This window comes from Okeania sp. SIO2C9 (assembly GCF_010672455.1).
Lineage (GTDB): Bacteria > Cyanobacteriota > Cyanobacteriia > Cyanobacteriales > Microcoleaceae > Okeania.
Window position 1 is genome coordinate 1 of sequence record NZ_JAAHGO010000010.1, and the last position, 47,975, is coordinate 47,975.

Here is a 47,975-nt window from a genome sequence, read left to right on the forward strand (position 1 = left end):
GGTCTCGGACGCGCTAGTCCTTTAAGGATTAGCTTTGCGGCTCATCTGCCTTTACCGTTACGGTAATGCCATACTATTATTAGAGATGTTCAGTGATGAATAGATTTGATAAGGTTAAATGTTGCACAAGCCATGAAATATTTATTGGTTGATGTCTTTAACGAACTTGGATTGCGTCAAAATCCCCTGGGATGGACTGAACAGGAACGCCAGCAGAAAAAGCCCAAAAGCTACTAGAACGATGGCAGACCCCGAAGGAATATCCAGGTAGTAGCTCAAATACATCCCGGCAATACTGGCAAATGCCCCCAGACAGCCACCCACAATCATCATCTGGTGCAGCTCTTTGACCAGCAGATAAGCCGTGATTCCAGGTGCCACCAGCATGCCCATCACCAGTAAAACTCCTACGGTTTGCAGACTGGCAACCACCGTCAGGCTAATAGCGGTGACCATCCCGAGGTAATACCAGCGCACCCTCATGCCACCAGCCTGAGCACCAATAGGGTCAAAGGTGTAAAACAAAAGTTCTTTGTAAAACAGCCAGACGCAGATCAGAATGATTAATGTGATGGCGAAGGTCAGCTTCAGATCGCCCTGGTTGACCCCCAGGATGTCGCCAAACAAAATGTGAATCACATCGATACGGTTTGCTCCTGGCAGCACCGTTACCAGTGTTGTGCCAATGGCTAAAAACGATGAAAAGATCAATGCCATTACGCCATCCAGCTTGAGCCGGGATTGCGACTCAATACCCGACAGCACGACGGCACTCACCACCCCCGCCAGCAACGCCCCCACCGACAGGGGCCACCTCAGAAACACGGCTATCGGCAACCCGGCCATGATAGAGTGAGCAATCATATCCCCCATCATGCTCATCTGCTGCACGATCATGTAGCTGCCCACGACAGCGCACAAAATGCCCATCAAAATTCCCATAATCAGAGCATTGCGCATGAATTCAAAGTTGAGGGGTTCAAGTAGTACGTTCAAGAAATTCTCCTTTTGATTGATCAATTCCGATAGTGTAGATATTAGGCGGCGACGGATAGTACCGGCCCTTCGTAGGCGGTCAGCAAGTTATCTTCTGTCATGACTTCGTGGCGCTGGCCTTTGGCGACAATGTGCTTGTTCAGCAATAACAGCTGATCGTAATTATCCAGGGTTTCGCTGAGGTCATGGGTGATGATGAGCAAGGTTTTAGCCTGGGTCTTCAGCTCGTTAAAAATGTCGAACATAATGGATTCCGTTTTCTTATCCACTCCAATGAAGGGTTCATCCAGAATCAGGAGTTCGGCTTCTTTGGCCATGGCGCGGGCTAAAAAGACCCGCTGCTGCTGCCCCCCGGATAGGTCGCTGATGCTGCGATCGCGGTACTCGTACATTCCCACCCGCTGTAGCGCCGCCTTCACCAGCTCGCGAGATTGGCGACTGGGCCGACGAAACAGCCCGGTTTGCAGGGTACGACCCATCATGGCAACATTCCAGACAGTGACGGGATAGTCCCAATCAATTTGCGATCTTTGGGGCACGTAGGCAACCTGGGAAAGCTGCTGTGTCAGAGGTTTCTCTTTCAGCAGGGCGGTACCCGTAGCCGACTGAATCAGCCCCAGCATGGCTTTAACCATCGTGCTTTTACCCGCCCCGTTTGGGCCAAGAATGGCCACTGACTCGCCAGGGTCAAAGGTAAAACTCACATTGTTGAGCGCCGTGAAACTGCGATACCTCACGGACAAATCTTGAACAATCAGCATAGTCTGCCTCTAGAAAAAAGTGAATAGAAAATGAAAAAAATATGATAATCATTATCATAAAATATGATGATGGTATACTATTGCAAATACATATCAAAATTTAACAATTTCCCAGTTGAGGGGGAATTGAGAGTAGTCGTTTGGCTGCATAATGCTGCTAGATAAGACTTCCGGAGGGTTGCCAAGGGGAGCGACTGAATTTTTCAGTCTGCTCAGTTGCGACAACCTTCTGTTACAGATACAGACTGGGTTTGTTTGCCACGGTCATGTTCTGGACTTAATGAGATATTTTCTCGATTATATACTTATTCAGGAGACTTCAATGGGTTTTTTATTTCAGTTAAAGCCTCGTTTTGCAGGCACTTTTGCTGCTTTAGCAGTTGTGGTTGGCTTGGCGGCTGGTGGCGGCACTGCTGAGACGATAGCCACCCAGAGGGAAGGGAGAGATGCCGATGAAATCGCCCAGGCAGATGGCGGGACTCCGGAGGTCGTCGCCTCCTACAGCGTTCTCTGCAGCATGGTGGAGCAAATTGCGAAGGGGGTGTTGGAACCCAATTGTCTGATCGACTATGAACAAGACCCGCACACATATCAAGCTAGGCCGTCTGACCGACGGGCGATCGAGGTAGCGGATGCCGTGTTCTACGCGGGCATGAACTTTGAGCCGGCGATTATTGAGATGGCGGAAGCAAGCACTACCCCAGCTCCCAAAGTGGCGGTACACGAAAAAGCCGTCCAGGATATTATTGAAGTCGAGGAAGAACCCGATCCCCACATTTGGCATGACGTTGAAAACGGCATCCGCATGGTAGAGCAAATCGAGCAAACCCTGGTTAAAATCGACCCCGACAATGCCGACACCTACGCCAGTAATGCTGATACCCTCACCAGTAAGTTGGAGCGCTTAGACGCCTGGATTCCCAAACAAATTGCTACCATTCCAAAGAATCAGCGCCGTCTGATTACCACCCACGATGCCATGAGCTATTACGCCAGAGCCTATGGTATGGTGGTCGAAGGTACCCTGCTGGGGCTCTCAACCGAGGAAGAACCCACAGCAGCCGAGGTTAAATCCCTATCCGAGAGGATTAAGGCGATCGGTGTCCCCGTTTTGTTTGCGGAGCTGACCGCCAACGACAAGGTGCTGGGTACCGTCGCCAATGAGGCGGGCGTGAATATTTCAGAGGATGTGCTGATTGCCGACGGCATCGGGGAAAAGGGCACTCCCGCAGGCAGCTATCAGGGTATGCTGGTTTACAACACCTGCAGCATTGTGACCGGCTTGGGGGGCACCTGTTCGAAGTTTGAGTAAGCCCGATGCTTCTGGGCCAAGCGGCCCAATCAGAAAAGTGTTAATCAGCTTTACAACAAGCGTAAAGCCAAGTACCAAAGTCATCTCAAAGGGAACAGAAAAAGCAGTCGGATATATTGAAGCATTGAGTTATCATCGGAACCGTTTTGTCGATAATTATCTGTATAACACCAGTTTCTTAGTGCTTGAGTATTTAACCACAAATAATATTGGTACTGTAGTCATAGGAAAAAATGATAACTGGAAACAAGGTGCAAATATAGGCAAAAAAAACAACCAAAATTTTACCCAAATACCACATGAGAAGAAAGCCCAAGCAAATTACTTATAGAACCCCTGAGTGGTATCTCCCCAAAGGTTAGAGTTTTTGGCAAAGGAGTCAGGAGGACCGAGTCATATAAAATCCGGTTGAATACTTATCTTATGTTTAGGGGTGGGAAGTGTGAGGAGGGTGCGGAGTGTGGGGAGAAGGGGAGGTCGAGAGATTGGATTGAAGGCTCCGAAAGTGTGGATAGTATTATAAACATATACTGTATAACCGGATTCTATATCAGGAGTCAGGAGATTGAAAAATAAAATATGGGAAAAAAGTTGAAATTTGCCCCCATCTCCCCAAACTTCCCAAACTTCCCACACTTCCCACACTTCCAATTTATAGAACCCATTTGGGTTCTATAAATGTCAGCTAGCAGGAATCAAGGTCATTGAAACAGAGGAAAGCTATACAAGCAAAACATCTGCCGTTGACCTTGAGGAACCAATTAAACGTGAAACTTATGGGGGTAAACGAGTCCAACGTGGTTTATTCAGGAGTGCAACTGGTATAGTCATTAATGCCGATATCAATAGCAGTCTTCAAATATAAGATAAGAAATTCCCAGAGGCATTTACTGCCGTTTGCGCAGCATTCCGAAGGATGGGAATAGTGAGCTGCGCCGAGAGCGCCAGTATTGGTTAATCCAATATCAAGATAAAAGCTCAGATCGATTTTCTATAGTTTTATTCGTACGGTTGAAGTAAATTTACAATTTTGTTGGGTTGGGAGCATCACCATACACTGTTTTCGGGTCAAAGGTTTTCTCCGTTTCGGTAAATATTAACTGAATTGGTTCCTGGGAATCAATAGCACTTTTTCCCGTAGGAATACAGCGATAAAAACAAGAACGATAACCTACATGACAACTAGCTCCCGAACCAGCTACTTTAACCTGCATCCACAGACAATCTTGGTCGTCATCAATAGCTAACTGCTGTACTTTTTGCACCAGTCCACTAGATTGACCTTTATGCCATAGCTGCTGACGACTGCGACTGTAATAATGAGCCTCTCCCGTTTCAATGGTTTTAACTAACGCCTCTTCGTTCATATAGCCGTGCATCAGCACTTCACCAGTGTTGACATCTGTGGTAACTACTGGAATCAAACCATTGGCATCAAATTTGGGGGCAAGTAACAAACCTTCCTCAACCTGTTCTACGGAATTCCGGGCGGTAAATAGGGGATTCATGTTAGCTAAATTTTGTAATGAATGATAATCATTATCACATACAAAGCAGTGTTTAATTGGCGTTGCTGAAATGTAATGATAAATGTTGTAGAATTCAAAACATTATATGTCCGAAATGTAACTCCACACACACCAGGAAAAATGGCAGAAGACGTGGCCAACGGTTTTTCCAATGTCGAATATGTGGTCGTTAATTCGTTGAATACCCTAAGAGTCAACCCTATTCACCACGGATGAAAGAACTTCGTCTTCTGCTGCACTATCTAAAATTTCAAACTCTTCCTACATAAGCATAGATCATTACTAATCAGCAACGCCGTTTAATTTACCTAGAAACTTTGGCAGTCAGGCGATTGAGCAGTTGATTTAAATAGTCGGGCAGATGGGAATATTGATGGGGTTCATTCAAGTCTTGGCAATCTGTATTAAACTCGCAGTCTGGTAAAATTTTTCCCGTGTTGCCATCGACAAAAACATTCCAATATTTACCTATTAAACCGACAATACTAATGTTAATCATCCACTCATTATTATCAAAACAGGTTGCACCTACAACCTCAAACAAGTGACGATGTTCTGGAAATACTTCCAGATTGGACAACAGATAATCAAGGGCTGTTTGTTTGATAGTAGTTAATTCTAACATACAGGTGTAATCTTCAAGTATTTACCAGAAAATTTGGTTTAAAGCCTCGCCCATAAGCGGGCGACTTTTTAATTGATTTTATGTCAATAAATATGTTATCCTAAATGTTAGCTTAAGAGTCAAATTATGAAAGCTATATTTAAGTATCGTAACCATTGCAGCAATCTTTGAATGATTTAAACCGTAGGGGCGAACGGCCGTTTGCTTCGCATAACTATCGTTAACGCCCCTACAAACTTTTTCAGTTCGACAAAAGGCAAGAGAAAAGGTAGACCTGCTAAACCTCCTAAATTTAAAAGTAGAAAGTCAAAGCAAACTGCTAGGTTTACAAAGGGAGGATTTAAAGTTGGTCAACACAAAGTTTATTTGGCTAAGATTGGAGAGCTGAAAATACTATGGTCAAGAGAGTTACCGAAAAATTAAGGTATAAAGCCTCTCCATTCATGGAGAAAAAAGCGGTCGAGGGATGGCGAGGTCCCCTCGCCATATCCAATCGACCAAGAGAAGAAAAAAATTCCTTTTAATCCAATCCTCTTCTTTTCAAGGAGAGGTAATTCGCGCATTCGCGCATTCGCGCATTCTAAATTCTTGAACTACAGCTCCATCATCAGTAACAGTAATTAAAGATTGTAGGGGCGATTTCCTGCGGAATGCTGCGCAAACGCGAATCGCCCCTACTAGATATTCCTTAAGTTTTGTAGTAGAAATACAACCAGAAATCTTGCCTCAAACTGATAATTCAGTAGGTATAGATTTAGGTATCAAAACCTTTGCCACATTTAGCGATGGCACAAAGATTTAAGACCGCTCTTTAGGCTAATATTTAGATTTTTTAGTCTGATATTCTAGATTAGTAACGAAATAACTATATCCCCTAAGTAAAAATGTTAACTATTGGAACACAAAAAAGCGATCGAATTAGCACAATTACTAATACAACTTGGGCTGAATATATTAGTTTAGATTTGCCCAGTAAACGAGTTTCATTTCGCAATGGAGTTATTACTATCGTGTCCCCAGGACGTAACCATGAATTAATTGGTGATTATATTAGAGCAATTATTTGGGCTTACTGCCGTCAAAACAACCTTGCACTGTTTCCTTACAATCAAACTACTCTTAAGGAAGAAGGAAAAGAAGGGAAAGAACCTGATGTAGCTTACTGTTTTGAAATAGACAAAGACAAGCCAGATTTGGCAGTAGAAATAAATCTAACATCAGGGAGTATCGACGATTTAACTAAATATCAATACTTAAAAATTCCTGAAGTTTGGCTATGGGAAAACAATAAAATTAGATTTTTTGTTGATCGTGATTCAGGATATTTAGAATTAACAATAAGCAATTCTCTGCCTAACTTAAACAGCGATCGCGTGACAACAATTGTTAATAGTTGTTTTGGTAAAAGTGTTTTAGAAGTAGAAAATTATTTCCGTTAAAGCTTAATTAAAAAATAACAAAAATGAATCAAAACGAATCTTTACTACCCTTAAAAATCGCCGTCCTAACAGTTTCTGACACAAGAACCGAAGCCGACGATAAATCGGGTAAAATATTAGTAGATAATTTAACTACAACAGGTCATTTATTAGCAGAAAAAACTATTGTTCCCGATAACATTTACCAAATTCGTGCTGTAGTATCTAGATGGGTTGCAGATGAATCTGTCCAAGTAATTTTGACTACTGGTGGTACGGGAGTTACAGGACGAGATGGTACACCAGAAGCCATTAAACCACTCTTAGACAAAGAAATTCAAGGGTTTGGTGAGATATTTCGGATGATTTCCTATCAAGAAATTAAAACCTCTACCATTCAGTCTCGAACTTTGGCAGGCGTAGCTAACGGTACTTATATCTTTTGTTTACCTGGTTCTAGTGGTGCTTGTCAAACAGGATGGAGTATTATCAAAGAGCAACTTGATTCTCGTAATCGTCCTTGTAATTTGGCTCAATTGATACCGAGATTAACTGAAACTTAAGAGATGATCAGGCGATCGCTTTGTTACTTAAAAAACTGTGAGCTAGAGAAAGCCATCCCGTTTTAACCGATGGCCAGGACGTTTATCTTCTGAAACCCTCAATAATGATCTGTATCTTTCTGCTGTTGACTTTGAATTATCCCAATTAGATAATGATTGATTTATATCATGTTCGGATAATCACTTATAATAAAGTCATTGCGACTGGAACGGAGTGGAAGGAAGCAATCTCAGGGGTTTGAGATATCTCTTCTATCTATAATCCTAATTATAACTATTCAACCGAACATAATATTAATCATAATTTTTCTCTAATTCCAACAGACTAAGAACTTTCATTTTTATCCCTCCTATATTCTGATGAATTGAATCTAGTAGGGCTAGTTATTTTTAGTTAATAGACTTGTCGCTTTATAAATAAAATAGTTATTTAACGGCAAGTCCATTATTTTATTAATGTGGTTAGCAGTTTGTAAAGTAAACAAATTAACTTTAGGTTAAACACCTTCACACATTGAGCATAATGTTGAAATACCTTGCTCTACTATAATTACAGCTAAAACATAAGCTATCGCCAATAAGTATGCTTTTGGTACTGTTCTTAATATTGTAATTTGCGCAAGCTTATTTAGTATTCTGTATCTTAAGGTTTTCTCACTAACATTTTTTAATAGCTCTTGTACAAAAGTGTTTTCACACAAGGTTTCACAAATTGCAGAAGAGATTTCTTCTTGAGAAAGTCCTGTCAAATCTGAAAGAGTATCTTCTATAACTCCATTAAAAGTTTCAAGAAGGTCAAACGTGTCTTCAGATACATCATCATTAGGTTCAACTATCATCCGAGCTTGAGATATACTTTCAAGGTCAACTTGCATAGTTATTCTAAGTATTATTAACAACTAACAATATTTTAGCTCTGTATAATAAGATCATCAAATAGAAGGCCATCAGCAGGACCAAAAACTCGCCAAGTCTTTCCACTACATGGGAATTATTACCACTGATTTTGCATATTCTTGATGCCGGCTACAAATGCCGCACCGAGCAATTGACAACGCTCGTAAAAATCTTGTTCACTGGTGTGGATGTTAGAGGTTTCGTTGGATGTTACAAGTCCCCTATTATATTCAATTGTCACCGTATTTATGGTTTTTGATATTAGGTTGTCATCATTAATGTCAAGATAATAATTGGCTTTTTTTATCACTTCTTCTAACCTTTGCAGCATCGTATTGGTAGCACCATAAACATCAGGACGCGATTTTTCCCAATTATCAATATTAATGGGTAGTCTGTTAGAAGCCTCCCGTATCATGCTTATAAACGGATCGACAAAAGCTTCCATTTGATATCGATTAACAGTACTGTATTTATCTGGTTCGTCAGGACTTGAGACATCTAGGACAGACACCAATGGTCTAACTAACTCTTGATACGATTTCAAGTCATGGGTATTGCGCAGATAATCTAGTAGTGCTTTGGTATCTGTACCACCATTGTGCGGTGCAAATTTAGTTAAGTTCATTCCATCTAGTTTTGGTGAAAATAACGCATCGAGTATTTCATGGGAAAATGCTGAATAACTATGTGGTTCTAAACAGATAATAGGATAATTCGGATTTGTCATATACGCAGCAGCACGACATGCTCCAGCTACAGCAATACTCAAATCATGATTCTTTTTTAACCCTAGTTTTGTTTCGACCGTAGGCTGAGAAATATCTTTGTATAGAGGAGTCCCACGATAAGTGTGTGTATTGTAGACCTGATTAGTTCTACCTTCTTTTGCTGGAGCGCGATTGCCATTGCTGATAATTAAATTTGTCAATACTGCCGAACCACAGACAAAATTTTGATTATTTTGCCAAATACTTCCAGATACCTCCAAAACCCCAACATCTGCTTGATTCCAAATTGTGTAAGGATTGCTAGAGCATACCGATTCATCAGCAATTACGTCATCAGATAATAGTCCATCAACACAAGAAGGTGGTAAGGTTCCGGCATGTGGTACATCAAGTATCATTTGTTTTTGAGTGCCTAAAGTACTAGGTCGGATAAAGCTTATGCTAGAGTCACTACGCCCCGTAATAAAAAGTGTATCGACCAATGATACAACGTATACGGGCGTATCTTGATACTCAAAATATGGTCGTGCCACCAAATGCATGGCATTGTACATTTCTTGTGACGTATTAGGAAATTGTTTTTTTAACCAACTAGAGAATATGACTTGATCTGAAAACTCTTCGAGTATATTTCGATTGCTTAAATCCTTTCCTGTAAAACGCTGTATAAAATCAATTGCTGTTGTGTGCATGGCTTTGCATTTATTTTTCTAACATAAACTAAATAAACATTACCAGGATATCGCGGGAGTATGAAAGCCCCGTCTTTTTAAAGCGGGGATGAAAGACGACACGGAGTAATTTATTGCTCCGTAATATTTTATCTGTTATGTTTATACCAAGTATGATAGTATAAGAATAGGAGGTGATACTATGTTGGTTTTTGAGTTCAAAGCATACGGAAAATTAAACCAGTACTTGGCAGTTAATGAAGCAATCCGTACCGCTCAGTTTGTCCGTGTGCGACGTGAAAGTCGCGTGTAAGGCGCATCAGCGCTAGTAATTGAGGAACTACTCCTCTAGAGGACTCTTTCCCTCTATTCCTATGTAAAAGGGTCACGAACCCCGCCTACTTTGGGAGTAAGTAATGAAACCACAAGGAATGCAAGGCACAAAAGCGAGATATACGGACAACTCAGTTGATATATCCCGCAAAGGAAAATTCCGAAAGGGTTAACGAAAGTGAATCATCATAAGTTCCGTGAACTGTAGCAGGCGAAATGAGTTGATACGCCCGACCAAAAGGTAAGTAGGTAAGTCATTGACGTGCGTACTTCAATGACGAAGGAGTATAATCCCTACCGGAATATAGATGGAACCCAATCCGAATGAATATTACACACGTGAAACACGGTAAGCCCCACTGGCTCTTGGACTAGATGAAAATCCAAGTAGGTTGACCGCAAGGAAAACGGATATGCCGAGGGGGTAAAGGATGCCAGAGAAAGCAAAAGCCAAGGGTAATGCCTTGGATAGGGGTTCAAGATTTGCCCTACACCAAAAGGTGGCAGACTTCTGGTAGGTCTTCAACGATAAAATCAAAGTAAAGGAATTGAACCGACGTGGAAGATAGGGTCAGCAATGACATCGGAACGAAGGAACCGTTAAATACATGGGAATCCATCGATTGGAAGCTTGTGAATAAACGGATTAAAAACCTGAGACGGAGAATTTATCGAGCAACTCAGAATGGTCAGTGGAACAAGGTTCGCAGCCTTATGAAGCTGATAATAAGAAGCTACTCCAATTTACTGTTGTCAGTGCGAAGAGTAACTCAAGAAAATGAGGGGAAAAATACGGCTGGCATTGATGGTCAGACGGTAAGTACACCCGCACAAAGAGTAAAACTCGTCAAAGAAATGCAGGAATACGCCCTATGGAAAGCTCACCCTGCTAGAAGGGTATATATTCCAAAAGCTAATGGAAAACAAAGACCATTAGGGATTCCAACAATCACAAATCGCATAGCACAAGCAGTACTGAAGAATGCACTCGAACCTAACTGGGAAAGCCGAATGGAAGCCAGCAGTTATGGATTCAGACCCGGTAGAAGCTGTCACGATGCCATACAACACACCTGGACACGCCTTAATAAACAAGGAAATGACAGGTGGGTATTAGATGCAGATATCAAGGGCGCATTCGACAACATTAGCCACAACTTCATACTCAAAACTATTGGGGAATTACCAGGTGCAGAGTTAATTAAGCAATGGCTAAAAGCAGGTTATGTAGAATCCGAGATATTCCACGAAACGGAAAGCGGGACACCACAAGGGGGAATAATTTCACCCTTATTAGCTAATATCGCACTGGATGGAATCGAACAATTCCTCAGTCAATTCAAGAAAAGACAAGGGAAAAACAAATCTCCTAGAGCGCCCAAATATGGGTTCGTTAGGTATGCTGACGATTTCATTATTACCGCCGAAACAAAAGAGGATATTGAGGAAATAATCCCCTCGGTAAAAGAACTCCTCAAAACAAGAGGACTGGAATTAAATGAGGATAAAACCAATATTGTTCATATAGAACAAGGATTCAACTTTCTGGGGTTCAATGTCCGTCACTTCCAGGGAAGCTGTCTAGTAAAACCTCAAAAGGAAAAAGTAAAACTATTCCTTAGAGAAATACGGAAATGGCTCAAAACTAACAAACACGCCAAGCCTGAAGCAGTTATCCGATACCTAAACCCCCGAATCAGGGGGTGGGGAAACTACTATAAACACGGGGTAAGTAGCAAAACGTTCAGCTATGTTGACCACCAAATTTTTCAAGCAATCTGGAAATGGTCATTAAGCAGACACCCAAACAAGGGAAAGAAATGGGTAGCGGGGAAATACTTTATCACTGTTAACGGCAGAAAATGGAATTTCCACGCAATAGTCAACGATGGAAATGGGAAAAAGAAAAACTTAATCCTTACGAAACTCGGAGACTTACCAATAACCCGTCACGTCAAAGTCAAGGGAACAGCATCCCCCGACGACCCCAAACTAACCGAATATTGGGAAAAACGCAGAACCAACTACGGGAAAACATACTTTGCTAGAGGTTCAAAGCTATTTAAGGTAGCCCAAAACCAAAGCTGGAAATGCCCAATATGCGGTGAACACCTGTTTAATGGAGAAAAGCTACAAACCCACCATAAAGTGCAAGTAAAAGATGGAGGCACCAATAAGGAGGACAACCTAGTCCACCTACACCTCACCTGCCACAAGCACGTACACACGGGTAAAGGTTCTGAGATTTTGAAGGCTTGAGCCGGATGATGGGAAACTGTCAAGTCCGGTTCTTAGGGGGGAGAGATGCGGCGACGTATGCTCTCCTACCCGACAATAGCTGCATTCGCTTATGGATGGACAATAAGCGAACGGGTAAGAATGATTTGCAAAAATATTGCTCTGTACTTGCCAAGGAATTTCCCTTTGCGAATGAACTCAACTCAATGGCTAGACAAGCCAGCGCAGAAAGAGCATGGTCATCTATTAATCGTTTTTATGAAAACTGTAAAAAAGGAGTAGCTGGTAAAAAGGGGTTTCCAAAATTTCAAAAAAATTGTCGTACTGTTGAGTATAAAACTACGGGTTGGAAGTTAGCACCTGACCGTAAGTCAATAACTTTTTCTGATAAGAAAGGCATTGGACGCTTAAGGTTAAAAGGTACTCGTGATTTGCACTTTTTTCAAATCAAGCAAATTAAACGAGTTCGATTGGTAAAACGTGCAGATGGTGTTTATGTTCAATTTTGTATTGATTCAGAACGTCGAGAAGATATCACGCCAACGGGGAATACCGTAGGTTTAGATGTTGGATTAAAGGAATACTATACCGACTCAAACGGCGAGGTCGTCAAAAATCCAACTTTTTTGCGTAAGGCCGAAAAAGTCCTTAAACGGGATCAACGTCGAGTATCAAAGAAAGAAAAAGGTTCAAACAATAGAGGCAAAGCTAGACATATTTTAGGTAAGCGCCACCTTAAAATAAGTAGGCAACGTAAAGACCATGCTGTGAAGTTAGCACGGTGCGTAGTTCAGTCTAACGACTTGATAGCCTATGAAGATTTGAGAATCAAAAATATGGTGAAAAATCACTGTCTAGCTAAGTCTATTAATGATGCGTCCTGGTATCAGTTCCGTGTATGGCTTGAATATTTTGCAAAAGTATTTAAGCGTGTCACGGTTGCTGTTAATCCTCAATATACCAGTCAAAATTGCTCTAGCTGTGGAGAAGTTGTTAAGAAAACATTGTCTACCAGAACTCATGCTTGTAAGTGTGGGTGCGTGTTGGATAGAGATGAAAACGCAGCTATCAATATTTTGCATCGTGGACTTAGTACGGTAGGGCATACCGGAACTACTGCGCTAGACGCAGAAAACGCTTGGGGAGATGAAACCTCTACTCAGCTTGGCGCAAGCTTGGTTGAGCAAGTATTGTCGCGGAACCAAGAATCCCCGTCTCGTGATTAGCGGGGAGTGTCAACATATCTGATATTTTCAGAGTTCAAAGAAAAATTAAACATAGCTAAGACAGAAATTTGGCTCAATTGATGGCGAGATTGACTGAAACTTAGAAATAATAAAATGGTATTGTCTAATAGCCTGTAATTTGCTAGTGTACTTAAAGTCTGAATATATAACCCAATCAGCTAAATTAACAGCTATCTAAGTCAAGTCCAATGGAGGGATTAATGGTTACATTAGAAGATGCCAGAAGAGTAATTAGTGCCGCCGAAAAAAAAGCACTCGAAATTGGTCAACCAATGAATATAGCAGTAGTGGATGGGGGAGGAAATCTGGTAGCCCATGTACGAATGGATGGAGCTTGGATCGGAAGTATCGATATCTCCATTAAAAAAGCGTACACTTCGCGGGCGTTCAATCTGGCTACTAAAGATTTAGCCGAACAGAGTCAATCAGGAGGACAATTTTTTGGGATTCATGCCTCTAACAATGGCAAAATCATGATTTTTGCTGGGGGAATACCCCTTGACAGTGAAGGACAAGTAGTGGGGGCAATTGGAGTTAGTGGGGGGTCGGGAGAGCAAGACCATGCCGTAGCCCAAGCTGGAGCCGCCGTATTTTAGTTGTTGAAACGCCATTAGAAATGGATAAGGTAAAATCAGGCTTAGAGGAGTCTATTTCTTCTCACTTGATTCTACCTTCATAGTTACAAGTGATTGGGAGTGTAAATTATAATTGTGTTGGGTTAGGGGCATCACCATAAACGGCTTTTGGCTCAAATGTTTTCTCGGTTTCAGTAAAAGTTAACTGTAGTGGTTGCTGGGAAGAAACAACACTTTTGCCCGTAGGAATACGGCGATAAAAACAAGAACGATAACCCACGTGACAACTAGCCCCCGAACCAGCTACTATAACCTGCATCCAGAGACAATCTTGGTCATCATCAATTGTTAACTGCGCTACTTTTTGCACAAGTCCACTGGATTGACCTTTATGCCATAGTTGCTGACGACTGCGACTGTAATAGTGAGCTTCTCCCGTTTCAATGGTTTTAACTAAAGCCTCTTCGTTCATATAAGCATGCATCAGCACTTCACCCGTGTTGAAATCGGTGGTAACGACTGGAATCAAACCATTGCAGTCGAATTTGGGAGCAAGGAACAAACCTTCTTCTACTTGTTCTACTGAAGTTCTGGCAGTAAATAGGGGATTCATAGTGGCTCAACTTTTCAATTTTGATAATCATTATACTATAAAAGGAATTCCCTTTAGCTAATTAACAGTCCACCCCAAGCAAGTAATAGAGAAAAAAAGATTGCAGCGATCGCTTCATTGCCAAAATTCCCCACAAAAAGAACCAGATCGATCCCCATACGTTCAAGGGCAATTCGATCTTTAGTTTCCCATTGGTCGTGAACATCTCCCACGACTGCAATTTTTACTTTTGCTTTCATGACTACAGCGATATTGGCGTTCTACTTGAAGGTGCAAACGGTTTCTCAAAACTAATCCCAATACATCTACCACAATGTGACGTTTTCTCCCTTTCACTTTTTTCAAGCCATCCACACCTCGTTCAGGCCCTGTGCTTGGTGCGCGTTCCCTAGGCGAGGTTTCCTCGCCGGGGTCGCATCCGCTTTTTGATGTCCCTCCACAGATTGACTGTCAATCAGTCCCAAACTTGGGGACTGATTTCGCCCTTCTTTTGTCCTCACTTTTGCTATGAGTTTCTCATTGATTTCTTCCCACAGATGCGTTTTAACCAAGCGACGATAGTAGCCGTATACCGTTTGCCAGCAGGGGAAATCATGGGGTAATGCTCTGTTCCTGCTGATTTGCTTTAAATTTTTTTACTTTTTCACATTAATACAGTTTTGTGGCGTATCTTGGCCACTGACTATAAAATTTTGGCAAGTCATTATCAGGTAGTTGTTCTGTCCTAAAGTGTAACCAATGAGAGCTACAAAGAGAACAATTCCGACGAGACCAATAATCAATCTACGTTTAAGAAGAAGAATCTGCGGATTGGTAAAATGGAAAAAGACATAGACTACATAGGGTAAAGAAATAGTAAGCACCAGAATACCTACTATATGAATCCAGACATCCTGTATTTGTCCAATTTCTGATGGGTCATCAATAATTTTAAGGATCAGCCAGATAGTTGGTAAGGAGAGTATGAAATACCCCCACGACTTTTGGCCAGGCAGAATGTTCTTTTGTACGACTATAGTTATTAAAAGAATACTCAAGGAAAATAGCCATATTGATAGAATATGTCCCAGGAAAATAACTCCGAAAGCACCAAGATTAAAACTAAGATCCCAAGCATAGTACACAAGCCCAAGGATCGGACCAACTAAAGTAGTTATTTTGCTTTTTGATATTTCTTGCTCTGTGTTCATATCGCTTACTTTGAGTCTGTTTTTGTAGAGTCGAAATGGCGTTGGAGAATGCGTAATGTTTAAGCAGAAACTGGCACAGTTTTAAATCTCAAGTAATGTACGAGTAAACGAATCGAATACTTTAACATTGTCAAAGACTTAGAATAGCAGAGAGTTTTTCGATGAAGTCTGGCTAAATAATGTCTTAGACGAGTATTTTCTCCTTCAACGCGGGTCATATAAGTTTTGCTAACAAGATGGTCTTCTGGTTCAATTTTTCGGTTGAAGTCCCAGTATGAGCTCATCCTCACACCATACTTCTATATCTGCCTGTGGGTATTTACTTTGAAGTTTGGCTAACTCAAGAATGATTTGAAATTTTTGATGAACAAGATTTTGGATTTGAGAATTGCTAGAATGATTAATATTAGGTTTTTTTTAGTTAAAGCCTAAGGCTTTGTTGCAGTATCATTCCATAATGTGCAACTCCGAAAACATAGGATAACGGGTTAACACTTTTGCGATTTCTTTTGCCTTGCCGTTAAGTAGATAGTGTAAGTCATTACCTGGTAGTCGATCGGCTCTGAGAACGCCACCTTTCATTTCAATTTGGTCACTCGTTGCAACACAATACTGATTAAAGTCTTGCCCTGAGGCTGTTAGTGGCCGAAACTGCCAAAAGTCTTCTTTCTTAGTAGTTTCATCCGTGTAGTTTACACTCAAATCAGTTATATATCCACTCATATCGCTGTCGGCACCATTTATAAATGCCTGAGCTGAGCATGTTCCACCGCGAATCACTAAACCTGCATACGATGGTTGGGAAAAACCAATTACGCTAATGGTGACTACAAGCATAACTATAATCATGCTTCGCAAGTAACTCGAAACCCAGGTTGGAATATTTGTCATAACCTTAGTTATTCTATTCATTGAATTTTTACCTCTTTGATAATGATATTGAATTGTTCCTCTTTGATTAGAGGTTTAGACAGCATGTGCAGGATAACTCCCTCGAGCAACATATTATCTAGCACTTGTGGTCCTACACCGAATTTTGGCGTGTGATTGTGCAAATACTGGACAATCTGCTGATTGAGTAGCTTCCCTGTAAACTGCTTCTGTAAATAAGACGATTTCCAACAAGAATTTCTGAATTTTTTGACTTAAAATTTTTTTTCTAGGGGTAGTGGGTCAGCAAGGTTAAAACAGCTCAATCTAAACTCTAAGCGATCGCTTCATTACTCAATTGTTGCTTCGAGCAATCTTAACTTACACTGACTGAGCGATCGCCGCTGTAGCTTTCAGATCAGCCCCCTGCCCCAGATGCTGTAGCTTGGGATAACAACTCCGGTAATTCCCCTCGCTCACAAACAACCACATAATACGAGTACGCCGATTCTGGGGCGTTGCGGGACAAGGAGCATAAGCATCAGTGTAAACGATCAGAGCATCATAATCCCGGTGTTCCTCCAGATAGGCCAAAACTGGGCTAAAATTCGTCCCTCCCCTTCCCGTTAACTGAACCTCCCGCTGGGCGCGACTGAACGTCATCACGTCAGTTGTAATCTTCTTTAAACATCTTAAAGGTATCTGAAGCATATTGAACTTGTGCGATCGTACTGTCAATACTGGCAATCATTCCTAAAATTGCCAAGAACCCAGAATAGATGATTTGCTTCATGATTACTGTCTTCCTTGCCTTCACATAAAGCTCTAGTTTAGCCGTTCGCTTACTCGCAGCAGGAAAAGAAAATTACGCTATCTGGGTGCTCAATGCCCCTTTACTGGAAGGCTATGTTCGACTTAGACTTTAGCTAATTAACAGTCCACCCCAAGCAAGTAATAGAGAAAAAGCGATTGCGGCGATCGCCTGTCTACTTAACAGCAATAAGGCAAATCGAAGAGACTGTTCTCGCGTAATAGTTAACAGAGTAACTAAACAAGGTAGCAATACTCCTGCTATATACACCCCAGTCAAAATCTGCAATGGAGTTAACATAGCCAAGGTTTCTGGTTCGGCAAATAATAGCAGTCCATCTTTGCGAATAGAAGCTAAAATAATAGGCAATGAGGCTTCAGGGGGTAAATTAAACCATCCCATTAAAGGATTGATAATATTGGCTAAAGTTGCGATCGCTCCTAACCAATTCAACACAGAAGCAATAACGGTAATAACTAAAAAGATGGGAATTGCATTGAACAAAAATTGATTAATAGTTGACTTAGTTTCGCGCCAAATTACTAACCCATGAGGAAATTCTAAAAATGCTCTTCCTTCGATTACTAGGGGATTATGATTCGATTTAGCTGTAGGGGAAGAAATCATGTAGGTATATATCAAGGTAGTTGCGGTTAGATACAGCAGGTAAGGAATTATCAAGTAAGGTAACGAAGCCGCACTAAACACCCCTAAAGTTGCGCCAAACTGATAAGAACAAGCGGAACCAAAAGCGATCGCCGAAATACAAGTTCCTCTAGAACAACTAGAACAAGCACGGGTACTAACCACCGCAGGAACATTACACCCCATACCCATAATTACTCGCACTAAATCCCGTCCCGATAACCCAAACGGACGGAGTAAAGGATTGAGAGCAATAGTAATTCGTTCTATTAACCCACTAGCTTTATATGCCCCCAAAAATAGGGCATAGAGAATTACTGTGGGCATCGCCCAAATAAACAGCAACGGACTCATAGTTATCAGTCCATACTGACCTATGAGTATTTCTCTTAACAAGATTGGGAGTTGGGATAAAAGTTTAATAATGGGAGCGACCGCATTTTGGACTATAGAATCTGCTAAAGTCGCAAAGGAGTTAGCACCCCAGACAGCAATAATCGCAGGAATAAGTAATAGAGCGATCGCCAATAACCAGCCCAGTCGAGGATGTTCTAACAGGGTTGGTTGGGGTTGAATATACCAGCCAGCTCTTGTAGGAATCCATTGCGCGGGAAAAGGATGAGGTTCTTGCAGAGAAGCCAAAAGATAGTCTTTTTGTTCTATTGTGAGGTGGCGAGCATCTACAGTGACAATGTTCAGGTTAGAAGTTTCCCTCCATTCCCGAACCACTTGTTGAGTATGAACCGTCGATAATACCTTATCCCAGAAAGTAATCGCCACAACGCCCCGTTTATCTGCTACTAAAGGCAGTAGATCTGCCAAATCTCGATCTACGTCGGTTGCCTTGACTATCAGTAGCACGGTGTCATTTTCTTGTAGCTGTCTTAAAGCTTTCTTAGTAGTTACGCTGTCGGAACGATAGAGAATTCCAGGAGTATCAATAAAGGTATAGGCTTCAGATTGATAAGTGTCACAAGTCACTGTAGAACCGCGAAAATTGGCACTATAGGGAGTCTGCCCTGTAAGAGCCGCAATTAGTTGGGATTTGCCCGTACTCTCTTTCCCAATAACTACAATACAATCGCGTTCTAATTTTGACGGCGTAAAAATATTCATCTTATTTTTCAACAAACACAATCGTCATTACAGCAAGAAAGGTCATCTAAGAACAAACCTTGTCGGCGATAGGCTTCCAAGGTCGTTGTATCGATTCCCATACGTTGAGCGATCGCATTTCCTACCACAGCAAATCGCTGCCGAAATTTATAAATGAAACAAAAAATTATATTGCCGTGACGCACTGAAGGGCCGACGACAAATAATCCTGGAGTTAGGGTGGACTCATCTTCTTGAGTCAGAGCTGCATAGCCATTTGACCAGTCAAATAGAGGTGCGATTTGTTCTAAACTGCTATTAAACCCCGTACAGAGAATTGGCGGTGTAGAACTAAACCACTCTTCGTACTCGCTCTCCACCACATATCCTTTTTTTACTGCTTTGACTGCTTCAATGTACTTGTCTCCAATTAGTTCGATCCGACCCATAGAATAAGCTACTTCTAAACGTTTTATACTATAAGGAGACAAAGAAACACTAGGATCTGAGTCTAAGTTTAACCAGCTACTATTGCGATCGATTAACTTGACTTTTTTCCCTAATGCTGCCAAAACTGACGCTGCATCTACACCGCTTTCATAGCCTCCGACAACTACAAATTCCTCCCCCTCAAGCTCTGTCCAAGAACGTATTTGGGAATTATGAATACACAAATCTGCCCCTGGAAAAGGATTAAGATTGGGATATTGATACTCTCCTGCTGCCCAAATAACAAACTGTGTTCGCAACTCGCCTTTAGAAGTTTCCAAGACAAAGCCTTTGCCTTGAGGTAAAGCTGCAATAGTTTTCACATTTGTCTCGGTTTTTATAGGTAGTTGAAAATGCTCTGCTACAGTCTCCAAATACAGGGCATATTCTTTCCCTGAAAGATGTTCCTTTCTGAAACTGAGGGCAGGAGAAGTATTTAAAACTACTGCATTGAGATCCAGCAATCCAAAACCATGACTGGGAAACGACGGCGTAATGAATCCCATTTCTTCTGGCCAACGGCTAAAAGAAGCCCCGATTTGATGTCGTTCTAAAATGACAAAATTTTCAATTCCTAAATCTTTTAAGACTACTCCACAGCCAATTCCAGCAGCCCCAGCCCCCACAATTACAACTTCAAAACGATCGTTAGTTTTGTTCACCAGCAGACAATCTCGAATAGATACTTTATGATAATAATAATCATTCTATAAAAAAAAAGCTAGCTTTCTAACAAAAAATATTGGTGAGGCAGTGGTCAACTATAATTGATATCCTCCCATCACTACACTCCTGACGTTGCTATAGGGCGTTGCGAGAGCAAATGGACAAAAAAAACGCGCTCTCGTATAATTAGGGCTTGCTGAAAAAGTCTTTTTGCTAAGGCAGGGAGTAGGGAGTAGGGAGTAGGGAGTAGTGAAGAGTCAAGAGGAATCAGGAGTTGTAGAGGATGTAGAAGGAAAAATTATCCCTTGACTTGGGTGTCCCTATCTTGCCCAAAATCCTAGATTTTTGAACCTGAATTACCTAAAAGCTGGTACTCCCTTAGCACTTGCAAAGACTGAAATCTTTACCAGGGAATACTTTGATATTTATTCAGCCACGCCCTAATTAGAATAATCATAGTTAGTAAAAGTATAGTCAAATATAGACAGACTTGATTTCCGGCGCAGAAATTCCCTTCACTTTTGCTTTGAGAGATTAATTCTCCTGGGGTGAACTACGCACCTCTCTATCCCATAGCGGTTAAACGCATAAGGGAGATGCTTTTCGCAAAATGTTGTAAGAACCATTCACGTGACTACTGACAAAGAATTCCTCCATCAGTAAAATAGTTAAAAGTTTGCATTGTTTGATTACCTCTGTTTTCGGCGATTTTAAGGTTTGAATTTAATTTGATGGAAATGCTAAGACTCATTTCTTAAGAAAAGTTTTGAGTTACTTTGATCCAGAAACAAATCAAGTTCATTCTTTAATTTATCTGAAGTATGACGAAGGTTCTTTAACTTTTCTTGTGCTTCTGAGCTGAACTTTAGATTTTTAGCTATCAAAGAATTATCTGAGTCAATCCTTGTTTCAAGACTGGTAATAAATGTATTTGCTGAAAAAATATCTTGTGTGCAGAGATTTAAGAGTGTTAAACAATACTCCTTAGTAGATGCTTCATGTATAAAACGAATTGTTTCCTTTGTTCTTGCAACGTGCTTATCTATTTCTTTTACCATTACTTCTCTAGCATCTTCAATTCGAGCTATACCTTTTAAGTGGCTTCTATAACCTAAAATACCTAAACTAACAACTGCAACTGCTCCTGCTGCTGGGATAGTAAGAGGATTTGCTAAAAAAATAGCGGGTAGTCCTGTATCGTAATGGTGAATGGTGGCTGAAATGCTTGCTATACCGTTACCGAAAAAATTACAATGCACCACTACCAAATAGCGAAAGGGGTTGCTCCTGCTGCTACACCAGTTGTACCTCCTGCTGTTGTAAATCAATACTTTCAAGCTTTAATTGCCCCTCCTTCCACGAACCTTTGATCTACGCCAACTGACACAGCTAAAGTAGAACTTGAGAAAAACGGCTTAATTCTCAATCAATTTAGAATTAAAAACATCCTCCCCTCCTTTAGCTGTGTTGCTCCACAAAAAACTAAAGTGACTGTTGATATTTCAGCAAAAGTTCAGAAATATAATCATAACCATCCACTCCAATAACAGGCAAAATTTCTGACCGTTTCCGATCTAAAATTTCATTAAACTCTTCTCCCAATTGCCCTTTCAAAACCACCATTAATCCAGCAGTTTGCCGCCATTCATTAGCACCAATTTGCTCTAACAAATACATACCCAAACAACCTGCAAAAATAGCTTGAACCAAATTTTGTAAACTATAGTAAGCCTGAGCAAGATAAGCTAAATTCAAACCTTGTAAATACAAATCTCCAGAATATTGAGCAGCTTGCCAACCACCTACCAAATATAACAAAGCCTCTTCAGGTTTTTCTAATACCATAAATGCAATTCCTAGACTACTAAAACAAAGAGACTTACTCTGACCATCACCCAAAGTTTCTGATAACTTTAAACCCTGTTGTAGATAATTAATCGCATTTTCATAAATCTCAGTTTCCATCATTTCTTGTTGTCTAGCTTGGAAAACTTCACTAAAACCTAAATTAGCTAAAGCATTAGCTTCCCCTTTTTTATCCCCTATTTGTCGAGAAAACATCAACGCCCTTTGACTATAATTAATCGCCTCACTATAATCCTGCATCGCCACACAAGTCCGACTCAAATGATTCAAATTAGCAATTTCACAGAATTTATCCTCAGTTTCTTGGGCAATTTCTAAAGCTTGTTTATGAAATTCCATCGCCCTTAAATATTCCCCTAAAGTCTGCTGAGAATAACCCAATAAAGTTAAAATTCTTGCCTTAGCTTGAGTACCTTTAACTATTTGCAAAGGTGCATCTAAATAACTCAAAGCATTCTGTAAATATTCTCCAGAAAAAGAAGCAAAAATCCCACCATAGAGCGGAAAATATTCCTGTTGAGAAAAGGCACGAAAAATTTGCAATGCTACCTGAAAACAAGAATTAGTTAAACGAGGTCTAGCTTGAAAACCATTAGCTAATTGACACCAAATAGTAGCAAATGTCAAAAAAGTAGAAATAGATAATTTTGCCCCTACTTTTGCATCATAAATTAACTTATCAAACCATTCTACTAATCCCCTTTGTAAACATTGTAAAATTAATGCCAATTCAACTAAATTACTAGCTTCAATACTCGCTTTACTCGCAAATTCTACAATCGACTTTTCCAGAGCAATAGTATTGAATAAACCTTCTGGAAAAGAACTATTTACCTGTTTTGCCCATAATACCCACGGTCCTCGTTGTTCGGGAGTACCACCAAATCCTAATTGACCCCTACTTTGGTCATAAATCCAACTTACCAAATAAGGTTGCAGTCGTTGCCAAGCTTCCAGACCTTTAGTAATACCAGTCGCAAACTGTTGCAAGTCTTTTTCTAACTCAGAGTCAGCAGTTTGGAGTTTTTGTCCGTCTAGATTTTGGGCCAGTTTTTGTAGTTGATTGAGAGTTAGAGGTTGTTTTTGGTTAGGATCGATAGCATTGAATAAAGTAGTCAGGCGATCGCTAGACTCAGCATTAATAATTTCTTGTACAGAAGCAGCGATCGCTTCTTGAGTCTGATTTAGTTTTTCCCACCGCTCCCATTCTCCCTGAATAGTTTTTAATGCTCGCAAACGACGATTAGCTTTTGCTTGTTTTAACTCATCAGTTTCTGTATCTACTTGGTTTTGAACAGTTTGCAGACGTTCATCAAAACAACGTTCAAAAATTTCGCCCGTACCACTACTAACTTCTTTTAGCAGCATTTGATATACTTGTTCTTTAGAACGAATTTGACCTTTGAGAGTAATTTCCACAATGTGGTCAATTAAATTTAGATAGCGTTCCTGCCAAGAAATAGATTCTGTCATTTCAGTTATCAGTTATCAGTTATCAGTTATCAGTTATCACTACCTCTGCAATAAGGAGGCTTGACCTTGGCGAATATTCTCTTCTCTTGGTCGATTAGAGATGGCGAGGTCTCCTCGCCATCTATCGACCGCTTTTTTTATCCCCTTATAAAGGGCAAGGCTAATTCTTTTTCTTCAGAGAATATTCATCAGAAATACATTTAATTATGCAAATATACGAATTTCCCCATCTCCCTGTATAAATAGATTCCAAATGGGTTCTATAGGTTTAATTCCTAACCACTTCAGTTGTAGTTTATACAAGCTTGTTGTGATTTGACTCCATCCACTTTTCCTATCCTTTATTCCTTCTTCCTCCTTCCTTCTTCCTTCTTAAAATACAATCAGAATACTGATTAAGTTAATTTATAGATTTACCACTACAAACATTTGTTCAAACATATCATTAATCATATCTTCCATATCATCTCTATGTACATAATTAGGACCTCTAACAAACTCTTTTAGTGTAATTTTTCGGTCTTTAAAATCTTTAACAAAATTATGCAATGCTTGCAAAGAATTTAGATCGACTTCTGCTTCTGCAACCAACTTTTCCATCAAATTTTCTCCTTGTCGCTTTGCTTTGCGATACTGTTTTACCATATTTCCTTGAGGAGTCTTTTTCACCTCTCGTAATTCTGATTTCACTTGTTCATATTGTTGAGATAATAGTTCAATTTCTTTCTCTAATTGTTCGCATTCTTTTTCACTATCATTTTGGGAAAACTTAACATTTTCTTGATTTTTATCTCTTTCAATCTCTAATAACCGAGCTAGATCGCCACTTTGATAAGCAATATTAATTTCTTTCATTATTTCAGTATAGAAAACACGAGTTTCATTATCGCTAGCTTTATCTGGATGAAATTTATCGGCTAATTTTAAGAATATTTTTCTCAGGTCTCTACTGGGACGTGGTTGAGAAATATCTTCATTTTCATAGTAATGATTATTTTCTCCAAAAAAATCTTTCTCTGTTGTCTGTTCATAATCATTTTTATCTTCATCTTGAAAATTTGCTGATGATGACCGAGAAAAATATTCTGGACGAGGAGAAATTTTACCTGTTAGTTGTAAGATGCGATAAATATCTATAATTTCTTGTTTTTGACGTTTTCCTAAACGTTTATTACTTAAAATTTTATCAAATAGCCCATGAATTTTTTGATCTAGACTATTAATTTTTTCATAAAATGGTCTACTTTTTTGACGCACTTCTTGAGTAAGTGTTTGCATTTGTTCAGTCAGGTTATACAACTCAGTTTTTTTTCGTTTGATTTTGGTCAGAAGTTTTTTATGTTTTTCGTTGAGAAAATCAATCCTAGCATGAATAGAAGAGAATGATAGGGCGTTTTCTTGAGGTAGAGAATTAGAAGTTGCTGTTTTTTTAGTTTTTCTTGGCATAGATAGTTAAGTATAGTAATAAAAATTTTGGCAATTTAATTTTTTATAGTCTATCGTAATTTACTAAATGTGTCATCTCAGTCAGAATATATAGCGCTACGCGCAAGTCAAAAGTTAAAAGTTAAAAGTTAAAAGTTAAAAGTAATATAGCGTTTCTCAAGTTACTGAAGTACAGTGATTTTTTTTATTTTCTATTCCCTACTCCCTATTCCCTACTCCCTACTCCCTAAAACAAACGAATTTTGGATCTCATGAGGATGGGAATTGCTATATCTGATGATCGTTTGAGCATTTATAAATTTCCTAACCTATTTGCGTAGTGCTATAGTATCTCTAATTGATTCAAAAAGCTAAGATGCAAATTTTTTCTTACCAAATTACTTAAAATCATTAGACATCTCCAGAAAATAGGTATGGAGGGAATAGGTATGGAGGGGGAAATAATTGATGATTTATGTATGATAATTGATTTGATTTTTTGGCGTTGCTGATTCTGGGTATGATTTGATAATTTTGTATTTTGGATTTTGTATTTTGGATGCTTTGAACTACTTGTTAATATTAACTGTTCCCTGTTAAATGTTAAGTGTTCCCTCCATACCTATAAACCTACTTTCATACCTTAATTCAGCAATGCCGATTTTTTATTGTTGGAGATATCTATTAACAAAAAAAACAGGGGATGTTATCCCCTGTTGCCAACAGAATTTACCAACAATATGCTTTTTATTACTTATTTCTTAGTCTTTAACAGACACTTTTACCGAATAGATTCATCTGCTTAACTGTTTTCAGTAGATTTGACATAATTGATTTCCTGTTTTTAACTTAAGGTCATGAGTATTTCAAGTTTTTATGGGTAGAATTTTGCTATTTATCTATTGTCGAGTTTTTGTTGTAGAGTTACAGTTAACTTTATGCACTAGGTATGTTTACCAGATTATCTATGGCTTTCATTTATTATATTGAACTTTAGCTCAGTCTCATAAGTCATTCTCTTAACTTTTTCTGATTTGGAACAGCTTATCTATTACTAATCTTTGATTTCAAACGAGGTTTATTGCTTCATTAATTTCTAGATTAATACTATTCTCGAAAAAAAGCAAGCCTTGTTACGGTTATTCATAACTTTGTTTTATTAGAAAAATTTAATGTTAACCTGGAAAACCTTAATTTTAAAGACTTTGAAAGGAGTAAGAAAGTAATTTTAAACTTAAAAGACAATGCTCTACTCAGGTAATTTTATAAGTATTTATTCTCAAACAATTAAAGTTATATTATTTGGATGAATCGCATTTTATTAGTGGGATAGGTTCAAGAAGGTCTGGGACATACAGTCCGATGTCGAAAATTTTGGTGCTATTCATTTAAATGGGGATGCTGGGACGATACTAGACTTGTATGAGTACTGGCCTTATTTTGAAGGTCAGAAGTTTGGAGATACTTGGCCAAAGAATCAGGCAAAGTTTAAAACCCTAAATGCTCCTAGAAGCTTTAAAAGAGGTGTTGGGAACTTTGTGGACATTGATTCTGGTATTTTAGTTTGTGATAATCTGGCGTTAATAAAATTAAAAAAGCTAATTTTAAATTAGGTAGAAATTTTGTCTATTGACGTTGAAGACTTTAACATGAAAGTTTTGAATATTAGCAACATAATTGGCTGTTTAGATGAAAAAAAAAGTGAATGTTTGTACTTTAAAAACAGCCATAAGGTTATGCAAATAAAAAAATACTCATTTGATACAAATCTTTTAGATAATATTGCGCTATTTAAAATTCCTCAACTTGTTCGTAGTTATATTTTTGCGACAGATGCTTTTCGCGAACGAGTTTTGGAAGAAAAGTTAACTGGATTAAAATTTACACTATTATATAGTGACGAGTAATATCATGTCCGCTGGGGCGCGTTTGTGTAAACCCAAGGGTAAATATCTACAGGAAATTTAAGTTTTTTTCTTGCTCTTAATCTTCCTGCCTCTTCCTTCTTCCCTCTTCCCTCTTCCCTCTTCCTTCTTCCTTCTTCCTTCTTCCCTCTTCCCTCTTCCCTCTTCCTTCTTCCTTCTTCCTTCTTCCTTACCTTCGCACTTACAATACCGATACTACCGGACATAATATAAATTAGATAATGAGTGTCAACTATTACCAATTATTCTTTAATGTTTACTGGAATTATTCAAGAAACGGGAAAAGTTTATCAAGTTAGCTCACAAGGTTTGGGATGTGAATTAATTCTTGATGTTTCTGATAGTTTATATACTGAAGTGGAAATCAAGTCTAATATTTCTGTCAATGGGAGAGTATTAACAATTTTAGGTAAAGAGATATTAGGAGAGTTTTATCTATTAAGGTTTTATCTAGCTTCAACAAAAGTTGCTGCACAATATGAAAGGCAGAAAAAGCTGAATTTAGAAAGGTCTATTCGTTTGGGAGAAGAAATTTCTGGGTCTTTATTTTATGGTGTACCTTCGGGGTATTGTCAGTTAATTTCTAAAGATAATTTATCAGGGGGAGGGATAAAAATTGAGGTACTTTGGAAGAATGATTTTGTTCAATATCTTGATGTTAAAGACCTGGTTTGTTTGGATGGAGTACTGTTAATAATTAGGGATATGGCAAAATTGTCTTTGATGTTTGATATTTATCCAGAAACAGTTAATTTAACTAATTTGGTAGAAAAGGAAATTGGAGAATATTTTGCGATTGAAATTGACCCAATGGTTAAAAAGATCGGGCAAATTTTAGCAAAAAAACTCAGTTGAAAGCTGAGTGATTTTTAAAAGTAAAAAGCATTTCCTGACGGAATGCTCCGCAAACAGTAATTGATGCAGTCAGGACTTCTTAGAGTCATGTTCTGCAAACAGCGAACGATAAATATCTGATATCATGTATCTTTAAAATACCCACAATAAAAATTTTAGGGAGCAGGGAACAGAGCACACATAACAGGGAAGTTGGAAAAACATTTTCTAGTCTAAAATTCGTTATTAGCATAAGTCTTAACCAGTTCTTTATCAGCAGCTGATGTTTACCGAAGAATTAAGGTTTAAAGCCTCTCCTTTAAAGGAGAAACAAGCGGTCGAGGGATGGCGAGGTCTCCTCGCCATATCCAATCGACCAAGAGAGAAAAAATTTTCATCTCTTTGTCAATCCTCTTCTTTTCAAGGAGAGGTAATAATTAGGGTTTGCTGAAAAAGTCTTTTTGCTCTTTGTAGGAGACAGGAGACAGGAGACAACCCACCCCTCGCCCCTCCCCCTCCCAGGAGGGGAAGACAGAAGAAATGGGAATGTAGAGGAGGTAAGAGCGGGCGTTTTGTCCCTTAATTTTTCTGCCCAACTCTTGCACAAAATGCTAGTTTTTTGAGCAATCTTTACCGAAAACAGGCGCACTTTTTTCAACCTAAAACAGCTAAAACCTTCATCTATCAATGCTTTGATATTTAATCAGCAAGCCCTAATTAATTATTAATTATTAATTATTAATTATTAATTATTAATTATTAATTGTTGAATACTCCCCTACTTTCTACTTGCACACTTTAAGCTGCTTCTTCTTTTACCTTTTCTAATTTTGGTCTTTCTTTTTCCTTCTCTATGAGATTTAACTGTTTATTCTCAGCTAAATATTCAGCTAACTGCGCCTCAATATTCTCTTTGACAATATGACGATATTCATAAAAATGTTCTATATGAGCGCAGGTACTAATATAACGTGGCAAAATACTAGGATTATGTTTTCTAATGCTCCAAAAATGATGCCAAAACTTCCAACGAGTTTTCCGTTTTATTCCCTGTCGCCAGCAAATAATTAATAACGCTCGTAACTCCATCCAACTTGGCATTTTTGCAACACCTTTAGTAGTGGGGGCACCCATCATCAGAAAATGTCGATAAGTTCGGTCTAAAAATTTTTCATGGTCGTACAACTGCCAGAATGCTTCTACATATTCTCTGGCAATATCTTCTATTGGTCTGGTGGGGATAAAATTTGTCAGTGTTACTTGATTAACGTTACCACCTTTATCTAAAAGACGACCTTCCTTTTTCAGACGATGCCAAAGTGCAGTATTGGGTAAGACTTGCAACATACTAAACATGGCAGTGGGAATAGTTGTCTCTTCCACAAATTTAACGATGCGATCGCCTGCTCCTGGTTTTTCTCCATCAAAACCGATAATAAACCCTGCCATTACTCTTATGCCAGATTTAATAATTTTCTCTACTGCTTCATTGAGAGGGTTACGATTATTTTGATATTTATGGGTTAACTCTAAACTATCTTCATCAGGAGTTTCTATTCCCAAAAATACTGCTCTAAGATTAGAATCTACCATTAATTGCATTAATTCTGGGTCTTCTGCTAAGTTAACGGAAGCTTCGGTAGTCATTTTAAATGGATATTGATGTTCTGCTTGCCATACTTTTAATTCTTTGAGCAACAATTTGACGTTACGTTTGTTGCCAATAAAGTTGTCATCCACCATAAATAGAGAACCGCGCCATCCTAAATTGTAGAGGTAATCTAATTCTGCTAATAATTGTGCTGGCGTTTTGGTACGAGGTTTGCGACCATACAGAACAATAATATCACAAAATTCACATTGGAACGGACAACCACGGGAAAACTGAACCGACATAGATTCATAATATTCCATTTCCAATAAATCAAATCTGGGAATAGGAGTAATTGTCACATCTGGTTTATTCCCATCTGCACGGAAAATACCTTGAGTTTCCCCCCGCTGAATAGCATCGATAAACATTGGCAAAGTAATTTCCCCTTCATCCAAAATCAGAAAATCTACACCACTGTCCAGTTGTTCTTGGGGTAATGCTGTAGGATATGGACCGCCACAGGCCACTAATTTATTGCGTCGTTTTGCTTCTCGGATTTGGTCATGTAAGTCTTCTTTTTGGACAATCATGGCCGAAAGTATTACTAGGTCTGCCCATTCCCATTCTGCTTCTGTGACTGCCCTAATATTTCTATCTACTAATTTATATTCCCATTCCTGGGGTAAGATTGCTGCTACTGTGACTAATCCTAACGGAGGTAGCATTACTTTGCGATTTATCAGTTCTAGAATTTTTTCAAAAGACCAGAAAGATTTGGGAAATAGGGGATAAATTAATAAGACTCGCATTAAATATTAGTTCCTCAAATTAGGATGAAATATCAGTTTAAACAAACTCAGCCTAACTTTAACGTTATTAAGTTAATTTCGGCCATTAATTAAATATTAATTACTGATTTGAGGAGTCATTTCAGTTATCAGTTATCAGTACTTCCTCAAAGGGGAAAAAAATTGTTGGGTTTTCTCTATTCAGAGACGCTCCACTAATAGAGAAATTAACCAAACCTAAAGTTTTTTTTACTCGTAGCAATTCCCATTAATTGAGATTATTAATGAATTGTTGGACTTGCTGAATACCAAGGTGAAGTATATGAGCAATTTTTTCCGCAGAAAAGCCTTCCTTGAATAATTCAGGAATAACTTCTATTTTTTCCTCTATTTTTATTCTGCCATTAATTCCCATTAATTCCTAAGCAAAATGCGTTTTTTTCAAATCATAAATACCAAACATAGCTTTTAATTCCTGACGACTAAATTTGTGGTAATTTTTCCAAAATAATAACTGATAATAAGTTAAATAATCTATCAGGTACAGTTGTAACCCCCCCTTTTTTTAAGAGAGGAGTATTCAAAGTCCCCCTTAAAAAGCTATCCCTGATAAGGAACTCCTGAAAACCTTGTGGGGAGCAGGGGAGAAGGGAGCAGGGGAGAAGGGAGAAATAGTCAATAAAGCTTGGCAAAACTACTTAACTTATCCAAATAAATGTGCTTTTAAATACATTTTTTCCCAGGAAAAAGTCTTTTTAAGGCTTACACATAATTTGTCTATAATGTCTACGTTTTATGTTAAGAAAGATGTTTATAAAGCATAGCTTAAAAAGGGGGATTTAGGGGGATCGTAAATGTACCTAATTAAACAGAGAAATGCTACACACCCGGTTTCTTGTTTGGATGCCTAAGTCATGTTTATAATTTAATAATAGAGTTTAGTAGATTCTAAAAAAAATTCTTATTATGTCTCAATGTCTGAACCCGGAATGTCTGAATATTAATCCCGATAATTTTCAGTTTTGTCAAAAATGTGGAGATAAACTTTTACTTGTATAACGTTACTGGGCAAAAAGTATTCTCGGACAAGGTGGTTTTGGTAGAACTTTTTTGGCTGTGGATGAGTTGAAACCTTCTAAACCTTTTTGTGTTATTAAACAGTTTCTTCCTCAAGCTCAGGGAACTGAAACTGTGGAAAAAGCTGCGGAGTTATTTGCACAGGAAGCGGAAAGGTTGGAGTTGTTAGGAAAGCACCCACAAATTCCTGAAATTTTTGCTTATTTTTCTGTGGATAGTCGTCAATATTTAGTACAGGAATTTATTAAAGGTGAAACCCTGCAACAAGAGTTAGATAATCATGGTGTTTTTAATGAAGGTCAGATTCGAGAATTGTTAAAAGACTTATTATCTGTTTTGCAGTTTGTTCACCGTCATAATGTGATTCATCGGGATATTAAACCAGAGAATATTATTAGGAGAGAGGCAGATAAAAAGTTAGTTTTGGTTGACTTTGGAGCATCTAAAGTTATGCCGAAAACTCAACGTCGGACGGTGACAGGAACGGTTATTGGAACGGCAGAATATTGCGCCTCGGAACAGTTGATGGGAAAGGCAAAGTCTGGGAGTGACTTGTATAGTTTGGGGGTAACTTGTTTGCATTTATTGACTCAGATGAGTCCGTTTGATTTGTATGATGCAATGGAAACGAAATGGGTATGGCGAAATTGTTTAAATGGAAATTTTGTGAGTGATGATTTGGGGAAAGTTTTAGATCGTTTGGTGGAGCAAAAACCGAAGCAACGTTATCAGAAGGTTGAGGATGTTTTGGTAGACTTAGGGTTTGGTAATTCTTCTGTTTCTCCTACTAAAAAAAATCAAAAATATCCCAAAAAATCTGCTTCTACTAATAGTGTAAAAATTTCTAATGTTTATCGGTTAACTCCTCAGTCTAAAACCTCTGTTTATCCTGCTCAAAAAAAACAACAACCTTCACAGTATTCTCGTTCTAATGATTTACCTTTGGTTTCAGTTAGAGGTGTAAACTATAGAAAGTTGCGTGATTTGTTAGCGGGAGGAAAGTGGAAAGAAGCACATGAAGAAACTAAGCTTTGTATATTGAAAGTGACAAGAGAAAAAGAGAAAAGTAATTGGACTCATAGAAGTTATTTTCCTTTAGAAGACCTGCGCACTATTGATCGACTTTGGGTAAAATACAGTCGTGGTAAATTTGGCTTTTCTGTGCAGAAACAGATTTATCAGAGTTTAGGTAGTACATCGCAGAAGCAGATTTATCAGAGTTTCGGTAGTATATGGCCGTATGATGAGAAAGTATGGGAAGCTTTTGGCGATACAGTGGGATGGCGTCAAGGAGGCAAATGGTTGGTCTCCTGGAACGTGATTTATAGTCTAAATACACACTACAGGGGACATATCCCTTATTGTCGAGACTTTGCTTCGGACGATGAGGTGATAGGTCTTCTTACCCGTGAAGACTTAGGGATAGACTATACTAAATTGCGTGATTTATTAGCAGCAGGAAAGTGGGAAGAGGCAGATCGGGAAACTACTATTTGTATGTCAAAAGTAAAAAGGAGTGGAGATATAGATAGTTTTCCTTGTGAAGACCTCCGTACTATCAATGAACTTTGGGTAAAATACAGTTATGGTAAGTTTGGCTTTTCTGTCCAGAAGAAAATTTATCAGAGTTTGGGGGGTACAAACAACTACCATGAGAAAATATGGGAAGCATTCGGCGAGCAAGTGGGATGGTGTCAAAGAGGAAGTTGGTTAAGCTACTCTGAGATTTTTCAAGGTAGTTTGGATACATATCCCAAGGGACATCTCCCAGTCTTTACACATCCCAAGGGAAATCTTCTGAAGGTCAATTGTGATATTTACCTGCTGAGTGATTATCCATGGAGATTTTGGGATATTTTATGCCGGGTAAGAATGATTAGCTTGTTAAGGTACTTGGATGGTATTGGTTGGCGTAACATTAAGCAACAAGTAGATGAAATTTTATCTCAATGTTTCTTGGGATTGTTTTGTTGTGTTTTTATTTTGTTGGCGTGGGGGTTGCTTTTTGGTATGGGTTGGGTGTTATGTGAGTGGTTAAGGTTTTGTAGACTTTAACATATAGCCATTTCAGCCGTCTGGCATTCAGTTATCAGTTTTTAATAACCTATTTATCGCTCATCAAATACCAGTCTTTCCCCCTTTCTATGACAGAAGTTATTGTCATTGCGAGGCGGTTATAGAAACAGTTAACCTCTAGGATTTACCATTAACTTAGCCGAAGCAATCTCCCGTATTATAGAAAAGACTGCTTCGGTGGTTTTGGGGTGCTTCAGGTAAAATAATTACTTTTCCTTCCCCCCTCGCTGCGGACATGATTATTCTCAGAGATTGTAATTGCGAGGCAGTTATAGAAACAGTCCACTACTGGACTACATCCATCCGTGTATCCGTGGCCAAATCCTTGTCTAGCCCTGACTTCAAACTTTTGACTTCTGACTTCGGTATTGTTAACTAACAACTAATAACTAATAACTGATAACTGATAACTGATAACTGATAACTGATAACTGATAACTGATAAATCATCCATCCGTGTATCCGTGGCCAAATCCTTGTCTAGCGATTTAACCAAGCTCTAATTCCTTTCATAAATCATTAAAATCAACATTAAAAACATCTATTTTTTCCCTTGCAAAACTAGCAAGAAAGTCTCGAAGTTAACCCAGCAACCTGAGCCGCTTTTTCTTGAAAAATTTCCCCTTTTTGATACAAAAATATAGCCACTGCTAAACCCATATCCTGAACAAATTCTTCAGGCAGCTCAACGACGAGCAGAAAAAATCTCTTCCGGTAAATTAATAGTAATTTCTGACATAGCAATGTTTATCTAAAATTACAGAGATTATACTAACTCGATCGATATTCGCTATAGCTAATTTAGTCATTATAATAGATATTAATCCCCCCAACCCCCCTTTGAAAGGGGGGCTATTAATTTGAAAGGGGGCGATTAAACTTTTATGTTGGAACAACTATGAATAGCTACACTCTTAAGCTTGACTCAATAATTGACCTGACAGACGAACAATTCTTTCAACTCTGTCAAAAAAACCAGGATTTAAGATTTGAAAGAAATGCCAAAGGAGATTTAATTATTATGTCGCCGACTCCAGGAGAAACTAGCAATACTAATGCTGGATTAATTGCTCAACTCTGGAACTGGAACGCTAAAACTAAACTAGGTAAAATATTTGATTCATCTGGTGGTTTTAAATTACCATCAGCTGCTAACCGTTCTCCCGATGCTTCCTGGATACCTATAGAAAAATGGAATAATTTAACTCCCGAACAAAGAGAGAAATTTTTACCTTTTTGCCCGGATTTTTTAATCGAATTAATGTCACCTTCCGATAGCTTACCTAAAACTAGAGAAAAAATGAAAGAATATCTGGAAAATGGAATGCGCTTAGGTTGGTTAATTAATCCCAAAAATCAGCAAGTAGAAATTTATCGTGCTGGTAAAGAAGTAGAAATATTAGACTCTCCTAAAACATTATCTGGTGAAAATATTTTGCCTAGATTTATATTAGATATGACAATAATTTGGTAGTTAACTCCTCAGAATAAATAACCAAAATGACAAATTTGACTATCGAGCTTGACTCAATAATTGACCTGACAGACGAACAATTCTTTCAACTCTGTCAAAAAAACCAGGATTTAAGATTTGAAAGAAATGCCAAAGGAGATTTAATTATTATGTCGCCGACTCCAGGAGAAACTAGCAATACTAATGCTGGATTAATTGCTCAACTCTGGAACTGGAACGCTAAAACTAAACTAGGTAAAATATTTGATTCATCTGGTGGTTTTAAATTACCATCAGGTGCTGACCGTTCTCCCGATGCTGCCTGGATACCCATAGAAAAATGGAATAATTTAACTCCTGAACAAAGAACGAAATTCTTACCTCTTTGCCCAGATTTTTTAATCGAATTAATGTCACCTTCTGACAGCTTATCCGACACCAGAAAAAAATGAAAGAGTATCTAGAAAATGGGATGCGCTTAGGTTGGTTAATTAATCCCAAAAATCAGCAAGTAGAAATTTATCGTGCTGGTAAAGAAGTAGAAATATTATACTCTCCTGAAACATTATCCGGTGAAGATGTTTTGCCTGGATATATATTAGATATGACAGTAATTTGGTAGTTAACTCCTCAGAATAAATAACTAAAATGACAAATTTGACTATCGAGCTTGACTTAATAATTGACCTAACAGACGAACAATTCTTTCAACTATATCAAATAAATAAGGAGATAAGATTTGAAAGAAATGCTAAAGGAGATTTAATTATTGTGCCACTGATGGGGGGAAAACTGGAATGATTAATGCTGAAATTTCTGGCAATTTAGGAATGTGAAATAGAGAAACAAATTCCTAATTTTGTTTCAATTCTTCCCTAGGTTGTCAACTTCCCAATGGCGCTACCCGTTCTCCCAGTTCTGGATACCTATAGAAAAATGGAATAACTTAACTCCCGAACAAAGAGAAAGATTTTTGTCTTTTTGCCCAGATTTTTTAATCGAATTAATGTCACCTTGCGACAGTTTATCTGACACTAGAGAAAAAATGAAAGAATATCTGGAAAATGGGATGAAATTAGGTTGGTTAATTAATCGAAAATCTCGGCAAGTGGAAATTTATTGTGCTGGTAAAGATGTGGAAATATTAGACTCTCCTCAAACATTATCTGGTGAAGATATTTTGCCTGGATTTATATTAGATATGACAATAATTTGGTAACTATATTCATTTTGTGAAGCTCCAAAAAATCTGTCACCGGAATTAGCTTGCACTTTCTAAATAATTTTGATATGCTTTATTCTATAAGGGTTAACTCGTCTATACATATGACTTTTTATTCAACTAAAAGATATTGATCGTAGAGACTAATAACTGATAACTGAAATGACTAATATTCAAGGTACACCAGGTATTGATTTTCTCAGTGGCACTACTGAAAATGACATCATTGCTGCTTTGACAAGTAAAGATATTGTTCAAGGTTTCGGGGGTAATGACCAAATCTTGGGCAACCAGGGAACTGATGTACTTCAAGGTAATCAAGGGGATGATATTGTATACGGTGGACAAGATGCCGATACAATTTTTGGCGGGCAAGGAAATGACTTGATGTTTGGAGATTTTGGCCCTGACTGGTTAATTGGTGATTTGGGTAGGGATACTATGAGTGGAGGTGAGGGTGATGATTTGTTTGCTATTGGTAGACGTGGCGGTCTATCTTCTACTGGTGGAGTGAATATTACAGATGCAGATGTAATTACTGATTTTGGTAATGGTGGCGATCGCCTAATCCTAACTGGAGGGTTACAATTTAGTGAACTGAATATTATTTCCTCTGAGAGTAATACTATTATTCAAGACCGAGTAACGGGAGAATATTTGGCAGTTTTGTCAGGGGTGACGAGTCTTGAGGAGTCAAGTTTTAGTTCTATTTTTGGTGAGGTGGAGTTGGGTCAAATGTTACCTATTTCAGCACAGGCAAGTTTTTCTGGTCAAACGGTTAGTTTAGAGGTAGCACAAACTCCACTTGAACAGGGGATAGGTTTAATGTTTAGGACTGAGTTGCCGGACGATCAAGGAATGTTGTTTGAGATTAATCCTCCTCGGACTGTGAATTTTTGGATGAGAAATGTGTTTATTAATCTGGATATGGTGTTTCTGAGGAATGGGGAGGTACAGGCAATTTTTTCTAATTTACCTCCTTGTGAATCTGAACCTTGTCCTACTTATGGACCTAATGTTCCTGTGGATGGAGTGATTGAGTTGAGGGGGGGAAGAGCTACTGAGTTGGGTTTAAGGGTTGGCGATCGCTTGGATATTCAGCCTGTTTTTCTGTCTGTCTAAATTTTTTGTGTTTTGATGTTTAGGTTATTCGAGTGCTGTTTTTTATGTTGAATAAATAATCATGCGTATAGGCGAGTTCACCCTTATACTTCTATACTATCATGTTTTTTTGTTTATTCCCTGGGAATTTCCTCTATTTTTTTTGAGCTTCAGAAAATGAAAAATGAAGAGAGCAAATTTTTCTGAGTTGAGGAGTTGAGAACTTTCTACTTCTTTAGTTATGGAAAATATTTCTAGTTCTCAAGAAGTGGCGATATTTTCCATATCATCTATCGCTACACTCTATACTTTGCTTGAATCTCTATTACCCTGTTTTTTGCGTTGAATAAAAAGTCATATGTATAGGCGAGTTTACGCTTATACTTCTATACTATCACAATTTTTTGTTTATTGCCTGGTGAATTTCCTCTGATTTTTTTGAGCTTCAGAAAATGAAATGAGCAAATTTTTCTGAGTTGAGGATTTGAAAGCTTTCTACTTCTTCTCAGAATATCGGTAAGAGTAGGACAAAAAATTGGTAGTTGAAGGGTGGCTAGATTAATTAAGTGTTGAGTGGCGATATTTTCCATATCATCTATCGCTACACTCTATACTTTGTTTGAATCTCTATTACCCTGTTTTTTGCATTGAATAAAAAGTCATGCGTATAGGCAAATTTACCCTTATAATTTTATACTATCACAGTTTTTTGTTTATTGCCTGGGGAATTTCCTCTATTTTTTTGAGCTTCAGAAAATGAAACGAATAAATTTTTCTGAGTTGAGGATTTGAAAGCTTTCTTCTTGAGTTATGAAGAAAATATCTCTAGTTCTCACGCGTATCAGCAACAGTAGGACAAGAAGTTGGTATTTGAAGAGTGGCTGGATTCATTAAGTGTTGAGTGGCGATACTTTCCATATCATCCATTGCCACACTATATATCTTTGTTTGAAATTACTCTGTTTTTGTGTTGAATAAAAAGTCATGCGTATAGGCGAGTTTACAATTATAGTTTTATACTACCACAGTTTTTTTGTTTATTGCCTGGGAATCTCCTCTAATTTTTTTGAGCTTCAGAAAATGAAACGAATAAATTTTTCTGAGTTGAGGATTTGAGAGCTTTCTACTTCTCCAGTGCAGGATGGCAAAAATAACTAACCAGTTACAAAATCCTAGAAGTCTTATCAATCAAAAATGATTGACTTTTGGATTTTGAATTTTGACTTCCGCGTAGTGGCTAGTTATGAAAAATATCTCTAGTTCTCACGCGTATAAGTAACAGTAGGACAAGAAGTTGGTAGTTGATGAGTGCCTAGATTAATTAAGTGTTGAGTGGCGATATTTTCGACATCATCTATCCCTACACTTTATATTTGTTTGAAACTCTGCAATCCTGTTTTTTGCGTTGAATAAAAAGTCATGCATATAGGCGAGTTTACCATTATCGTTCTATACTATCACAATTTTTTGTGAGTTGCCTGGGGAATTTCCTCTCAATTTTTTTGAGCTTCACAAAATGAAGCAAATAAATTTTTCTGACTTGAGGATTTGAAAGCTTCTTCTTCAGTTATGGAAAATATCTCTAGTTCCCAAGAGGTAGCGAGCTTATCTACATCATCCACCGCCACACTTTATGTTTGAAACTCTGTTACCCTGTTTTTTGCGTTGAATAAAAAGTCATGCGTATAGGCGAGTTAGCCCTTATACTTTTATAATACCACAGTTTTTTTGTTTATTCCCTGGGAATTTCCTCTCAATTTTTTTGAGCTTCAGAAAATGAAACGAATAAATTTTTCTGAGTGGAGGATTTGAGAACTTTCTACTTCTCTAGTGCAGGATGGCAGAAATAACTAACCAGTTACAAAATCCTAGAAGCCTTACCAATCAAAAATGATTGACTTTTGAATTTTTAATTTTAACTTTTAACTTCCGCGTAGTGGCTAGTTTTCAAAATATCAGCAACAGTAGGACAAAAAGTTGGTAATTCAAAAGTAGCTGGATTAACTGGATTTTGATATGTAAAATGACGATATTCTAAACAAAATCTATCCCAAGCTGCCATTTGAATTTTGAATACTGAAATGATTACCTCTATCAACCAAGGAGACAAATTAAACTGGAGATAAATTCGCTTCTTCAGATATGCACAAATTTCATCAATAGCTTGATTAACTGTAACTTGTGGATTCCCCAAAATTAATTTTTGTAGTTCTTTTGACTGGGGCGGTTTTTCTACTAGATAAGTAACGACTCTAGCAATATCCTCAGCATGAATAAAATGGAAACTCCCATCAGCTTTTAACCACCGAATTAAACCAATATGTTTAATTATTTCTGGCAAACCAGAGGAAAGATGAGAATAAGGTTTTTCCTCATTCCCTCCTAAAACTAAAGTAGGAAAAAGACAAGTCAGAGGAGGAACATTCTTGAGTCGAGATAACTGATACATACAGTCATATTTAGAACGGATATAATCAGTACCAATTTCACCAGCTTTTCTGAGTAATTTGTTTTGACTATCAAGAATACTAGCTGTAGAAAAATAGATAATATTTTCACATACTTCTGGATTGAGTAATTTGACTAATTTAATTGTTTTGACAACATTTATATCAAATACTTCCTGTAAGTTTCCCCAAGCAGTAGCAATGAGAATAGCTACATTAATTTCTGAAAGTAAGTCTGAAAACCTTTCAATTTCTCGGATATTTGCTGTTAAAAGATTTACACCAGAACGAGCTTTATAATCAACTTTTAACTTTTCCGGGTTTCGCACTAATAAGAAAAGTTCGTGTTGAGTATTTTGAATTAATGACTCAACAATATAGTGACCGATACACCCACTAGCACCCGTTACAAAAATCCGTTTATGGCTCATAAAAAAATATTTTCAGTCTTAGATGATAGGTAAAATTCCGATTATAAGTAATTTTTTACTGTTGATACTATCTTCTAGACTATAGCAAATAAATTTTATGTATCCAAAGAGGTTTACACTCTTTCTTAGTTATTTTAGGTAAAAAAATCGGATTTTAACTAACGGTAAAAATACGGATGTGCAATCCTATTTATCAAAAACTTTTCTACATTTTCTTGAGCATGGGAGTAGGGGAGTGGGTAGGGATGTTGCATGCAAAGTCTGTAAAGGAAGAGAACCCACCCCTAACCCCTCCGGTGGAGGGGAAGTAAACATAAGAATAATTAACATTCAATTTGCTCAAATTAGCAAAAAGGCGATTGAGTTAGTGTTAATTAGGGTTTGCTGAAAAAGTCTTTTAGTAGGAGTAGGAGACAGGAGACAACCCACCCCTAACCCCTCCTAGGAGGGGAGGGGAGAAATGGGAATGAGCGAGGAGGTAGGAGCTAAGTTTTGTCCCTTAATTTTTATGCCCAACTATGCGCCTAAAATACTAACTTTTTGAGCATGAAGAGCTGAAAACCAAGGTATTTCAGACCTAAAAAGGCTAAAGTCTATATCTGTCAATGGTTTTATATTTAATCAGCAAGCCCTAATTATTTAATAACTGAAGTGTTATATTATGTTCTGTTGAGTACTTATAAATAACTGTTGTCAGGAGTCAGGAGTCAGTAGGTAGAAAGTAGTTTTTCGGTGACTAAATAGAATGAGATAGGTATAGTTTGCACTATTGTTTTGGCTGAAAATTTACTCAAAGTTGACTTTCATTCTTTACTTCAACAACTTCAAAAATGCTTTTGGGTTGACTGTACTAACTTTAGTTTATCTATCTGAAAAGCGCTATAAAACTCAGACAACACAATATTTTTCCTTCTTCCTTCTTCCTTCTTCCTTCTTCCTTTAATATGGTAAATAATAGGAGTAATTGCCAGATTTTATTTTTGATGTCTGTCAGAGTGCGAGGTAAGATGCTCTGTCTAAATCACGTTTCAAATTTGTCAATAAGAAGCTAAATAATGAGACAAATAAAGCAATAGCAAAAAATAAATTATCCAATTCTTAGACTCTCTATACTGCCTACTCCCTGCTCCTCTAAGTTCAGTGCAATGGGATTTTTTTTACTTGGAAGTCCCTAATAAGTTGAATAATATAGGAGTCGCCATTATTGTATTTGATATATCATAAAGCTTACCGAATCATTAAGTTTGTCAGGAAGACCGAGTCAGGAGTCAGTAGGTAGAAAGGAGTTTTTCGGTAACTAAATAGAAAGAAATAAGTATAATTTGCACTATTGTTTTGGCTGAAAATTTACTTACTCAAAGTTGACTGTCATTCCTTACTTCAGCAACGCCAAAAATGCTTTTGGGTTGGTCGTACTAACTGTAGTCTATCTATCTGAAAAGCGCTATAAAACTCAGACAACACAATATTTTTCCTTATTCCTTCTTCCTTATTCCTTATTCCTTCTTCCTTCTTCCTTTAATATGGTAAATAATAGGAGTAATTGCCAGATTTTATTTTTGATGTCTGTCAGAGTGCGAAGCAAGATGGTCTGCCTAAATCAAGTTTCAAATTTGTCAATAAGAAGCTAAATAATGAGACAAATAAAGCAATAGCAAAAAATAAATTATCCAATTCTTAGACTCTCTATACTGCCTACTTCCTGCTCCTCTAAGTTCAGTGCAATGGGATTTTTTTTACTTGGAAGTCCCCAATAAGTTGAATAATATAGGAGTCGCTATTACTGTATTTGACATATCAAAAGCTTACCTAATAATTAAGGTAAAAATCCTCTCCTTTCAAGAAGAAACAAAAAAATTTTTCATGATTAGTCAATCCTCTTCTTTTCAAGGAGAGGTAATTATTAATTATTAATTGTTGAAAGTGCTTTTCATTATAAGTAGACCACAAAATTAATTATTTTTGGGTAGGGAGTAGGGAGTAGAAAAATGTGGCGTTGCTGAATAAATGTATGATTTCACAGAAGGACTGAGTCAGGAGTCAGTAGGTAGAAAGGAGTTTTTCGGTGACTAAATAGAAAGAAAGAAATAGGTATAGTTTGCACTATTGTTTTGGCTGAAAATTTACTTACTGAAAGTTGACTTTTATTCCTTACTTCAGCAACGCCAAAAATGCTTTTGGGTTGCCCGTAATAACTGCAGTCTATCTATATTAAAAGTGCTACAAAACTCAGACAAAATAATATTTTTCCTTATTTCTTCTTACTTCTTACTTCTTACTTCTTACTTCCTACTTCTTCCTTCTTCCTTCTTCCTTCTTCCTTCTGCTAAAATATAGGGGCAAGTATAAACTCACCCCTAGGCAAAACAAAAATTAATGGAAATCTCTAGATATGGTTTAATTCAACTAAGCGGTTACTGCTAGTAAATTGCTGACCTCTTTAGCAGTTTTAAAGAAGAATTCTACATTTTCTTCAGGAGTCTTTTGCAACACACCATGTCCTAAATTCAGAATATGACCTTGGTTGCCTGCTTTGCGGATAGTTTCTAAAATGCGAGACTTGATAAATTCTTTAGAACCAAAAAGTACGCCTGGGTCTATATTTCCCTGTATGCCAATATTTTTACCTAGTCGCTGTCTTGCTTCGCCGATGTCTACTGTCCAGTCTACACTAACTATATCAACACCAGTTTGGGGCATTCTTTCTAACAATCCAGCACTGCCATTAATATAAAGAATAAAAGGTGTGTTTGGATGAGTTGCCTTAACCTGTTGTACTACTCGTTTTTGATATGGCAAGGCAAAAGTTTCATAATCTTGAGGACTAAGTTGACCTGCCCAAGAATCAAACATTTGGATAACTTGCGCTCCACTATTTATCTGGTAACGAGCATAAACGGCGATCGCGTCTGCTAGTTTGCCGAGAAACTGATGCAACATTTCTGGTTCGCAAAAGGCCATTCTCTTGATAAAAGTATAATCTTTACTACTTTTACCTTCTATGGCATAAGCTGCTAATGTCCAAGGTGCCCCAACGAAACCTAAAACTGCTGCTTCGTTCTTAACTTCTCTTTTGAGGATTTGTAAAATTTCTCTAATAAAAGGTAGAGACTCTTCTGGTTCGATGGGATGAAGTTGGTCAATTTGAGATTGGGTGCGAATAGGAGGGTCAATTATTGGTCCTTTACTTTCGACTATATCAAAGTCAATGCCTATTGCTGGAAGTGGGGTTAGGATATCTGAGAATAAAATTACTCCATCAGGTTTAAATGCGTGGAAAGGTTGCAGAGATATTTCCACAGCAATATCTACGTTTTCGGAACGCTCACGAAATGAGGGGTATTTCTCTCGTAAATCTCGATAAGATTTCATGTAACGTCCTGCTTGTCTCATCATCCATACAGGTGGACGGTCTAAGACTTCACCCTTGGTTGCTCGTAATAAATATGGTAGTTGGCTTGATTCGGCCATCTTTATTTTACCTTCTACTTCTCAAATTTTTTATCTAAATAGCTAGCAAAGCATAAGGTTGGGACATAACAAAGGTCTCAAACTCAAATTTTCAAGATAGCCTTTCCCTTTTGCCTTCTGCTATATCAGTATCAGTAGGTCAATATGATTGTCCTGATTAGTTAAGTTTACAAGGACGTGACATCTGTGGAAATATTAGACTTTCGATTGTAACGAAAGTTTACTATTCAGAAAGGGAGTAGGGAGTAGGGAGTAGGGAGTGGGGAAGTGTAAGAGAAGTAAAAAGATGAATAATTAATACGCTCCTAGCTAATAATTATTAAAAAAAGTTATTCGGCCTGTGTTAATTACTTAATAATTGAAGTGCTACTTAAGTATAGCAACACTTTTGATATTTGCTATTAATTACTGAACCTGCTGTAAGTTATAAAATTTCGTTGCTAAAATTATTCAGAAAAATTACTTAATCTGGCATTTTAGGGAATAGGCAATAGGGTACATTTCAACAATTAATAATTAATAGTTAATGATTAATGATTAACAGTTACCTCCCTTTGAAAAGAAGAGGATCGACTCAAAGGATTTTTTTTTCTTGTTTATCTTCTAAAGGAGAGGCTTTAAAACTTAATTATTCGGTAAAAAATATTTATTCGGTGAATTTAAAACTTTTAAAATTCTGAAAGGTAGTAGGGAGTATAAAATAGGAGGCAGGCAAAAAATATTTATTTCTTCAGTTTGACCGCATTAACTACTGAACCTGCTGTAAGTTATCAGAATTCGTGGCTAAAATCATTAAAAAAATTACTTAATTTTGCTTTTTAGGGAATAGGGAATAGGGAATAGGGAATAGGGAATAGGGAAAAGACAAAAAATATTTATTTGGTGAATTGAAAGCTTTTAACATTCTGACTCCTGACTCCTGACTCCTGACTCCTAACTGCTACTAAATAGTTTAGTTTTGCATCTGAAAGTTTTTAATATATTCTTTGAATAAGGGAGATAGGCTAAATAAGGTATTGTTATTTTTTATTGAATTTAATAAGTATCGTTTTTTCAGGGATTGTAATCCATTGATAATATCTATAGAGGATAATGAGCAGGATTTTTTTAAGTCTTCTATTGAAACATTTTCATGGGATTTACTTATTTTTAAAACTATTTGTTTTTCTATGTCTGACATTTTCTGATATGAGGTGTCGAAGAGTAGTTTCATTTCTTCTGTGATAATTAAGTTCCCTTCAGCTATCAACTGAGAGACTTGGTCTTGAAAAATATCTTTGATTAAAGTACATATATATTGTAAGTATAAGGGATTGCCTAGATACGTATTGTTTAATTTCAGCCAATAGTCTCGGTCTTGTAATTTATATTCTTGGATTATTTCTATTCCGGATGAATTATCTAAGCCTTCTAATTCTAAACATTGAATTGGATATAATTCTCGGTCTAAGGCTGTCATTTCTTGAGCTTTTTCTTGACTAATTAATATTACACAACTTTGATGTTCGGTTTGAGCGATCGCTTGGAAGAGGTTTTGATATTCTGTGTGTTTAGTTTGATATTGTCCGGCAAATTTTCTACTGATAAATATGTTTTGTACGTCGTCGAGAATAATTAAACATTTTTGTTTAGATAATAAGTCTAAAAATTGGGTTAATTGTTCGTCTGAGATGAGAATATTTTGATTTTGGATACTGATTTTTTTTAAGAGGTCGGTCATTAGAGAGTTTAGAGATTTAACAAGTTTTAAATTTCTCCAAATTACTACATCGAATTGTGGGATATTCAAGTCAATAAATCTTTTGACTAGGGTTGTTTTGCCAATACCGCTTAATCCTAATACTGACATGAGACGAGTTTTTTGACGGAAGATATAGTTGGATAAAATTTCTAGTTCTTGAGTACGTCCGTAAAAGTAAGCAGGATTAATTGTAGGGGCAATACTTAAATCCTGAAAAGTTGTTTTATCTATGTCTTTGACTTGAGAATCTTGAGGATATTTTTGATATTGATATAGATTTTGTGACCCGAAATTATGATTAGTTCCTACACAAATATTTTGTCGTGATTTTTCTTGTATGTGTAATCTTTCAATAGTAGAGCGAAAATTAGATTTATTAATATCTTCTCCTAAACTCTCGGAAAAAGTTTTCCATAATTGATAACCTACATCTCGAACTCGACTTTCACTACGGTTACATTCTTGTGCAATATTGTCATAATTTTTACCTTGACAAACACCTTTAATAACTGTTTCTTGAATATCATCTAAATGTTTTCCTCTATGAGCAAAAACTAGGCGATCGGCAAATTGTAAAATTTCTGTAATAGTCATTGAGTTTAGATTTAATAATAGTTTTAGCCATTTTAGCTCATTCTCATAGGACATTTTAGGATATTTTCCTATATTCACTTGATTTTTATTTACAAAAATCGCGATTTAAGCAGGCAATTTAGTATAGTCAAAACTAAGTTTAACTCTTAAATTAGGATTTAGGATATGATGAAAAATTTTCTGACTCAATATTATGAGTAGTTAATATTTTTATTCTATCTAAACTAAGTTGTACAGCTTAAAAAAAGCTGACTGCTAAGTTCTAGTACAAGAATAATTTTGAAGCCAATTGAAGGGTGGATGATAATTTACCAAAATCGTATCCTGAACCAGAAGAAGTAGAACCATCAGTTCTAAAAGTTAGAGGAAAAACTCTAATCTACGAAAATACTATTTATCAAATTAACAACATTACCAGTATTAGTTTGATTGAAGTTAAAAACACTAAAAAAAGAACTATAAATTATTCAATTGTGCGACTTATAGGTGCTATATTACTTATTTCTATAGCTGTTATATTACTTCAATCTTCAAACAAAAACTTCCAAATATTTGGCTTATTACTGATAATAGTTGATATTTTGCTATTGTGTCATTATCGACCTAATAGAACTTCTGAACAGTATGGTCTAGTTATTGAAGGAAATTCAGGGTATAAAAGCATTATAGTTAGCTCAAGTAAACGATGGATTCAAAGAATAATTGTTGAATTATGGTTTGTTATGAATTCTGGAACGGGCAAATTAAAACCCTCAACCTTTAACTTTAATGATTATTCGATTAATGGAAGCAATATTGTAGGAACCAATTTTGATTCCCCTATCCTATCTAACAATACTATTCAGGGAAATGTAGATGTAGATGTAAAGGTAGATAAGATTATTCCATAAACTTTTTAGAATAAAAGGCATCAGATTATTTTTAAAGTAACAAATTTTTCATAATTAAGTAAGGTTCACAGATGAAAGACAACTCTATCAGCATTGGATCAAATCAAAATTCCCCTATAACTGTAGGTAATGAAGTTCAGGGCAATTTTAGTGTTAGTGTTACTGCTTCTATCAAGAAATTACCAGATTCTTCCGAACCAAACAAACCAGGAATTAAAGAATCTTTGACTCAACTTCAAGCAGCAATTGAAGCAGAATCAAATTTGAGTCAAGAGGATAAAGAAGAAGCTTTAAAGAAATTACAAAGTTTGGCAGAAGCAGGAAAAAATCCCCAGGAAAACCAACAAAAAGCAAAAGGAGTAATTAGATTTTTTAAAGGCTTATTTACAGAGTTACCTAAGACAGCAAAATTAATTCAGGAGTGGAAAAAATTATTACCAGCGATCGCCAGTTTCTTTGGATTTGAAAATTAGGATATATCAGCAAATCTTCAGATTACGAAAAGACAACTAAATTGGTGAGGAATTAAAATTTAATCCCGACTTTGACATACGAGAAAATTCCGACAAAAAATTTACCATTCGTAGGTTGGGTTGAGGAACGTTAGCGGAGCTTATCCGTAGGATAAACCAAACAAAATAGAGGTGTATTTCGACTTTTTTCATCTTTCTTTTGCTATATATGGTAGGTTACGCTACTGCTTAACCCAACCTACTGTATTCCCGACTTTTACAGGTCATAAAATTAGACAAAAAATTTACCATTTGTCGGTTTGGTTGAGGTGGGAAACCTAACAAAAATAGAGATGTATTTCAATATTTTTTCCTCTTCCTTTAGCTATATATGTTGGGTGGCAATATCCCTGAACCCAACTTAGGATATTCCCGACTTTGACACAGGAGAAAATTCCGACAAAAAATTTACCACTTGTCGGTTTGGTTGAGGTGGGAAACCTAACAAAAATAGAGGTATCTTTCAATTTTTTTCCTCTTCCTTTAGCTATATATGTTGGGTGGCAATATCCCTGAACCCAACTTAGGATATTCCCGACTTTGACACAGGAGAAAATGCGACAAAAAATTTACCACTTGTCGGTTTGGTTGAGGTGGGAAACCTAACAAAAATAGAGATGTATTTCAATATTTTTTCCTCTTCCTTTAGCTATATATGTTGGGTGGCAATATCCCTGAACCCAACTTAGGATATTCCCGACTTTGACACAGGAGAAAATTCCGACAAAAAATTTACCACTTGTCGGTTTGGTTGAGGTGGGAAACCTAACAAAAATAGAG

At 37.5% G+C, this 47,975-nt stretch carries 43 protein-coding genes and 3 pseudogenes; 20 read left to right on the forward strand and 26 right to left on the reverse strand.

From position 1 onward, the window contains the following. Nucleotides 1-141: 141 nt before the first annotated feature. A complete protein-coding gene (locus tag F6K23_RS08820; protein ID WP_293153511.1) occupies nucleotides 142-996 on the reverse strand; it encodes a metal ABC transporter permease in 855 nt (284 codons plus the stop codon). A 41-nt stretch (nucleotides 997-1,037) separates the two neighbouring features. Next, the gene (locus F6K23_RS08825; protein ID WP_293153514.1) at nucleotides 1,038-1,757 is read right to left on the reverse strand and encodes a metal ABC transporter ATP-binding protein; all 720 of its coding nucleotides are present in this window, start codon (nucleotides 1,755-1,757) and stop codon (nucleotides 1,038-1,040) included. 322 nt (nucleotides 1,758-2,079) lie between these two features. Between F6K23_RS08825 and F6K23_RS08830 the strand changes: the two genes are divergently transcribed. Continuing rightward, nucleotides 2,080-3,069: a metal ABC transporter solute-binding protein, Zn/Mn family gene (locus F6K23_RS08830; RefSeq protein WP_293153517.1), complete on the forward strand. Its 990-nt coding sequence runs from the start codon at nucleotides 2,080-2,082 to the stop codon at nucleotides 3,067-3,069. Then, nucleotides 3,062-3,400 (forward strand): hypothetical protein, encoded by a 339-nt coding sequence (locus tag F6K23_RS08835; RefSeq protein WP_293153520.1) that lies wholly within the window; start codon nucleotides 3,062-3,064, stop codon nucleotides 3,398-3,400. Before F6K23_RS08830 ends, F6K23_RS08835 begins: the two co-directional genes overlap by 8 nt. Nucleotides 3,401-3,462: 62 nt before the next feature. Here F6K23_RS08835 and F6K23_RS08840 read toward each other — a convergent pair whose 3' ends face one another. After that, entirely contained in the window at nucleotides 3,463-3,720 is a 258-nt protein-coding gene (locus F6K23_RS08840) for a hypothetical protein (protein WP_293153523.1), read from the reverse strand. A gap of 52 nt (nucleotides 3,721-3,772) precedes the next feature. Between F6K23_RS08840 and F6K23_RS08845 the strand changes: the two genes are divergently transcribed. Continuing rightward, nucleotides 3,773-3,934 (forward strand): hypothetical protein, encoded by a 162-nt coding sequence (locus tag F6K23_RS08845; protein ID WP_375340749.1) that lies wholly within the window; start codon nucleotides 3,773-3,775, stop codon nucleotides 3,932-3,934. A 157-nt stretch (nucleotides 3,935-4,091) separates the two neighbouring features. Here the strand turns inward: F6K23_RS08845 and hisI (F6K23_RS08850) are convergent, their stop codons facing one another. After that, nucleotides 4,092-4,577 carry a phosphoribosyl-AMP cyclohydrolase gene (gene hisI, locus F6K23_RS08850; RefSeq protein ID WP_293153526.1) on the reverse strand — a complete coding sequence of 162 codons (486 nt, stop codon included), beginning with the start codon at nucleotides 4,575-4,577 and terminating at the stop codon, nucleotides 4,092-4,094. A gap of 325 nt (nucleotides 4,578-4,902) precedes the next feature. Further along, a complete protein-coding gene (locus tag F6K23_RS08855; RefSeq protein ID WP_293153529.1) occupies nucleotides 4,903-5,223 on the reverse strand; it encodes a hypothetical protein in 321 nt (106 codons plus the stop codon). An 884-nt stretch (nucleotides 5,224-6,107) separates the two neighbouring features. Here F6K23_RS08855 and F6K23_RS08870 point away from each other — a divergent pair. Then, nucleotides 6,108-6,662, forward strand: a complete 555-nt coding sequence (locus F6K23_RS08870) for a Uma2 family endonuclease (RefSeq protein ID WP_293153532.1) — start codon at nucleotides 6,108-6,110, stop codon at nucleotides 6,660-6,662. Between the two features lie 23 nt (nucleotides 6,663-6,685). Further along, nucleotides 6,686-7,204 (forward strand): molybdenum cofactor biosynthesis protein B, encoded by a 519-nt coding sequence (gene moaB, locus F6K23_RS08875; protein WP_293153535.1) that lies wholly within the window; start codon nucleotides 6,686-6,688, stop codon nucleotides 7,202-7,204. Between the two features lie 497 nt (nucleotides 7,205-7,701). Here moaB and F6K23_RS08880 read toward each other — a convergent pair whose 3' ends face one another. Next, on the reverse strand, nucleotides 7,702-8,079 hold the full coding sequence (locus F6K23_RS08880) for a hypothetical protein (protein ID WP_287325097.1): 378 nt from the start codon (nucleotides 8,077-8,079) through the stop codon (nucleotides 7,702-7,704). Nucleotides 8,080-8,198: 119 nt separating this feature from the next. Further along, a complete protein-coding gene (locus tag F6K23_RS08885) occupies nucleotides 8,199-9,524 on the reverse strand; it encodes a hypothetical protein (RefSeq protein ID WP_293153544.1) in 1,326 nt (441 codons plus the stop codon). Nucleotides 9,525-9,705: 181 nt separating this feature from the next. Between F6K23_RS08885 and F6K23_RS42825 the strand changes: the two are divergent. The 4 genes and pseudogenes from F6K23_RS42825 to F6K23_RS08900 form a co-directional block, all read left to right on the forward strand. After that, nucleotides 9,706-9,792, forward strand: a pseudogene (locus tag F6K23_RS42825) (RNA-guided endonuclease TnpB family protein); the annotation flags it as partial. Between the two features lie 602 nt (nucleotides 9,793-10,394). Continuing rightward, nucleotides 10,395-12,095: a group II intron reverse transcriptase/maturase gene (gene ltrA / locus F6K23_RS08890; RefSeq protein ID WP_293153546.1), complete on the forward strand. Its 1,701-nt coding sequence runs from the start codon at nucleotides 10,395-10,397 to the stop codon at nucleotides 12,093-12,095. Between the two features lie 8 nt (nucleotides 12,096-12,103). After that, nucleotides 12,104-13,300, forward strand: coding sequence for an RNA-guided endonuclease InsQ/TnpB family protein (locus tag F6K23_RS08895; RefSeq protein WP_375340750.1), 1,197 nt, complete (start codon nucleotides 12,104-12,106; stop codon nucleotides 13,298-13,300). 221 nt (nucleotides 13,301-13,521) lie between these two features. Next, nucleotides 13,522-13,917: a heme-binding protein gene (locus F6K23_RS08900; protein ID WP_293153552.1), complete on the forward strand. Its 396-nt coding sequence runs from the start codon at nucleotides 13,522-13,524 to the stop codon at nucleotides 13,915-13,917. A 106-nt stretch (nucleotides 13,918-14,023) separates the two neighbouring features. On the opposite strand, the gene hisI (F6K23_RS08905) is transcribed toward F6K23_RS08900, so the two are convergent. The 12 genes from hisI (F6K23_RS08905) to F6K23_RS08960 all read right to left on the reverse strand — a co-directional run bounded on the left by hisI (F6K23_RS08905) (nucleotide 14,024) and on the right by F6K23_RS08960 (nucleotide 25,060). After that, nucleotides 14,024-14,509, reverse strand: a complete 486-nt coding sequence (gene hisI, locus F6K23_RS08905) for a phosphoribosyl-AMP cyclohydrolase (RefSeq protein ID WP_293153555.1) — start codon at nucleotides 14,507-14,509, stop codon at nucleotides 14,024-14,026. Nucleotides 14,510-14,562: 53 nt separating this feature from the next. Continuing rightward, complete coding sequence (locus tag F6K23_RS08910; protein ID WP_375340744.1) at nucleotides 14,563-14,748, reverse strand: hypothetical protein; 186 nt, start codon at nucleotides 14,746-14,748, stop codon at nucleotides 14,563-14,565. Nucleotides 14,749-15,144: 396 nt separating this feature from the next. Next, entirely contained in the window at nucleotides 15,145-15,699 is a 555-nt protein-coding gene (locus F6K23_RS08915; RefSeq protein WP_293153558.1) for a hypothetical protein, read from the reverse strand. A gap of 59 nt (nucleotides 15,700-15,758) precedes the next feature. Then, nucleotides 15,759-15,983 carry an IS1 family transposase gene (locus tag F6K23_RS08920; protein ID WP_293153561.1) on the reverse strand — a complete coding sequence of 75 codons (225 nt, stop codon included), beginning with the start codon at nucleotides 15,981-15,983 and terminating at the stop codon, nucleotides 15,759-15,761. A 163-nt stretch (nucleotides 15,984-16,146) separates the two neighbouring features. After that, nucleotides 16,147-16,590, reverse strand: a complete 444-nt coding sequence (locus F6K23_RS08925) for a hypothetical protein (protein ID WP_293153564.1) — start codon at nucleotides 16,588-16,590, stop codon at nucleotides 16,147-16,149. A gap of 360 nt (nucleotides 16,591-16,950) precedes the next feature. Then, complete coding sequence (locus F6K23_RS08930) at nucleotides 16,951-17,232, reverse strand: VWA-like domain-containing protein (RefSeq protein ID WP_293153567.1); 282 nt, start codon at nucleotides 17,230-17,232, stop codon at nucleotides 16,951-16,953. Nucleotides 17,233-17,236: 4 nt separating this feature from the next. Then, entirely contained in the window at nucleotides 17,237-17,362 is a 126-nt protein-coding gene (locus tag F6K23_RS08935; protein WP_293153570.1) for a hypothetical protein, read from the reverse strand. Between the two features lie 129 nt (nucleotides 17,363-17,491). After that, nucleotides 17,492-19,141: a nucleoside recognition domain-containing protein gene (locus tag F6K23_RS08940; protein ID WP_293153573.1), complete on the reverse strand. Its 1,650-nt coding sequence runs from the start codon at nucleotides 19,139-19,141 to the stop codon at nucleotides 17,492-17,494. A gap of 8 nt (nucleotides 19,142-19,149) precedes the next feature. Continuing rightward, nucleotides 19,150-20,271: an NAD(P)/FAD-dependent oxidoreductase gene (locus F6K23_RS08945; RefSeq protein ID WP_293153576.1), complete on the reverse strand. Its 1,122-nt coding sequence runs from the start codon at nucleotides 20,269-20,271 to the stop codon at nucleotides 19,150-19,152. Nucleotides 20,272-21,015: 744 nt separating this feature from the next. Continuing rightward, nucleotides 21,016-21,543: a hypothetical protein gene (locus F6K23_RS08950; protein ID WP_293153579.1), complete on the reverse strand. Its 528-nt coding sequence runs from the start codon at nucleotides 21,541-21,543 to the stop codon at nucleotides 21,016-21,018. 214 nt (nucleotides 21,544-21,757) lie between these two features. After that, nucleotides 21,758-23,614 carry a tetratricopeptide repeat protein gene (locus F6K23_RS08955; RefSeq protein WP_293153582.1) on the reverse strand — a complete coding sequence of 619 codons (1,857 nt, stop codon included), beginning with the start codon at nucleotides 23,612-23,614 and terminating at the stop codon, nucleotides 21,758-21,760. A gap of 405 nt (nucleotides 23,615-24,019) precedes the next feature. Then, nucleotides 24,020-25,060 carry a J domain-containing protein gene (locus tag F6K23_RS08960; RefSeq protein WP_293153585.1) on the reverse strand — a complete coding sequence of 347 codons (1,041 nt, stop codon included), beginning with the start codon at nucleotides 25,058-25,060 and terminating at the stop codon, nucleotides 24,020-24,022. A 1,601-nt stretch (nucleotides 25,061-26,661) separates the two neighbouring features. On the opposite strand from F6K23_RS08960, the gene F6K23_RS08965 reads away from it, so the two are divergent. Beyond that, nucleotides 26,662-26,946, forward strand: a complete 285-nt coding sequence (locus F6K23_RS08965; RefSeq protein ID WP_293153588.1) for an imm11 family protein — start codon at nucleotides 26,662-26,664, stop codon at nucleotides 26,944-26,946. Between the two features lie 2 nt (nucleotides 26,947-26,948). Here F6K23_RS08965 and F6K23_RS08970 read toward each other — a convergent pair whose 3' ends face one another. Continuing rightward, the gene (locus F6K23_RS08970; RefSeq protein WP_293153591.1) at nucleotides 26,949-27,170 is read right to left on the reverse strand and encodes a hypothetical protein; all 222 of its coding nucleotides are present in this window, start codon (nucleotides 27,168-27,170) and stop codon (nucleotides 26,949-26,951) included. 19 nt (nucleotides 27,171-27,189) lie between these two features. Between F6K23_RS08970 and F6K23_RS08975 the strand changes: the two genes are divergently transcribed. Then, a complete protein-coding gene (locus tag F6K23_RS08975; protein ID WP_293153594.1) occupies nucleotides 27,190-27,819 on the forward strand; it encodes a hypothetical protein in 630 nt (209 codons plus the stop codon). A 777-nt stretch (nucleotides 27,820-28,596) separates the two neighbouring features. Here the strand turns inward: F6K23_RS08975 and F6K23_RS08980 are convergent. Both F6K23_RS08980 and F6K23_RS08985 read right to left on the reverse strand, forming a co-directional pair. Next, complete coding sequence (locus F6K23_RS08980) at nucleotides 28,597-30,201, reverse strand: B12-binding domain-containing radical SAM protein (RefSeq protein WP_293153597.1); 1,605 nt, start codon at nucleotides 30,199-30,201, stop codon at nucleotides 28,597-28,599. Between the two features lie 247 nt (nucleotides 30,202-30,448). Beyond that, nucleotides 30,449-30,595: a hypothetical protein gene (locus F6K23_RS08985; protein ID WP_293153600.1), complete on the reverse strand. Its 147-nt coding sequence runs from the start codon at nucleotides 30,593-30,595 to the stop codon at nucleotides 30,449-30,451. 551 nt (nucleotides 30,596-31,146) lie between these two features. Here F6K23_RS08985 and F6K23_RS08990 point away from each other — a divergent pair. Further along, a pseudogene (locus tag F6K23_RS08990) lies at nucleotides 31,147-32,616 on the forward strand (GUN4 domain-containing protein); the annotation flags it as partial. Nucleotides 32,617-32,646: 30 nt separating this feature from the next. After that, on the forward strand, nucleotides 32,647-33,312 hold the full coding sequence (locus F6K23_RS08995) for a GUN4 domain-containing protein (RefSeq protein ID WP_293154108.1): 666 nt from the start codon (nucleotides 32,647-32,649) through the stop codon (nucleotides 33,310-33,312). A 582-nt stretch (nucleotides 33,313-33,894) separates the two neighbouring features. On the opposite strand, the gene F6K23_RS09000 is transcribed toward F6K23_RS08995, so the two are convergent. Continuing rightward, nucleotides 33,895-33,993 (reverse strand): hypothetical protein, encoded by a 99-nt coding sequence (locus tag F6K23_RS09000; protein ID WP_293154111.1) that lies wholly within the window; start codon nucleotides 33,991-33,993, stop codon nucleotides 33,895-33,897. A gap of 238 nt (nucleotides 33,994-34,231) precedes the next feature. Between F6K23_RS09000 and F6K23_RS09005 the strand changes: the two genes are divergently transcribed. The 5 genes and pseudogenes from F6K23_RS09005 (at nucleotide 34,232) to F6K23_RS09020 (ending at nucleotide 37,130) form a co-directional block, all read left to right on the forward strand. Then, complete coding sequence (locus F6K23_RS09005) at nucleotides 34,232-34,807, forward strand: Uma2 family endonuclease (protein WP_293153602.1); 576 nt, start codon at nucleotides 34,232-34,234, stop codon at nucleotides 34,805-34,807. Between the two features lie 26 nt (nucleotides 34,808-34,833). Further along, nucleotides 34,834-35,408, forward strand: a pseudogene (locus F6K23_RS09010) (Uma2 family endonuclease). Between the two features lie 26 nt (nucleotides 35,409-35,434). Beyond that, on the forward strand, nucleotides 35,435-35,587 hold the full coding sequence (locus tag F6K23_RS41645; protein WP_367267665.1) for a hypothetical protein: 153 nt from the start codon (nucleotides 35,435-35,437) through the stop codon (nucleotides 35,585-35,587). A 58-nt stretch (nucleotides 35,588-35,645) separates the two neighbouring features. Next, nucleotides 35,646-36,005: a Uma2 family endonuclease gene (locus F6K23_RS41650; RefSeq protein WP_367267666.1), complete on the forward strand. Its 360-nt coding sequence runs from the start codon at nucleotides 35,646-35,648 to the stop codon at nucleotides 36,003-36,005. 165 nt (nucleotides 36,006-36,170) lie between these two features. Next, nucleotides 36,171-37,130, forward strand: coding sequence for a DUF192 domain-containing protein (locus F6K23_RS09020; RefSeq protein ID WP_293153604.1), 960 nt, complete (start codon nucleotides 36,171-36,173; stop codon nucleotides 37,128-37,130). A 1,894-nt stretch (nucleotides 37,131-39,024) separates the two neighbouring features. Here the strand turns inward: F6K23_RS09020 and F6K23_RS09025 are convergent. The 3 genes from F6K23_RS09025 to F6K23_RS09035 form a co-directional block, all read right to left on the reverse strand. Next, nucleotides 39,025-39,987, reverse strand: a complete 963-nt coding sequence (locus F6K23_RS09025; protein ID WP_293153606.1) for an NAD(P)-dependent oxidoreductase — start codon at nucleotides 39,985-39,987, stop codon at nucleotides 39,025-39,027. Between the two features lie 2,406 nt (nucleotides 39,988-42,393). Next, nucleotides 42,394-43,458, reverse strand: a complete 1,065-nt coding sequence (gene hemE, locus F6K23_RS09030) for a uroporphyrinogen decarboxylase (RefSeq protein WP_293153608.1) — start codon at nucleotides 43,456-43,458, stop codon at nucleotides 42,394-42,396. Nucleotides 43,459-44,410: 952 nt separating this feature from the next. Further along, the gene (locus tag F6K23_RS09035) at nucleotides 44,411-45,847 is read right to left on the reverse strand and encodes an NB-ARC domain-containing protein (protein WP_293153611.1); all 1,437 of its coding nucleotides are present in this window, start codon (nucleotides 45,845-45,847) and stop codon (nucleotides 44,411-44,413) included. 242 nt (nucleotides 45,848-46,089) lie between these two features. On the opposite strand from F6K23_RS09035, the gene F6K23_RS09040 reads away from it, so the two are divergent. Together F6K23_RS09040 and F6K23_RS09045 are read left to right on the forward strand one after the other, a co-directional pair. Next, nucleotides 46,090-46,683 carry a DUF6232 family protein gene (locus tag F6K23_RS09040; protein WP_293153614.1) on the forward strand — a complete coding sequence of 198 codons (594 nt, stop codon included), beginning with the start codon at nucleotides 46,090-46,092 and terminating at the stop codon, nucleotides 46,681-46,683. Nucleotides 46,684-46,754: 71 nt separating this feature from the next. Then, entirely contained in the window at nucleotides 46,755-47,156 is a 402-nt protein-coding gene (locus tag F6K23_RS09045) for a hypothetical protein (RefSeq protein WP_293153617.1), read from the forward strand. Nucleotides 47,157-47,975: the final 819 nt, after the last annotated feature.

Coding starts and splice junctions, on each gene's coding strand:
- F6K23_RS08825 (WP_293153514.1), bottom strand. CDS start 1,757: ATGCTGATTGTTCAAGATTTGTCCGTGAGGTATCGCAGTTTCACGGCG.
- F6K23_RS08830 (WP_293153517.1), top strand. CDS start 2,080: ATGGGTTTTTTATTTCAGTTAAAGCCTCGTTTTGCAGGCACTTTTGCT.
- hisI (WP_293153526.1), bottom strand. CDS start 4,577: ATGAATCCCCTATTTACCGCCCGGAATTCCGTAGAACAGGTTGAGGAA.
- F6K23_RS08855 (WP_293153529.1), bottom strand. CDS start 5,223: ATGTTAGAATTAACTACTATCAAACAAACAGCCCTTGATTATCTGTTG.
- F6K23_RS08870 (WP_293153532.1), top strand. CDS start 6,108: ATGTTAACTATTGGAACACAAAAAAGCGATCGAATTAGCACAATTACT.
- moaB (WP_293153535.1), top strand. CDS start 6,686: ATGAATCAAAACGAATCTTTACTACCCTTAAAAATCGCCGTCCTAACA.
- F6K23_RS08880 (WP_287325097.1), bottom strand. CDS start 8,079: ATGCAAGTTGACCTTGAAAGTATATCTCAAGCTCGGATGATAGTTGAA.
- F6K23_RS08885 (WP_293153544.1), bottom strand. CDS start 9,524: ATGCACACAACAGCAATTGATTTTATACAGCGTTTTACAGGAAAGGAT.
- F6K23_RS08895 (WP_375340750.1), top strand. CDS start 12,104: ATGGGAAACTGTCAAGTCCGGTTCTTAGGGGGGAGAGATGCGGCGACG.
- F6K23_RS08900 (WP_293153552.1), top strand. CDS start 13,522: ATGGTTACATTAGAAGATGCCAGAAGAGTAATTAGTGCCGCCGAAAAA.
- hisI (WP_293153555.1), bottom strand. CDS start 14,509: ATGAATCCCCTATTTACTGCCAGAACTTCAGTAGAACAAGTAGAAGAA.
- F6K23_RS08910 (WP_375340744.1), bottom strand. CDS start 14,748: ATGAAAGCAAAAGTAAAAATTGCAGTCGTGGGAGATGTTCACGACCAA.
- F6K23_RS08915 (WP_293153558.1), bottom strand. CDS start 15,699: ATGAACACAGAGCAAGAAATATCAAAAAGCAAAATAACTACTTTAGTT.
- F6K23_RS08920 (WP_293153561.1), bottom strand. CDS start 15,983: ATGAGCTCATACTGGGACTTCAACCGAAAAATTGAACCAGAAGACCAT.
- F6K23_RS08925 (WP_293153564.1), bottom strand. CDS start 16,590: ATGACAAATATTCCAACCTGGGTTTCGAGTTACTTGCGAAGCATGATT.
- F6K23_RS08930 (WP_293153567.1), bottom strand. CDS start 17,232: ATGACGTTCAGTCGCGCCCAGCGGGAGGTTCAGTTAACGGGAAGGGGA.
- F6K23_RS08935 (WP_293153570.1), bottom strand. CDS start 17,362: ATGAAGCAAATCATCTATTCTGGGTTCTTGGCAATTTTAGGAATGATT.
- F6K23_RS08940 (WP_293153573.1), bottom strand. CDS start 19,141: ATGAATATTTTTACGCCGTCAAAATTAGAACGCGATTGTATTGTAGTT.
- F6K23_RS08955 (WP_293153582.1), bottom strand. CDS start 23,614: ATGACAGAATCTATTTCTTGGCAGGAACGCTATCTAAATTTAATTGAC.
- F6K23_RS08960 (WP_293153585.1), bottom strand. CDS start 25,060: ATGCCAAGAAAAACTAAAAAAACAGCAACTTCTAATTCTCTACCTCAA.
- F6K23_RS08970 (WP_293153591.1), bottom strand. CDS start 27,170: ATGTCCGGTAGTATCGGTATTGTAAGTGCGAAGGTAAGGAAGAAGGAA.
- F6K23_RS08980 (WP_293153597.1), bottom strand. CDS start 30,201: ATGCGAGTCTTATTAATTTATCCCCTATTTCCCAAATCTTTCTGGTCT.
- F6K23_RS08985 (WP_293153600.1), bottom strand. CDS start 30,595: ATGGGAATTAATGGCAGAATAAAAATAGAGGAAAAAATAGAAGTTATT.
- F6K23_RS09000 (WP_293154111.1), bottom strand. CDS start 33,993: ATGGGTTTAGCAGTGGCTATATTTTTGTATCAAAAAGGGGAAATTTTT.
- F6K23_RS09005 (WP_293153602.1), top strand. CDS start 34,232: ATGAATAGCTACACTCTTAAGCTTGACTCAATAATTGACCTGACAGAC.
- F6K23_RS41645 (WP_367267665.1), top strand. CDS start 35,435: ATGACAAATTTGACTATCGAGCTTGACTTAATAATTGACCTAACAGAC.
- F6K23_RS09020 (WP_293153604.1), top strand. CDS start 36,171: ATGACTAATATTCAAGGTACACCAGGTATTGATTTTCTCAGTGGCACT.
- F6K23_RS09025 (WP_293153606.1), bottom strand. CDS start 39,987: ATGAGCCATAAACGGATTTTTGTAACGGGTGCTAGTGGGTGTATCGGT.
- hemE (WP_293153608.1), bottom strand. CDS start 43,458: ATGGCCGAATCAAGCCAACTACCATATTTATTACGAGCAACCAAGGGT.
- F6K23_RS09035 (WP_293153611.1), bottom strand. CDS start 45,847: ATGTCCTATGAGAATGAGCTAAAATGGCTAAAACTATTATTAAATCTA.
- F6K23_RS09045 (WP_293153617.1), top strand. CDS start 46,755: ATGAAAGACAACTCTATCAGCATTGGATCAAATCAAAATTCCCCTATA.